The following is a 57,671-nucleotide window of genomic DNA, read 5'->3' as shown; positions in this document are numbered from 1 at the left end:
GCGCGAGTTGCGCACCTGGCTGTACGGGGAGACGACCCGCGCGTCGTCGCTGCGTTCAGCCCTGCGCGAACTGGCCTCCGACGTCGAGGCCCGATTCGAGGTCGAGGTCGAGATGGTGTGCGTCGGCGACGCGCAGGTCGACGACCGGCTCGAGGCGCTGATCCTCGCGGCGGGGGAGGCCATCACCAACGCCGCCAAGCATTCCGGTGCGTCCCGCGTCGACGTCTTCGCCGAGGTCGAGGACGGACGCGTCGAGGTGTTCGTCCGAGACCGCGGAAAGGGCTTCGATCCGTCGCTGGTTCCCCAAGGGCACATGGGCGTGAGAGAATCGATCACAGCTCGGATGGAGCGGTACGGGGGGCGTGCAACGATCCGATCCGAGCTCGGCAGTGGTACCGAGGTGAGGTTGGAGATCGGCTAATGAGCGACGAGCAGGCCCCTGGACTCTCAGAGTTGCGCGTCGTCATCGTCGACGACCACGCGATGTTCCGCGCCGGAGTGCGCCACGAGATCGGTCAACACTGCGAGGTCGTCGGTGAGGGTGAGGACGTCGCCACCGCGGTCGCCGTGATCGTCGAGACCGAACCGGATGTCGTCCTGCTGGACGTGCACCTGCCCGGTGGCGGCGGCGCTGAGGTCATCAAGCAGGTGCTGGCCGTGAAGCCCGACGTGAAGTTCCTGGCGCTCTCGGTCTCCGACGCGGCGCAGGACGTGATCGGCGTGATCCGCGCAGGAGCCCGCGGCTACGTCACCAAGTCGATCAGCTCCGAGGAACTAGTTGAGGGGATGGTGCGCGTCGCAGGCGGCGACGCGGTCTTCTCGCCGAGGCTCGCGGGCTTCGTCCTGGACGCCTTCTCAGGCTCGGTGGACGTGTCGTCGATCGACGAGGACCTGGACAAGCTCAGCGCCCGCGAGCGCGAGGTGCTCAAGCTGATCGCCCGCGGCTACTCCTACAAGGAGGTCGCCAAGGAGCTGTTCATCTCCATCAAGACGGTCGAGACGCACGTCTCCAGCGTGCTGCGCAAGCTGCAGTTGTCGAACCGTCACCAGTTGACCAAGTGGGCGACCGACCGCCACCTGGTCTGAGCTATCAGCGGCGGAGTCGATAGGGGTCTGACAGACCGATCTCACGGCCGACGAGCGACGCACCGATCAACGCGGCATCGTCGCCGAGTCCCGTGTGTCGGACGGGGGAGGGGCAGCCGAGCCTGGTCTCCACCAGTTCGTCAACCAACCGCGAGTAATCCTCTCCGAGGAAGAGCGGGTATCCACCGATCGTGACGGCCTGAAGGCCGTTCAGTTCCACCAGCGCTACAACGAGTCGTGACGTCGCGAGCGCGACCTCCTCGATCCCGTTCCGCGCGTCCACGTCTCCCGCTCGGGCCGCCCGCTCGATGGCCATCGCCAGGCGACTGATCCGGTTGGGTCCCTCCTCCACCGAGACATGTGGAACGCGAGATGAGAGCGCCTCGATGGAGAGGTAGGCGTTGCTGCAGCCATCCCGACCGCACGAGCAGCGCCTGTCGCTCAAGCCAAGTGGAATGTGGCCGACGTCGCCCCAGCGCGGAGGGAGATCGAGATCGATTCGTCCCTCGACGGCCAACGCCATGGTCGCGCCGGCGCCGATCTGCAGGTGCGCCATTCGGGACATGCCAGACAGTTGCGGCTGGCGTGAGTTGGCGAGGCATGAAGCCTCGGCCAGATCCAGCACGCCGCAGGGGCTCTCCCCGGCGATCCGTCGGAACGCATCCCCCATGGGAACCTGTTCCCAGCCCCAGATCTCATGCGTGATGCCGAGATCCGCGCGGCGGGCGGGCATTGCGAACCCGTACCCGAGTAGTTCATGGTCAAGGCTGGAGCGCAGGGTTGCGAACGTGTCGCCGAGGGCCTCGGTGATCTCTCGCGGAGTCGGGCGGGCCGGGACGGAGGATGAAGCCCTGGTCAGTTCGGCACCGTCGAGGCCGACGGCGAGCAGTTGGATCCGGTCGATGCGGACGTCGACGCCCAAGGAGGCGTACCGGTCGGGGTCGGCGACGAGGAGCGTGAGTGGCCGGCCGCCCTGGGACGGCTCTGACCCCCCTCGCGAAGGACTCCGAGTGTGATCAGGTCGCCGACGATCGCCGTCAGGGCTGCCCGGCTGAGCCCGAGTCGTTCCGCAAGCGCGGCCCGTGAGTGAGCCCCCTCTCGCAGGATCACATCAAGGACACGCACCAGGTTCTGGCGCCGCAGATCGGTCGCGCGCTGTGCCGTCATCTAGCCCTCTTCCTCATCTACTGGACGCAACATGTTGACGTTGGACCATTCACTACCCATAATAAACGACATGAATTAAGCCCCGCTGGGGCCGTCGGAAGGACACAGATGTCTCGATTCACCCTCTCTCGTCGCGGTCTCCTCGGACTTGGTGCTGCCGCAACATTAACCACAGGCCTCTCCGCGTGTGGTGGCGGCTCCAAGGAACAGCAGGGCGCTGAAGGAAAGCTCTCGTTCCTGGTCCTGGGGCCCACCCAGGAACTGACCAAGTACCTCACCGACACGGCCATCCCTGCCTTCACCAAGGCCAGCGGCACCGAGGTGGAGGTCCAGACTTCCGATTGGGGATCCGCCTTCCAGAAAGTGACCACCGGTGCGGCATCGAACTCCCTGGCGGATGTCCTGGTCATCGGCGGCATCTGGACCGCCCCGTTGGTGGACAAGAACGTTCTCCTGGATCTCACCGAAAAGATCTCCAGCTGGGACGAGAAGGACCAGATCTACCCCCGGATGCTGGAGGACGGCGCCTACGAGGGCAAGAACTACGCCATGCCGATCGCCGCCGACGTTCGCTCCGGCATCTACCGCAAGGACATCCTCGACGCGGCCGGGATCACTTCCCTCCCCGAGACGTGGGACGACTTCAAGGCCGCCGCACTTGCCGTCAAGGGGGCCGACGGCATCGTGGCACCGGTCGACTTCGGCCTCGACAAATCGATCGGGCTGCAGCAGGCCTTCGCTCAACTGTTCCTTCAAGCAGGAGGGCAGTACTGGACCGACGGGAAGGCGAGCTTCAACTCTGAGGCGGGCACCAAGGCCCTGACCTACTTCGTCTCGCTCTTCCAGGAGGGCCTCGCAGACCCGAACATGATCTTCTCGGGCAACGGCCCGCGCCCCATAGTGGCCGGACAGGCCGCCATGAGCCTTGGCGGTGTCGCCATCGTCGGCAATGCGGAGGCCAACAACAAAGAGATCGCTGAGCACCTCGTGGTCGGACCCGGGCTCAAGGCCGACGCGGGGGGCGAGGCCAGGTCCGTCGCCTGGATCAACAAGCTGGCCGTGTCGCGAGGCACGAAGAACCCCGACGGAGCGTGGGAGTTGGTCAAGTACCTTGCGGCTGCGCCCCAGATGTCCGAGATCTCCAGGCTCTACGACGCTCTGCCGCCCCGGCGCGACCTGGCGTCGGCCGAGTGGATCGATGAGCGGCGAGCCCAGATTCTGGCCACCGCTGAGCAGGCCGTCTCGCAGCCGCCGAACCCGAAGATGCTGGCGCTCGGCCCCGAAGTCAACTCTCTCCTCGAACCCGCGATCCGCGGAACGGTCTCGGTGGAGGACACCCTCAAGGCGATCGATGCCAAGGTCGACACGCTCTGATCAGGTGGGGCTCGAGCGCGGACAGCGTCGTGCGGGCGGTTGGCTGCTGAGCCCCGCACTCGTCGCGCTCGCAGTGACCACCCTGGTGCCGTTGGCCTTCGCGGCCATCTTGTCGTTCACCCGCTATGACCTGCTCAGCGATCCAGAGTTCGCAGGGCTGGACAACTACATCGCACTGTTCACCGACCCGCGCTTCGCCCAGGCGATCGGCAACACCTTGTACTTCGCGGTTGGCCAGGTCGTCATCGGCGTGGTCGTGGCCCTTCTGGTCGCGATGCTGTTCAACCGACGGCTGTACGGCGGAACGGCGATGCGGACGCTCGTCTACCTGCCGCAGGCGATGAGCTACGTGACGGTCGCACTCCTGTGGTCGTTCCTGTACGACCCCTATGTCGGCCCCATCAACCAACTTCTCCGTTCCCTCGGCATCGGACAGGTCAACTTCCTCACCGACCCGAATCTTGCGATGCCATCGATCATGGCCCTGAGCCTCTGGCGCAACCTGGGCTACTTCATGATCATCCTGTTGGCGGGGCTCAAGGCCATCCCGCCAGAGTTGCCCGAGGCCGCACAGGTCGACGGCGCGAACTGGTTCCAACGGCTGGTATACGTGACGGTTCCTCAGCTCGCATCGCCCCTGCTGTTCGTCGCCGTCACCTGGCTGATGGGTGGCCTGCAGATGTTCACGCAGTCGTACGTGATGACTCAAGGCGGGCCGGTCAACTCGACGAGAACCATCGTCTACGACATGTATGAATCGGCCTTCCTGCGACTCGACATCGGAAAGGCCAGCGCCATCGCCGTGTTGATGTTCCTGGCAGTGCTGCTTCTCGCGATTCTTCCGAGAATCGTCGCGGCCATGAGAGAAAGGTCCGCCGCATGAGATGGCGCACGGCACTCAGTTCGGCGACGGCCCATGTCGTCGCGCTGCTCCTCACGGCCCTGTACCTGGTACCGCTCCTGTACATGGTCATGGTCTCCCTTGTGCCGACCGGAGAGTCGACGCTGGAGATTCCCAGTCGGCTCGAGTGGAGCAACTATCCCGCAGCGCTCTCCGCAAGCGACTTCCCGCTCTTCTTCCTCAACTCGGTGATCGTCGCCGTCATCGCCTCCGTCTCGCAGATCGTGCTCAGTTGCATGGCCGGATACGCGCTGGCGAAGCTTCCCGTCAAGGGAGCGAACACCATCATGATCCTGCTCATAGGGCTCCTTGTCCTCCCGCCGGAGATCGTGATGGTTCCGCTCTTCGTGATGGCCAACAAGTTCCCTCTTGCCGGCGGAAACGACTTCTTCGGCGCTGGAGGAATGGGCCTTCTGGACACGTATGCGGGGCTCATCCTTCCGCACCTTGCCTCCGCCCTGGCGATCTTCCTGATGCGTCAGTTCTACAAGGATCTGCCCGACGAATTGGGGCAGGCCGCGCGCGTGGACGGCGCAAGCGAATGGAGGATCTTCCTGCGCATCTACACACCGCTGACGCTGCCGGCGGTTGCCGTCGTCACCGTCCTCACCTTCCAGTCGACCTGGAACGACTTCCTCTGGCCGCTCATTCAGGTCAGGAGTAATGACATGAGGACGCTCCAGTTGGGGCTGAGCGTGTTCTACCAGGAGAACTCGACGCAGTGGAACCTGCTGATGGCGGCGGTGATCCTGATGAGCATTCCCGTCATGGCGATCTTCGTCTTCGGGCAGCGCTTCTTCACCGACGGAATCTCGGCAGGGGCGGTGAAGTGATCAGAACGAACTTCGTGCTTGTCCAGACGGATGACCAGGGCCGGTGGGCCGTTCCGTGGCGCATGCCGGAGCTGCCGATGCCACACCTCGCCGCCTTCGCGGAGTCAGCATTGGAACTCGACCAGTTCTACAGCGCGTCGCCGGTGTGCTCACCCTCACGCGCCTCAGTACTGACGGGAAGGCTGCCCTCGGCCCATGGCGTGCACGACTGGATCGTCGGCTCGCGACACCCGGAGACTTGGCCCGACCATTATCTCGAGGGCCAGGCCACCACGCCGGAGGTGCTCGCGCGTGCCGGATACCAGTGCGCCCTGAGCGGCAAGTGGCATCTGGGCGATGCCCGGACGCCCGCTCCCGGTTTCGAGTACTGGTACGCGCACAGGTACGGGGGCAGCGGATACTTTGACGCGCCGATCTGGCGCGACGGAGAGGCAGTCGAGGAAGAGCGGTACTTCACCCACGCGGTGACGGAGCAGGCCCTCGACTTCCTCACCACACGGGACCACGACCGGCCCTTCTATCTGCAGGTCAACTACACCGCGCCGCATCATCCTTGGGTCGACAACCATCTGCCTGAGCATCTCGCGCAGGTGGAGGGCTGCGACTTCGACTCGGTGCCACGGGAAGCGCCGCATCCCTGGACGGAGGCGCGTCCCGAGTTCAGGGAGGCGTTCGCGAACCCGGTGCCCCAACTCGCAGGGTACGCAGCCTCCCTCATTGCGGTGGACGATGGGTTCGGACGGATCCTTGCCGAGTTGGATCGCCAGGGCATTGCCGACACCACCGTCGTCGCCTGGTTCTCCGACAACGGGTTCTCGTGTGGGCATCACGGGATCTGGGGGAAGGGCAACGGCACCTATCCGCTGAACTTCTATGACAACTCTGTTCGCGTTCCGTGCGTCGTGAGGATACCCGGGGGCGTCACGGGCGTCTCAGACGAGTTGCTCAGCGCCGCTTCCTGGCACGCCACGATCTGCGAACTGGCAGGGGTCGCCCCTCCTCGCGATGCGTACAGCGTCTCGGAGTCGTTCGCCGATGTCCTCACCGGCACGCGTGAGGTACCAAATGATGTGGTGGCGGTGGTCAGCGAATACGGCGACGGGCGCATGGTCACAGACGGCCGGTACGTGCTGGTGCTGCGACGAGGAGGCCCCGACGAGCTCTACGACAATGCAGAGGATCCGGAACAACGCCGAAACCTGGTCGACGATCCCGCCATGGTCGACGTGAAGGCACGTCTCGCGAACTCGCTGGCTGACTGGTTCGCGAAGGGGGAGCGGCCCGGATGCTCCGGCCAAGGCCGATCCGTGACCGGTTACGGGCAGTTGCAGCCAGTCAGCAGAGGGCTTCCGGACGACGAGTCTTACGTGCAGATCCCGTGCGTCGGGCTCGATGGGATGCACTGACGAAGGGGCGGTGCCGACCAGTTGGTCGGCACCGCCCCTTCTTTGAGGTTGTGGAGAGCCGTCAGGCCTTCCGCTTGGTGACCAATCCGTAGATGAACAGCACGAGCAGGGCGCCCACGACGGAGAAGATCAGACCCTTGATCGAGAAGATCTCCGCGTAGCTGACACCCAAGATGGCCCCACCGAGGAAGCCGCCGAGGAGTGCCCCGACGATTCCCAGGATCATGGTGGCGAGCCAGCCTCCGCCCTGTTCACCAGGCAGGATGGCCTTGGCGATTGCGCCTCCGAGGAGGCCGATGACGATGTATCCAATGATCGTTCCCATGTATCCACCATGCCGCGAAAAGGTTCAGATGTAAACAACATCGGCCAGATTCGGACCCTGGTTCCCACCTGATGAGTCGCCCCCACATACCCCTAAGGGGTACGGTCTAGAGCATGGAAATCGTGACAAACATCCTCGTGCTCCTCCACCTCATAGGCTTCGCCGCCATGTTCGGCGGCGCCTTCACCCAGCTGAAGGGACCCAAGCGGGTCATCAACCCGGCCATCCTGCACGGCACGCTCACCCAGGTCGTCACCGGCCTCGCGCTGGTCGGCATCCATGAGGCGACCGACGGCAACCTCAACCACATCAAGATCGGCGTCAAGTCGGTCGTCCTCATCGTGATCCTGGTCCTCGTCCTGATCAACAGGAAGAAGGACAACGTTCCGGCAGGCATGTTCTTCGGCATCCTCGGGCTGACGCTGCTCAACGCGGCGATCGCCGTCCTCTGGTGAGACCCCTCAACAGATAGCAGCGGCGCCCGGCTCGAGCCGGGCGCCGCTCGCTTGTGTGGGGACCTGCCGCCCCGTCGTGAGGAGAGCCGTCAGAAGAACGGCCGCCAGGGGGAGAGGAACATCTCGGTGCCCTTCGCGACCCACGACCGCGACCGCCAGCGGTCCTCGTTCAGCTCGATGCAGTTGGACAGGTCCGTCGCGTAGATCGACTCCATCTGCGCGGCGAAGTCGCTGTCGGTGATCTCGAGGTTGATCTCGTAGTTGCCCCACAGGCTCAGCCGGTCCAGGTTGGCCGTGCCGATCGTCGACCAGTGCCCGTCGATCGTTCCGGTCTTAGCGTGCACCATGGCGTCCTGGTAGAGGAACAACCGGATGCCGGAGCGCAGCAACTGGTCGTAGAAGCCCCGCGACAGCCAGTCCGCCACCACGTGGTTGGAGCGCTGCGGGATGATGATCCGCACGTCCACGCCGCGGTTCGCCGCGTCGCGCAGCGCCGCCACGAAGTCGTCGTCGGGCAGCAGGTAGGCGTGCGTCAGCCAGATCCGCTCCTGGGCCCGGTCGATCGCCTCCAGATACATGTTGCGGATCGGGTACACCTGGATCCGCGGCGTGTTGCGGTGCACCAGCAGGTGGTTGGCCCAGGTGCGCTGCGGGTTGTCCGTGATCGCCCTGCGGCGGCGACCGAGGTTCTGGTTCCAGAAGTCGATGAACGCGTTGTCGAGTTCCGCCGTCTCCGGCCCCGTCACGCGGGCGTGGGTGTCGCGCCAGCCCGTCGCGTACAGGTCACCGATGTTGTAGCCACCGATGAAGCCGACCTCCCCGTCGACGCACAGCAACTTGCGGTGGTCGCGCCCCCAGGTCTTCGGCCGCCACGGCACCGGCAGGACGGGGTAGAGAAGCGTGTTGACCTTCTTCGAGATGCCCCGGTAGAACTTCGGAGGCACCACCAGGTTGGCGAACCCGTCCCAGATCGCGTACACGGCCACGCCCCGCTCCGCCGCGCGGTTCAGGGCGTCGACGAACTGCCGGCCGACGTCGTCGCCCTTCCAGATGTAGGACTCGAAGTAGACGTGGTCGCGGGCCGAGTCGATCGCGTCGAGCATCGCCTCGTACAGGTACTCGCCGTAGGTGTAGACCGTCACCTCGTCGCGCTGCACGGGCACCGGGGCGTTGCGCGAGATGGGGAACCTGCGCAGCTTGCGCTTCTTCTTGCGCAGCGACTCGACAAGCGTCATCGTCACCATGGCAACGAGTTGGAGGATGAGCACCGACGCCGTGACGCGGTTGAGGATCCGGCCTGCCTTGGCGAGGGTGGAGCGCATGCCCGACAGCTTACCGACGCACCAGTGCGCGGCGCGGCCCAGGGGGTCCGGGCAGGTAGGCTTGGCAACCGACATGAGCGACTCCCTTTTTCCCGATCTCTTCGCCGCGTTCCAGCCCGACGAGGCGGCGCCACCCCCGCGACGCGACCCCGAGGCGAGGGAGCCGAAGGGACCGATGAAGAAGGTCCCCGTCGAGGAGTTGCTCGGAGGACTGAACCCGCCTCAGCGCGAGGCCGTCATCCACGAGGGCGGCCCGGTGCTCGTCGTCGCGGGAGCAGGGTCGGGCAAGACGCGGGTGCTGACCCGACGGATCGCCTACCTGGTCTCGGAGCGCGGCGTACACCCCGGCTCGATCCTCGCGATCACCTTCACCAACAAGGCCGCGGCGGAGATGCGCCAGCGCGTCATCGACGTCGTCGGGAACCGTGCCAAGCTGATGTGGGTCTCGACCTTCCACTCGGCGTGCGTGCGGATCCTCCGCAGCGACATCGACCGCTTCGGGATCTCGAAGACCTTCTCCATCTACGACGACGCCGACGCCAAGCGGCTGATGTCGCTGGTGCTGCGCGACATGGAGGTCGACCCGAAGCGCTTCCCGGTGCGGGCCGTGATGAACGCCGTCAGCAACTTCAAGAACGAGCTGATCGACCACGAGACGGCGTCCTCGGAGGCCGCTGGCCCGCAGCAGCAGACCTACGCCGAGGCCTACCGCGAGTACCAGCGCCGCCTGGAGGCGGCCAACGCGCTCGACTTCGACGACCTCATCATGACCACAGTCTTCCTGATGCGGGCCTTCCCCGACGTGCGCGAGAAGTACCGCCGCCGGTTCCGTCAGGTGCTCGTCGACGAGTACCAGGACACCAACCATGCGCAGTACGCGCTGATCCGCGAACTGTGCGGCGAGGAGGGCGACGGTGTGGTCGAGGGCACGCCGATGGTCGAGCCGGCGGAGTTGATGGTGGTCGGCGACTCCGACCAGTCGATCTACGCGTTCCGAGGCGCGACGATCCGCAACATCCTCGACTTCGAGAAAGACTTCCCGGGCGCCGAGACCATCGTGCTCGACCAGAACTACCGCTCGAGTCAGAACGTGCTGACCGCCGCGAACTCCGTCATCTCCCGCAACAGGGGCAGGCGCGAGAAGCGGCTGTGGTCGGACCTCGGCGAGGGTGAGCTGATCGTCGGGTGGGTCGCCGACACCGAACACGACGAGGCCCAGTTCGTCGCGGAGGAGATCGACCGGCTCTCCGACCAGGGCGTGAGCCAGTACGGAGACACCGCGGTGTTCTACCGGACAAACGCGCAGTCGCGCGCCTTCGAGGAGGTGTTCATCCGCGTCGGCATGCCGTACAAGGTCGTCGGGGGGGTGCGCTTCTACGAGCGCCGCGAGATCCGCGACGCGATCGCCTACCTGCGTGCCATCGTCAACCCGGCCGACGACGTGTCGGTGCGACGCATCCTGAACGTGCCAAAGCGCGGCATCGGGGACCGCGCGGAGGCCGCGGTGTCGACGCTGGCGGCGGGGGAGCGCAGCACCTTCTTCGACGCGCTGCAGCGGGCCTCCGAGGCGCCGGGCCTTGCGACCAGGTCGCTCAGGCAGATTCAGGGCTTCGTCGACGTGATGAACATGCACCGCGCGATGGTCGCGCAGGGCAAGCCGGCCGACGAGGTGCTCACGTCGATCCTGAGAGAGTCGGGGTACCTGCCGGAGCTGGAGGCCTCCACCGACCCGCAGGACCTCACCCGCATCGAGAACCTGGTCGAGCTGGTCTCGGTCGCGGCCGAGTTCGTCGCCAATGCCAACACCATCGACCTCGACGAGCAGGCCGTCGGGCTGGCGGCGGGGATGCCGGAGCCGGACGACTCGCTCGCGGCGTTCCTGGAGCGCATCGCGCTGGTGGCCGACTCTGACCAGGTCCCGGAGCACGACGAGGGCAAGGGCGTCGTCACGCTGATGACCCTGCACACCGCAAAGGGGCTCGAGTTCGACACGGTCTTCCTGACGGGCATGGAGGAGGGGATGTTCCCCCACATGCGCGCCCTGACCGATCCGGACGAGCTGGAGGAGGAGCGCCGCCTCGCCTACGTCGGCATCACCCGGGCCCGCAAGAGGCTCTACCTGAGCCGTTCGCAGGTGCGGGTCACCTTCGGGGCGCCCACGTACAACCCGTCGTCGCGGTTCCTCGACGAGATTCCGCATCACGTCCTGGACTGGCGTCGCACCGCGGCCGCCACCACCACGTGGGCGGCGTCGTCTGCGACCAGGAACCGGCAGACGAGCGCGTCGCTGCACTCGTTCGGCAAGGGCTCCGCGCCCCTCAAGACCGTCATGCAGGTCGACATCGGCGACCGCGTGCTGCACGCCAGTTTCGGGATGGGGACGGTGTTGGCGGTCAACGGGGTCGGCGACGCGGCGAAGGCCGACGTCGACTTCGGCTCCGGCGGCACGAAGCGGCTGAGCCTCAAGCACGCCCCCATGGAGAAGCTCTGACGCCGCCCTGAGCGGCCCTCTGCGCCTCGAGCGGCGGTCTCGGGTGGAGGGAGCAGGGAGGGCGGCTGGCGGGGCGTTGAGCAGCATCCGGGACTCGACGCCGATGCGAGCGCTAACAGGCGGCGCCACCGCCGTCGAACACCGACTACTGCTCAACGCCAGACCCGGCCCGCGCCCCAGGGCATGAGAATGGCCCGGTGGAGAACCACCGGGCCATTCTGCTCAGACGAGTGGGCTCAGATCAGCGGACGCCGAGCGAGCGGAGGAACGTCATCGGGTTGGAGGCCTCGTAGACCTTGCCCGGGGTGACGCCCGGCTTGTAGTACTCCATGTGCAGGTGGGGGCCGAAGCTGCGGCCCGAGACGCCGACGTAGCCGATCAACTGGCCGGGCTTGACGGTCTGGCCCGTGCTGACGACCTTGCGGCTCATGTGGGCGTACAGCGTCGAGCCGCCGTTGCCGTGCCGGATCACGACGTTGGTGCCCGCCCAGCCACCTGCGGTGGGGCTCAGCACGACGCCTGAGGCGACGGCGTAGATCGGGGTGCCGATCGGGGCGGGGAAGTCCTGGCCGGTGTGGTAGCGCGACCACGAGCCGGTCTGGCCGAAGCTGGCGCCGATCCGGTAGCCGCTCTTCAGCGGCATCGAGCCGCCGGTGGAGCTGAGGTTCGCGATGTCCTCTTCGCTGATGTCTGAGTTGGCGACCTCGCCGGACTTCGAGTCGCTCTTCGAACCGCTGTTCTTGGCGGCCTCGGCGGCCTTGCGGGCCTCCTCGAGACGACGGGCGGCCTCTTCGGCCTCCTTCTTCAGCTTCGCGCTCTGGGCGTCGACGAGCTTCATATCCTCGTCCATCAGGCGCTGCCGCTCTTCGGCGGTCATCTCCGTGTAGGCCTTGACGGCGTCCTCGGCGGCGACGCCCATGTTGGCGGCGCGGTCCTTGGCGTTCTCGTCTGCGACGGCCTCGCCCAGGTTGGAGCGGACGGAGTTGCGGGAGACCTCTTCGCTGCGATCGGCGAAGCCGTCCTCGACGGCCGCGACCGCGGCGGCGGGCACTGCGACGGCAGCTTCCGGGTTCTCCGCGGAGGTGTCGAGGTTGGTGCCACGGTTCGCGAAGGCGAACGTGAACAGCGTGGCTGCCGCTACGGCACCGGCGACGCTGAAGGCGACCAACTTCTTGCTGAGACCAAATGCAAGGGCTCCACGGCGTGCCCGGCCCGGTGCGCTGACACCGAGCTCGGCAACGTCGTCAAAGTCGACCTCTGCTGCGCGCTTGGCGTTGCGCTGTGCGGTGTCGTTCACCTGACTCCTGACGTCACATGGTATCCCTGCGGGATCTTCCGTTGGGAACCTTAACAGTTCTCAGGATTCTCTCAAAATCGGGTCAGGTTAAGCGTGCGATCTCGCTCAAGAAGCTTGTCCGGATGCATCGGGAGGCGGGTAGTCTTGCGGCCGTAGTCACCAACTCACTCAAAGGAACACTGTGGATCTCTTGGAGTACCAAGCGCGTGACCTGTTCGAGCGGAGCGGAGTCCCCGTACTGCCCGGCAAGACAGCCACGACGCCGGACGAAGCCGTCGCGGCCTATCAGGAACTGGGCGCCGACCTGGCTGTCATCAAGGCCCAGGTGCGCACCGGAGGGCGTGGAAAGGCGGGCGGTGTCAAGCTGGCCCGCGGGCCGGAGGCGGTCGCCAAGACGGCTGAGGACATCCTGAACCTCACCATCAAGGACCATCCGGTCGAGGTCGTGATGCTCAGCCCCGGCGCGGACATCGCCGAGGAATTCTACTTCTCCATCCTGCTCGACCGCGCAGCAGGCGGATACCTGGCCATGTGCAGCATCGAGGGTGGCGTCGAGATCGAGACCCTCGCCGTCGAACGGCCTGAGGCGCTCGTCAAGATTCCGCTCGACCCGGTCGAGGGCATCACGCCCGCCGTCGCGCAGCGCATCGTCGCTGAGGCTGGCTTCCTGCCGGAGGACCACGAGTCGGTCGGCGCGGTGCTGCAGAAGCTATGGGAGGTGTTCAGCGACGCGGACGCCACCCTCGTGGAGGTCAACCCGCTGGTGAAGACGGGCGACGGGCGCATCATCGCGCTTGACGGCAAGATCACCCTCGACGACAACGCCGAGTTCCGCCACCCGGACTGGGAGGCCTACGACGAGAACACCGGCGCGGTCGACCTGGAGAAGCAGGCCCGCGAGCTCGACCTCAACTACGTCAAGCTCGACGGAACCGTCGGCGTGATCGGCAACGGCGCAGGGCTCGTGATGAGCACCCTCGACGTGGTCGCGGCCGCAGGCGCTGACCTGCCCGGCTCCCCGAAGCCCGCCAACTTCCTCGACATCGGAGGCGGCGCCTCCGCGGCCGTGATGGCCAACGGGCTGCGCATCATCATGAGCGACCCGCAGGTGAAGTCGGTCTTCGTCAACGTCTTCGGCGGCATCACCGCGTGCAGCGACGTGGCCAACGGCATCGTCAACGCCCTCGAGATCCTCGGCGACGAGGCGAGGCTCCCGATCGTGGTGCGCCTCGACGGCAACTCGGTCGAGGTCGGAAAGGCGATCCTCGCCGAGGCCAACCATCCGCTGATCACCGTCAAGAACACCATGGACGACGCGGCCCGCACCGCCGCCCGCCTCGCCTCCGAAGGGAACTGAGACCAGATGTCCATCTTCATCAACGCGTCCTCCCGCGTCCTCGTGCAGGGCATGACGGGCAAGGAGGGGCGCAAGCACACCCAACGCATGATCATGTCGGGTACCCGCATCGTCGGCGGAGTCACCCCAGGCAAGTCCGGCGAGTCGGTCCTCTTCGAGGAGGACCCCGTGCCGGTGTTCGGGTCCATGGTCGAGGCCGTCGCCGCCACCAACGCCGACGTGTCGGTCGTGTTCGTGCCCCCGAAGTTCGCGAAGGCCGCGGTGCTGGAGGCCGTCGAGGCCGAGATCGCGCTGTGTGTCGTGATCACCGAGGGCATCCCTGTGCACGACTCCATCGAGTTCCTGGCCGCGGCCAAGGAGTCGGGCACCCGGGTCGTCGGGCCCAACTGTCCCGGCCTCATCTCGCCCGGGAAGTCCAACGTCGGCATCATCCCCGCCCACATCTCCGGTCCGGGGCGGATCGGCCTGGTGTCGAAGTCGGGCACCCTGACGTACCAGATGATGTACGAACTGCGCGACCACGGCTTCTCGACGGCCGTCGGTATCGGCGGCGACCCCGTCGTCGGCACGACCCACATCGACGTGCTGCAGGCCTTCCAGGACGACCCGGAGACCGACATCATCGTGATGATCGGCGAGATCGGCGGCGACGCCGAGGAGCGGGCCGCCGAATACATCGCGGCCAACATCACCAAGCCGGTGGTCGGCTACGTCGCGGGCTTCACGGCCCCGCCAGGCAAGACCATGGGCCACGCGGGCGCCATCATCACCGGCTCCGCAGGCACCGCGGCCGCCAAGAAGGAGGCCCTTGAGGCCGCTGGCGTGCTGGTGGGGGAGACCCCGTCCCTGACCGCGCAGCTCGCCAGGGACGCCATCGCACGGCTGCGCGGCAGCCGCTGACGCCAACGCCCTCAGCAACGAAGAACGCCCCGCGGAGATCCGCGGGGCGTTCTTTCGTGGTGGTCCGGCTCAGCCGGCCTGGGTCAGTCGCACGGCGATCCGGTCGGCCACCTGCGCCAACTGCGCGTCGCTGAACTTGTAGGTCTCGGCGACCGTGACCAGCGAGTAGGAGACCCTCGGGCCGGTGACGGTGATGGTGGCCTGCCAGTTGTTGGCCTTGTCTTCGCTCTGCGAGCGGGTGATCTGGAAGATCCGCGACGACGCGGCCGCGCCGTCCTTGCCCGTCGAGGAGACGGCGGGCAGTTCCTTGATCGTTGAACCGAGCAGCCGCGACTTGCAGCTCGAGATGTTCTCCACGAGCTTCTTGTTGAATGCGCCCGCGGCCTCGGGGCTCTCGAACGTGAACACCGCCTGGTCGAGGCCGAACAGTGCGGGGGCCTGGTCGTCCTGGGCCAACTGGTAGTGCGTGAGCTCCCGCTCGGTCGGGCCGGACTCGGTCACCAGCGACATGTTCTCGCAGCCGGTGCCGAAGGTGCCGCTGAGCGGCTGCTGGCCGCTGGCCGACCACAGGCCCGCGCCGGGTCGCACCCGGGGCAGGTCCGAGGGGACCAACCAGCCCGCCGGCTCCGCGGGCGGCACGATGCCCGCGGCCACGACCGGCTTGACCTCTGCCTCGACGCCCTGACCCTTGTTGACGGCCTGCTGCGGGCGCACCAGGGCGGTCGCGAGGGCCTCGGCGGGCACCGTCTCTCCAAGGCGGCGCACCTCCAACAGTTGCAGCGCCGAACCCTCTTGGGTCAGCAGCAGCGTGCGGTAGTCGGGGGTGGCGTCCTCGGTGACCAGGTTGATCTCGAAGGCCTGCGTCGCGAGCCCCGTAACGGTGCTCGACCCGACGATGCGGGCGGGCACCAGTTCGCTCGCGCAGTTCGACAGCGCGCCGATCCGCGCCTGCATGACGGCGGAGGCCGCTGCCTCGTCTGCGTAGATGTCGATCTCGTGCAGCGCGGCCAACTTGTCGTCGTTCTGCGTGGCGAGGGAGCGCTGCAGGCTGTGGGTGGGGTTCACGCCCGTCTGCAGCGACGTCAGGCAGAAGGCGAAGCTCTTGTGTTCGGCGACCGACTGCGTCGTGGCGACCTCGGACCAGCTCGCGGCCGGTGCGATCGCCGTCAGGTCCTCGGGCGTGAGCAGGTCGGCGACCGTGGTCGGCTCCTGCGAGGCGCTCGCGCTGGGGCTTGCGCTGGTGGCTGTGGGGGTCGGTGACGGCGACGGCTCGGTGCCGCGGATGCCCCGGGCCACGAAGAACGCGATCAGGGCCAGGATCAGGGCAACCGCCAGACCGCCGAGCGCCCAGCCGATCAGTCGCCTGCGGTGCGCGTCGAGCCAGTGGGGCTGATCGGCGGCTTCTGCCTCGACGGGGGAGGTGCTCGACATCGCCGAACGCCGCGGCGCCGGGCTGGGGATCGCGGAGGTGGAGGTGCGTGGCAGCGTCGGGGCGGGGATCGGCGTGCTCTCGGCACGCGCCGCCTCCGGCTCCACGGGGGCCGCCTGCTCGGACGCCTCGCTTCCGGGCCTCGCGAACGGGTTGGCCGGGCCTGCGACGACGGATTCGACCGCGTCGCTGCCTCGCGCGGCCACCGCCGGTTCGTCTCCCAGGCCGGGAACCTCAGCCCCTTGGCCCGACGAGCCGCGTCGCGGGCTGGACCCGTCCGCTACTGGGGTATCGTCAAACGCGTCGGTTTCCGGCTCATCGGATGCCAAGGCCCGACGAGGGCGCTTAGCCTCACCATCTGACATGCCATCACCTCCAAACGACCGTGAACATGCCGGTGTCGTTGGGCAACACTACCGGGAGAGCAAAAGAAGATGCGAGAACCTCAAGGGGAGGTAACGGGTGGCAAGGACTTCCGCTAAGCCGCGCACCATCGCTGTGGACGTCGATGAGGCCCCCGCAAGCAGCCGCGCCAGTGGCCCTGGCCGTGGTACGTGGCCGCCGTCCTCGGGCCGATCGCGGTACTGCTCGCCGGGTGGTTGATCCTCGCCGCCCTCGGCGCCGTCGGCTGGCTCACGTCCCCCGAGGCGGACCTCGGGTCGGCACTCGCGCTCGCCACCCGCTTCCTGGTGCTCGCGCACGGCGCGCCGCTGCAGATCGGTGGGCTGCCCGTCAGCATCATTCCCCTCGGCATCACCGCCACCCTGATCCTGCTCGCGGTGCCGGTCGCCGCGTTCGCAGCGCGACACGCCGCGGGGCAGAGCGCCGACCCGGACGACACCGGGAAGTTGTGGGTCGACGGTGAGGCGCTGACCCTGAAGGTCGGCGGCACGTTCGCCGGCGTCTACACAGTCGCCGTCGCGGCCCTGATGGGAGCGCTCGGCGTGATCTCGCTCCGTGGCCTGCTCGGCGCCCTCGCCGTCGCAGTGGTGTCGGGCCTCTGGGGTGCCGCGCACGGCGTCGGGTTCGACCCGACCGACGCGTGGCCCGAGTGGCTGCGCGCCGTGCCGAGGGCGATGGGCGCCGCGCTGCTGCTCGTGCTCGCTGGGGGCGCAGCGGTGCTCGCCCTCGCGCTGTGGGAGGGCCGCGACCGGGTCGGAGAGATCGTCACGAACCTCGACGGCGGCGCGGGCGGCCTGGTGCTTCTCGTCGCGCTACACCTCGCCTACCTGCCAAACGTGATTCTCGCCTGCGTCTCCTGGATGCTCGGCGCAGGCGTCACGGTGGGCGACGGAAGCCTCATCACTCTGACGTCCTCCGAGGCTGGGCTGCTGCCCGCCGTGCCGATCTTCGGGATCGTGCCGCCTCCCGACGGTGGCTCCGACGCGCACCTGTGGTGGCTCGCGGCGGGCGCCGCCGCGGGCGCCGTCGCGGCGCTCGTCGTGACGCTCGCCAGGCCGAGGGCCCGTTTCGACGAGACGGCGCTCGTCGGGGCCCTCGCGGGAGTGCTGGCGGGTGGCTTCGTCGTGGTGGCCTGCGCCATCGGGTCCGGGTCGCTCGGCTCCGATCGGCTTGCCTTCGTCGGGGCCCGGCTCGTCGAACTCGCCATCTTCGCGCCGACGCTGCTCGGGCTCTCCGGCATGGTCGTCGGGCTCGTGCTAGGGCTGCTGCGCCGGCCTCGAACCGTCCCTGAGGTCGTAGAGCCGGGCGCCCAGGAGGCCGTAGAGTTGGGCGGGTGAGCACCCGCGTCGTCGTCCTCCTCTCCGGATCCGGCACCCTCTGTCAGGCGTTGCTCGACGCCATCGACGAGCGTGCCGTCGACGCCGAGGTCGTGGCGGTCATCTCCGACCAGGCCTCCGCCCACGGCCTCGACAGGGCGCGTCGCCACGGCATCCCCGCCGTGGCACACCCGCTCGCCAAGGGCGCAGACCGGACCGCATGGGACGCCGAACTCGCCGACCTTGTCGAGGCATACTCGCCCGACCTGGTCGCCTCCGCCGGCTTCATGAAACTGCTCGGGGACGACTTCCTGGCCCGGTTCGGCGGTCGCACCATCAACACCCATCCCGCGCTGCTGCCAAGCTTCCCCGGCATGCACGGCCCGCGCGACGCGCTGCGTGCCGGAGTCAAGGTCGCGGGCGCCACCGTCTTCGTGGTCGACGCCGGGATCGACACCGGTAGGATCCTGCTGCAGGGTGCGGTCGACGTGTTGCCAGGCGACGACGTCGGTTCGCTGCACGAACGCATCAAGGTGGTCGAGCGCCGCCTGCTCATCCAGGCCGTCTCCGAATGGAAGAAGGAACACCCGTGACCGATCTGATCCCGCTGCGCCGAGCACTGGTGTCCGTCTACGACAAGACCGGACTGCTCGACCTGGGGCGTGACCTCGCCGCCGCGGGCGTCGAGATCGTCTCGACCGGCTCCACCGCGGCGAAGCTCGCAGCGGCGGGCGTTCCCGTCACCCCCGTCGAGGACGTCACCGGCTTCCCCGAGTGCCTCGACGGCCGCGTCAAGACGCTGCACCCCAAGGTCCACGCGGGGATCCTTGCCGACCGCCGCCTCGAGAGCCACCGGGCGCAACTCGACGAGTTGTCGATCGCCCCCTTCGACCTGGTGATCACCAACCTGTACCCCTTCGAGGCGACCGTCGCGTCGGGCGCCTCGCAGGACGAGTGCGTCGAGCAGATCGACATCGGCGGCCCCACCATGGTGCGGGCAGCGGCCAAGAACCACCCGTCGGTCGCCGTGATCACCTCCGCAGAGCAGTACCCGGCGCTGCGCGCGGCGCTCGCCGCGGGTGGCTTCACGCTGCAGCAGCGCAAGGAACTGGCCGCCGCGGCCTTCATCCACACCGCCAACTACGACGTCGCCGTCGCAAGTTGGATGGGCAACGTGCTGACCGACTCCTCCGACGGAAGCGGGTTCCCCGCCTGGGTGGGCGGCACCTGGCGCAAGGTTGCCGACCTGCGCTACGGCGAGAACTCGCACCAGGGCGCGGCCGTGTACCGCAACGGTGACGGCCGCTCCGGCCTCGCCGACGCGACCCAACTGCACGGCAAGGAGATGAGCTACAACAACTACGTCGACGCAGACGCCGCCCGACGCGCCGCGTACGACTTCGACGAGCCCGCCGTCGCCATCATCAAGCACGCCAACCCGTGCGGCATCGCGATCGGCGTCGACGTCGCGGAGGCGCACCGCAAGGCCCACGCCTGCGACCCGGTCTCCGCATACGGCGGAGTGATCGCCACCAACCGTGCCGTCTCGCTCGCGATGGCCGAGCAGGTCGCCGAGATCTTCACCGAGGTCATCGTCGCGCCCGGCTATGACGAGGGCGCTGTCGAGGTCCTCGCCAGGAAGAAGAACCTGCGGATCCTGATCGCAGACGGCGCAGACAACGGCGGCGTCGCGCTGCGCCAGATCGACGGCGGCATGCTGCTGCAGCACGCCGACGCCATCGACGCAGACGGCGACGACCCGGCCAACTGGACGCTCGCAGCGGGCGAACCGGTCGACGAGGCGGCGCTGGCCGACCTCGCCTTCGCCTGGCGCGCCGTCCGTGCCGTGAAGTCCAACGCGATCCTGCTCGCGCACGACGGCGCCTCCGTCGGCGTCGGCATGGGTCAGGTCAACCGCGTCGACTCGTGCCACCTCGCCGTCGACCGCGCAGGAGAACGCGCGAAGGGTTCCGTCGCGGCCTCCGACGCCTTCTTCCCGTTCGCGGACGGCCCGCAGGTGCTGCTCGACGCCGGCGTCCGCGCCATCGTCCAGCCCGGTGGATCGGTGCGCGACCAGGATGTCGTCGACGCCGTCGCGGCCGCCGGCATCGCCATGTACTTCACCGGCACCCGACACTTCTTCCACTGAGGAGCACACCGTGACCGCGCAACCACTCGACGGCAAGGCGACCGCAGCCGCGATCAAGACCGAGCTCACGACAAGGGTCGCGGCACTGCGTGAGCACGGCGTGATCCCGGGGCTGGCGACCGTGCTCGTCGGAAGCGACCCCGCAAGCCAGAACTACGTCCGGATGAAGCACCGCGACTGCGAACAGGTCGGCATCCAGTCGATCCGCGTCGAGCTGCCCGCCGACGCCACCGCCGAACAGCTCCGCGACGCGATCGAGGGCCTCAACGCCGACCCGGCGTGCACCGGCTACATCGTGCAACTGCCCATCCCGCGGCACCTGGACGAGAACTGGGCGCTCAGCCTGATCGACCCGGACAAGGACGCTGACGGGCTGCACCCCATCAACCTCGGGCGCCTCGTCCTCAACGAGCCCGCGACCCTTCCTTGCACCCCGCGCGGCATCGTCGAACTGCTGCGCCGCCACGACGTGCCCATCAAGGGTGCTGAGGTGGTCGTGGTGGGCCGCGGCATCACCGTCGGTCGCCCGCTCGGGCTGATCCTGACCCGCCGCAGCGAGAACGCCACCGTCACGCTGTGCCACACCGGCACCCGCGACCTCGCCTCCCACACCCGCACCGCAGACATCGTGGTGGCCGCGGCAGGCGTGCCGCACATGATCACCGCGGACATGATCCGCGAGGGCGCCGCGCTCGTCGACGTCGGGGTGAGCCGCGTCGACGGCGTCACCACGGGTGACCTTGCCCCCGACGTGTGGGAGAAGGCCGGCTGGGTCACCCCGAACCCGGGTGGCGTCGGACCCATGACGCGCGCCATGCTGCTGAGCAACGTGGTCGACCGCGCGGAAGCGCTGCATGGCCGATAAGCCGGACAAGCCGGCGGAGTCGTACCCGAGCAACCCGTGGCCCCTGCTGCTGGTGGCGGCCGTGCTGTCGGCGGGCACCGTCTACGCCGCGCTCGGTCACTGGAAGCGGGGGGCGCTGCTGATCGCCGGGTCGCTGTGCATCGGCGCGGCACTGCGGCTGGTGCTTCCCCGCACCACGGCAGGCCTGCTCGTGATCCGTCGACGCTGGATCGACGTCACGGTGATGGCGGGCATCGGGCTCGCGCTGGCCGCCGTCGCGCTGATCGTCCCCCCGAGCTGAGAAGAGCAGGAAGGGCCCCCGACGCTGGATGCGTCGGGGGCCCTCCCCTTCTGCGCGCCTACTTCACGGGGAAGTACCACGCGTTGACGCCGTCGCTTACGCTCTGCCACGAGATCACAAGCGAGCCGCCGTTGGCCAGCGCGGAGCTGACCTGCTTCGACATCTTGAAGTGGATCTTGTCCTTGCCCGGCTTCACCGAGTAGGTGAGGCTGTCGAGCAGACGCCCACCCATATCGGTGCCCCAGGGCGCGGCCGTGATGTCGTCGGGCGAGCAGGTGGAGAACCCGAGGGTGTCGCCCTTGCAGCTCGACTTCCACACCGGGACCATGCCGTAGTCGCCCTTCCAGGCGTAGACCCGCAGGGTGCCCGCCTCGCTGGACGTCAGGTCGATCATGGCCTGCGCCGGGTTGGTCTTGACGCCCGTGATCTTCAGCGCCCTGCTCGGCTGGAGGCCCGAGATCGACACGCCGCGCGTTGCGGACTGGTAGATCGTCTGCGGCGACTCCACACCCATCAGCGCGGTGTTCGGGATGATCGGCTTCGCCGGGGTCGTGGACCGGTCGGCTGGAGCCTGGTAGCCGTCGAGGTAGGCGTGTCCCCAACGGTAGGGCTCAGACTGCTGGCTACCGAACGGCGACCACGCGGTGCGCGTCTTGCCGATGTAGGTGGTCACGTCCGAGTCGTACGGCGTCACGTTGAGCCCCAGGTACTTGGGGTCGACGTCGTTGCTCGCCTGGGCGCCCGTCGGGGCCTTGCCCGTCACGACCGCGGCAGGCAGGTTCTTCAGCGGGATCTTCGTCTCGACGGTGTAGCTACCGCCGGCGTAGGTGCCGTCGGCGTTGCGCGTCACCTTGACCGCGACCTGCTGGCCGGGGGAGTTCGGCGCGCCCTCGATTGTCGAGGCGAGCGGCCCCGAGGAGAACCCCTGATGGTTGTCCGCGTCGCGGCTCCAGCACGGGCCGTCCGCCCCGTTGCCCGCCGACCCGCTCGGGTCGTCGGTGTAGGGCAGGATCCCCGACTTGAACGTCGTGGACGTGTCGCGCGACCCGCCGACCGGGTCGAGCAGGACCTCCACCGAGTCGACCAGCCAGTGACCGAAGCAGCGCTCCGGCGGGGCGGCCGCGCTCACCTTGTCGTCGACGACGGTGGCGACCACGTACAGGTCGTCGCCGTTCCAGCTCAGCCGCATGGTCGAGCCGTTGCCGCAGTCGACGCCGTTGGGTGAACAGTCGGCACCCTCCCACTTGCGGCCGATGTCGAGCGCAGGCCCGTACCCGTCGTCGGCGACGCCGTCGATGGTCGGGGCCGTCGCGGCCTGTGGGATGACGGTGGTCGGCACGACGTAGAGCTTCAGCGTCTCCGTGCTCGTCGAGGCCGCCTGGGTCGCCGTCGTGGTGATGGTGATGTTGGCGTTGGTGCCAGCGGGCGAGGCGGGGTTGGTGTGCGTGACGACGAAGTTGACCGTCGTGTCTGCACCCGCGGCCAGGCCGGAGTACGGCTTGGACGCCGCGTCGGCCGTCATGCCGTCTGGCAGGGTCAGCGCGACCGTTCCCGACTGGGCCGTGGTCGTTCGGTTGCTGACGACGACAGGCACCGTGATGGACTCTCCAGCCCCGATCTGCCGCTCCGCATTGGAACGGCCGCCAACGTGGCTGAACTCGTCAGCCCACTGGTCGTACTCGGAGTAGTTCCCCCAACGCTGGAAGCGTCCCTCGACGCCCGCCACCAATTCGATGCGGGTGTCGTTGTACGCGGTGACCGAGCCGTTGCCGAAGGTGGCCGAGATCGGATAGCGCTTGAGTTGCGCGTCGGCGGCCGGGGTGACGGTGAGCGTGACGCTCGCCGTCGCGCCGTCGGTGATGGGACCGAGGGCGGTGGAACCGCTGACCTGCCAGCCGGCGGGGACCTTCAGCGCCACGTTGCCAGCGGCGAGCGTTCCCTTGCCGGACTTGGCGGAGACCTTCACGGTGAAGGGCACGCCAGGGGCCTGGAAGTAGTCGCTGGTCTCGATGGTGTAGGTCGAGCCGAGCGGCATGCCGCCGGGATCGGGAAGCACCGAGCCGTACAGGATCGCCTCGTCCTTCGCGTTGCCAGCGGAGCCGTTCGGCTGGAACGGGACGACGGACTGCGCGATGCCGTAGCGGAGACACTGCGGGGCGTAGACGCCCGTGAACTTGGGCCGCGCCTGGGTGGCGTGGACCATGAAGCCCTCGCGTCCCGTCTGCGCCCACGTCATCTTGGTGCCTGCTGGCTGGCCCTGCACGTTGCCCTGGAGCCACGTGTACGGAGAGTCGTAGCCGCTCCAGGTGCCGACCACCGTGAACGGGTTGTCGGCCGCGGGCACGAAGCCGGCGTTGCAGTTGGCCGCCGTTGTGGTGCCGCCGGTGCCGGTGGTCTGGCCGCCCGAGGTGATCGTCTTGACCTGCCACGGCTTCACGGCGTCCGGCCCGACGAGTTGCTCGGGGAACTTGGTCGGGTCGGCGGCCATCGCGGCGGCCTCCCACACCACGCGCCCGGCGTACTGGTGGTTGCCGTGGCCGACGGCCATCGACGGCGAGAAGCCGACCAGCACGTCGGGCCTTGTCTGCCGGATCACCCGGACGACCTGGCGCTGGATGCGCTCAGAGCCCCACACCTCCTCGGTGAGCGGGGCGGAGGTGTTGTAGAAGAAGTCGACAGCGTCGATGTTGTAGATGTCGAGGGTGCCGGAGCGGTAGTGCGACGCGCGGTCCTCGTTCTCGCGCCTCAGGCCGAGGTCGGGTCCCGCCTCGCTGCCGACGGAGTTCGAGCCGCCCTCGCCGCGGGTCAGGATGATGATGCCGCACTGCACGTCGTAGCGCTCGTGCCAGACGCCGCACGGGGTGATGAACGACGCGTCATCGTCGGGATGGGCCCACAGCCCCATCACGTTGATCTTGCTCGCCGTGGCCTCGGTGCTTACCGAGGACGACGGGGCGGGTTTGTTCTCCTTCGCCGTGGCTGGCACGGCCATCGAGAAGCCGATGGTCAGAGCTCCAGCCAGGGCCAGGAGTCTCCCGACGGTTGATCTTTTCTGCATGTGCATATCCACCTTCCGAATGCGGACGACGTCGTCCGACCCAGTTGTGTCCCCTTGGACGCGTTCACTTTAGGCTGAATTTGCAGGAGATAGCAATGGTTTGCTCGATAATGATTGAATTAGTGTAATACCTTGTCACACGCGTTTCGACGCTCGTGTGAGGGTCGGTTTCGGGCGCGCTCGAACCACCCTCGACCGGCCCGGAGCGGGCAGGCCGAGGTCGGCCGAGGCGTCAGCTTGCGGGCGGGGGAGTGAGGCCCTCGACTCGGCCGGGACGGTAGCCAAGGTGCGACGCGAGCGCGAAGGTCCCCTCGGCGCGGCGGACGCCATGCACCTCGTGGGTGGGGATCAGGTCGCCCAGGAAGCCGTAGTCGCGCGCCACGTACGCGGCCCGCAGGTCGCCGTCGGACGCCTGCTTCGAGACCGTGCGCCACCAGTCCGCGATGTCGCCCCAGCCGGGGGCGGCGAGCGAGCCTCCGAAGCGACGCACCGCCATCGACGCGCACAGCGACGCAAACCGGAGCCGGACCTCCAGCGGCCACCCCGCGAGGGTGCCGAGCACGATGGACGCCGCGAAGACGTCTCCCGCGCCGGTCGGGTCGATCGCGTCGACCGGGACGGAGGGACAGAACGCCTCCTCGCCCGTGGACCCGTCGATCGCGAAGCTGCCCCCGACGCCGTCGGTCACCACGGCAAGCGGCACCAGGTCGGCGAGCTTACGGACCGCCTCCGTCGGGCGCTCCGTCCGCGTGTACGCCATGGCCTCGACCGCGTTGGGCGTGAAGGCGTGGCAGAACTCGAGCGGCGCGAGGGTCGCCTGGTCCCACTTGCCCGTCTCGTCGAAGCCGATGTCGGCGAACAGCAGCGTGCCGCGCTCCTGCAGTTTCTGCCAGTACGGGCCGACCGAGTTCAGGTCGATGGCCGCGGCGCGGGCCGCGGGCGCCTCGAGCAGCGCCGCGTCCATCGGCTCGGGCAGGTCGTGGGCGTGGCTGACCATGCCCCGGTCCCCGCTGAACGCCATCGAGACGGTGATCGCCGAGTGGAAGTTGGGGAAGCGCCGCGAGGCGGACAGGTCGATGTGCTCGTCGTTGGAGAGCACGTCCCACATCCAGTCGGCGTAGGCGTCGTCGCCGAACCCCGTCACGAGGCCGGTGCGCAGCCCGAGCCGAGCGGTCGCCGTCGCAAGGTTCGCGATCCCGCCGGGGCAGGAGCCCATGCCGGACGAGTACAACTCCTCGCCCGGGTCTGGGAGTCGTGGCAGCCCCGAGAAGATCAGGTCGAAGAACAGCGGCCCCGTGGTGAGGACGTCGAGCGGCGGCTCGCCATCCTTCCTGGACGAGGCGAGTGGGTCCCAGGACCAGCAACTCTCGCACTGCTGCTCGTCGTGGTCGTGCTCGTCATGCGCGTGATCGGTCATTCCTTTGCAGCCCCCTCGAGCATGCCGTTGATGAAATAGCGTTGCAGGAACAGGAACGCGACGACGATGGGGGCCGCGATGATGACGCCGGCCGCCGAGAGTAGCGCGTGGTCGGCCGTGTACTGGCCCTTGAAGATCGACAGGCCGAGCGGCGCGGTGCGCCAGACGCCGGACGGGCTCATCACCAGCGGGATCAGGAACTCGTTCCAGGTCCACATGAACATCAGGACGGCGACCGTTGCGATGGACGGGAGCGCGGGCGGGATCATGATCCGCACCAGCGCCCTCAAGCCGCCGGCCCCGTCGATGGACGCGGCCTCGATCAGGTTGGGCGGCATCGCCCGGAACTGGCTGCGCATCCAGAAGGTGCCGAACGCGACCGACTGCGCGATCTGCGGCAGTGCGACCGCCCAGATGGTGTCGGTCAGGCCGAGCGTGCGCAGGTCGAAGAACAGCGGGATGACGATGGCCTCCGCCGGGACCATCAGGCCGAGCAGGAACAGGTAGAACAGGAACGTGGAGCCGCGGAACCGCATCGTCCCGAACGCATAGCCGGCCAGGACGGAGAAGGTCAGGGCGACGCTCACCACGAGGAGGGCCACGAGCACGGAGTTCGTCAGCGCCGAGCCGAACTTGCCCAACTCCCACGCCTCGGCGAAGTTCTCGATGTGCAGCCCGGGGTCCGTCACGCCGATCTTCGGGCGAAGGGCGGTCACGGCGATCGTGACGATGGGGAAGATCGCATAGAGCGCGAACAGGGACAAGATGACGTAGTTGGCCGTCTTCTCGAGAGCGGAGACCCTCATCGTTTCTCCTCCCCGATGCGCGACACGACGACATTGATGAGGAACACCAGGATCGTCAGGACGACGGCGACCGCGGACGCGGAGCCGACCTCCTTGAGGTTGAATGCCCGGTTGTAGACCTCGTAGCTCGGGACGGTCGTCGCGGTGCCGGGGCCGCCGCCGGTGGTGACGTAGACCAGGTCGAATGTCTTCAGGGCGGCGATGATCGTCAACACGAGTGCCGTGGTGATCTCGGCCTTGACGGCGGGAAGCGTGATGGCGAAGAACTCGCGAATGGGGCCTGCGCCGTCGAGCCGGGCGGCCTCGTACTGGTCGTTGGGGATGCGTCCCATGCCCGCGAGCAGCAGCAGCATCACCAGGCCGGTCTGCAGCCAGAAGCCGACCATGCCCACGGCGGGGAGCGCGAACGTCGGGTCACCGAGCCAGCCGCGGGTGAGGCCCTCGAGGCCGACGGCCGAGAGCAGCGCGTTCAGATAACCGTTGGGGGCGTAGATCTGGTACCAGGCCACGGCGACCACGACCAGCGCGATCACCTGGGGCATAAAGATCAGGACTCGGAAGACGCCGAGCCCCTTGACCTTGCCGCGGCGCAGGATCGCGGCAAGCACCAGCCCGACGACCAGCGGAAGGATCGAGTAGAAGATGATCAGGGTGAGGGCGTGGGTGACGGCGGCGAGGAAGCGGCGGTCGCTCAGCAGGTCGACGTAGTTGCCGAGCCCCACGAACGTGGACGGGCCGAAGCCGGGCCAGTCGTAGAGCGAGAACTGAGCGGCCCTGAGCAGCGGGTACAGCAGGAAGCCCGCGTAGACCAGGAACGCCGGTAGGAGATACAGGTAGGGCGTGAGCCTCCCTCGGACGACCGCCGAGGGAGCCTCCCGCCGCTTCCGCGCCACGGCACTCACTATCCCGTGAACTCCTTGTAGTCGGCCTCGAAGTCGGCGAGCACCTCATCCGGGGTGCGCTGGGCGCCGAGGACCTCCTGCAGGCCCTGGCCAGCAGTGTCGGAGAACGACGGCGTCGCGTAGTCGAGGTAGGGCAGCAGCGTGCCCTCCTGCGAGACCTTGTCGAAGGCCTCGAAGATCTCCTTCTGGACGCCCTTCTCCGGCGCGAGCGAGGCGGTGTCGAGCACCGGGAAGCCGCCGTTCTCGGCGATCAGCTTCATGGCGTCGGAGGTCGTGATGAAGTCGATGTAGGCGGCGGCCGCCTCGACCTGCTTTGCCTTGGCCGGGATCGCGAACGGGATGCCGGTGCCTCCGGTGGTGGCAAGCTTGCCGTCGACGGCGGGCGGGGGAGCGATGAAGTGCAGGTCCTCGCCCATCACGGCCTCCATGTCGGTGCCGAGCCACGAGCCGCCGGGCAGGAACACGCCCGTGCCCTTCGTGAAGTCGTTCCACGCCGCGTCGTAGTCGGTGCCGTTGGGGGAGCCGCCGAAGTACTTCTTCGAGCCCCAGTCGGCGAACTGCTTCATCGCAGCCTTGTTCGGCTCGTCGGTCCACGACGCGCCCGCGTTGCCCATGCCGAGCTTGACGATCTCGTCGGGGGCGACGTACTTGGCCTGCAGCGGGCCGAAGACGTGCAGCGCCGGCCACTTGTCGACGTTGCCGAGCACCATGGGCTGCTCGCCCTTCGCCAGCGCGGCATCGAGCGCCGCGAAGTACTCGTCCCAGGTGGTGGGGGCCTTGACGCCCAGCGCGTCAAGCTTCTTCTGCGAGTAGAAGATGCCGACGATCTCGCCGGTCTGCGGCAGGCCGTACAGGTTGCCCTCGCCGAAGGTCTTGGCGTCGGCGCTGTAGCGCACCTTCGACAGCACGGAGGTCGGGAAGCGGTCCTCCCAGCCGTAGGTGGCCGCGAACGGCGACAGGTCGGTCAACTGGCCTGCCTTGACGAACTGGCCCATGTCGGCGCGTGCGTTGTTGACCTGCATGACGTCGGGGACGTCGTTGCCGCTGAGCGCAAGCGAGGCCTGCGCCTTCAGATCGTCGAACGACTGCGACTTCCGGTCGATCTTGATGTTGGGGTACTTCTCCTGGAAGGCCTTGTTGAGGGCGACCAGTGCATCGTTCTGGCTGCCCCGCACCTCCTGGTCCCAGACGACGAGCGTGATGTCACCGAGCTGGCTCGGATCCTTCGACGCTGCTGCGCTGGGGCTGGTGCCGCCAGGCTTCTGGGTCTGGGTTGGCGCGTTTTCGCCGGGCGCGCACGCCGACAGCACGCCGGCACCGGCCACACCGGCCGCACCCAGCACGAAGCTGCGGCGGGTAAACGGGCGAAACGACATGGTTGGTCCTCCTTGACTAGCTCGTGGCTCGATAATGCCATGAATTGCGCGGGTTTGCTCGAATCTTTACCATCCTGCTCTAAATTCGCTGCTAGGGTCGAGCCATGCTGACCGATGTTCGTCAGCGACGGACGGTCGAGCTTGTCTACCAGCAGGGCTCGGCATCGGTTCCGGAGCTGGCAAAGACGCTTGGGGTGTCCGAGGCGACCGTTCGACGCGACCTCGACCACCTGGCCGACAACGGACTCCTCGACCGGGTCCGCGGCGGAGCGTGCCGTCCGCGGAGCGTCCGGCCCGAGGCGGATGCCTCGGCCTTCGACGTGGTGGCGACCCAGGAGCCCGCCGAGAAACAGGCGATCGCCCGCGCCGCCGCCCGCCTTGTCGAGGACGGCGACGTCGTCGCGCTCGACATCGGCACCACCGTCTTCTCCATGTGCCCCTATCTGCGCAACAAGGACATCACCGTCGTGACCGCGTCGCTCGCCGTGGTCCGATCGCTCGCGGACGCGCCCAACATCGACCTGGTCGTGATGGGCGGCGTGCTTCGCCCCAACTACGAGTCGATGGTCGGAGTGCTGACCGAGTCCTGCCTGCGCCAGGTCCGCGTCGACGTCGCCTTCCTCGGCGCGGCGGGCGTGCGACCCGACGGCGCCGTCGTCGACTCCACGCCGAGTGAGGTGCCGGTCAAGCGCGCCATGATGGACATCGCGACCAGGAGTTGGCTGCTCGTCGATCACGCTAAGTTCCCCGGGGTGGGATTCCTCGAGATCAACCCCGTGACGCGCTTCACCGGACTCATCACCGACCGCCAACCGACGGCCGATCAGCTCACCGTCCCGCCCGATTCCAGCCTGGAGGTCCTCGTCCCATGAAACTTGTCATCCTCGGCGGTGGTGGTTTCCGTGTCCCGCTCGTCTACGACGCAGTCGCCAGTTCGGCGCTCGGCCCGGACTCCGTCACGATCGACGAGATCGTCCTGCACGACTCCTCGCACGACCGGCTCGACGCGATCCGGCGCGTCATCGACAAGCACTCGGCCGACTTCGACGATCCGCCGCGCGTCGGCTACACCACCGACCTTCGTGAGGCGCTCGTCGACGCGGACTTCGTGTTCTCCGCGATCCGGGTCGGCGGCACCGAGGGGCGCATCAAGGACGAACGGGTCGCGCTCGACCTCGGGCTGCTCGGCCAGGAGACCATCGGCCCGGGCGGGCTCTCCTACGCGCTTCGCACCATCCCCGTGATGCGCGAGGTCGCCAGGACCATCGCGGAGGTCGCTCCCAACGCGTGGACGATCAACTTCACCAACCCGGCGGGCATCGTCACGCAGGCGATGCGCGAGTTCCTGGGCGACCGGGTCGTCGGCATCTGCGACACCCCCATCGGGCTGGTGCGTCGCGTCTCCCGCGTGCTCGGCGCCTCGCTCGAGGACGACCAGGACCGGATCGCCTACGACTACATCGGCCTGAACCACCTCGGCTGGCTGCGCTCCGTCACCATCGACGGCGTCGACAGGCTGCCCGAGGTGATCGAATCCGACGAACTGCTCGACCAGATCGAGGAGGCGCGCGTCGTCGGCAAGGACTTCGTCCGCGCCATCGGCTCCCTTCCCAACGAGTACCTCTACTACTACTGGAAGACGGAGGAGGCGGTCCATAACATCGTCGCCGCCGACGAGACCCGCGGGCAGTACCTTGCCCGCCAGCAGGCCGACTTCTACAAGCGGGTCGAGGCCGCGGACTCGCCGCTCGACGCGTGGAAGGACGCGCTACACGAGCGCGAGTCGACCTACATGGCCGAGAGCCGCGACGCGGACGAGGAGCGCCGCGAGGAGGACGTCGCGGGCGGCGGCTACCAGGAGGTTGCGTTGCGGCTGATGAACGCGCTCGCCACCGGCAGGCCGGAGCGGATGATCCTCGACGTCGGCAACGGGGGATCGCACCCGCGCGTCGTGCCCGAGTTGCCCGACGAGGTCGTCGTCGAGGTCGGCTGTGTCGTGGACGCCGACGGGGTGCACCCCCAGCCGGTCGCGCCGCTCGGGCTGAGCGAGCTTGGCATCATGGCCCGGCTGCGCGCCTCGGAGCAGGCGATCGCGGAGGCGGCCGCCACCGGCGACACCGAACGCGCCTGGGTCGGCTTCTCGCTGCACCCGCTGGTCAACTCGCCCCGGCTGGGGCGGCAACTGCTCGACGGCTACATCGCGGCCCACCCGCAGCTTCAGGAGTTGTTCGCTCAGCCCCGGTAGGCGAAGGATCCCCAGTTGTCGCCCGGGCGCGACTGCATGGGCTGCCAGCTACCCTCACCGAGCGCCCGCTGCACCTGCGGGCGCTGCTCGAGGAGCAGGTCGACCAGTTCGCGGTGCGCGGCGAGCCAGCCGGCGGGCGGCTCGCCGGTGGTGAGCTTGTCGAGCCGACCGCGCAGCAGCGCCAGTTCCGTGGCGTTCTGGACGAAGTCCCTCAGCAGGGCCTTGTCCTGACCCTGCGCGCTGCCGATCGTGGCCTTGCGCCTGCCGAGGTCGGCCAGCCAGCCCGCCTGGCTCGCGGTGATCCAGCCGAAGTGCACCAGCACCGGGAGTTGGGCGAGCACCGTCGCCTTCTCGCGGTTGCGCGACATCACGCCCAGCACGATCAGCAGCGTGAAGACGATGATCTCCAGGCCCGCCGTGATGAACAGCCCGTTGGGGCCGAACAGCCTGGACGAGGTGTTGTGCACGAAGTGCAGCAGCACGGCCGCGCACCAGCCGAGGAACGGGAACAGCAGCCTCATGGCGCCGCGGGCGTTGAAGCCGAGCCAGATGCCGATCGAGACGATGATCGTCAGCATCGGGTGCAGGAACGCCACCAGGATCAGCCGCACCAGCATCGTCTGGATGCCCTCGCCGATGGTCTCAGGCTGCAACGCGTAGCCGATGTTCTCGATCCAGGAGAAGCCGAGCCCGACCATGCCGCCGTAGATGATCGCGTCGGTCAACGAGTTGAACTCCGCGCGGGCGCGCTTCGACGTGAGCAGCACCACCACAAGGAAGGCGGCCTTGGTCGACTCCTCGATCAGCGGCGCCGAGTAGCTTGCGGTCAGCGCCCAGTCCTCGGTGGTGAGCAGCACGACGGTGTTGACGATGCCGCTGATGAAGGCCGAGATCCCTGCACCCCACAGGAACGCGCCGATCACGAACAGCGGCGGCTCCGGCTCCCACTTGTCCAACGACTTCAGAAACAGCACGCCGAGCCCGGCGACGACCGAGAAGACGCCGACGGCGAGCAGGGACATCACCGGTGGCCGGTTGAGCATCACCAGCATGCCGATCAGCGTGCCGATCGCCCCGAAGATCACGATCAGCAGGGGAAGCACGAAAGCCTGGGTCTTGCGCTGCTGCCGCGGGGGCTGGGAGATCAGGAACTGCTGTCCGGGAGGCCCGGGGAACGGGCCCTGGATCGGGTAACCGGCCTGCGGCTGGCCGGGAGCCGGGAACTGCCCGGGAAAGGCGGGCGGTGGGTACCCCGGAGCGCCCGTCATCGGGCCGTTCATCGGGGCGCCGGGCTGGCCGGGGCGCCGCCGGAGCGACGGGGGAACTCGTTCTGGGGTGGAAGGCTCACCGCCCCAGCGTAAGGCGAGCATGGTCCGGTGGCTGGGGAAGTCTGGTTGCGGAGGCTGATTAGGATGTGGAGCATGCCTACCGAAGCGCCGGGTGCAGCCACCCAGGCCGACGCACGCCCCGTCGACCCGCGAGAGATGCCGCCCGACCGCAGCCGCTACTTCCTGTTCGGCGAGATGCTGCTGTTTGCGACCTTGAGCCTTGTCGCGTCGTTCGTGCTCAGCTACGACGCGATCCTGCTCGCCAAGGACCCGGACACGGCGCTGGCGTGCTCGATCAACGACATCTTCGACTGCGCAAAGGTGGGGCTGACGCCGCAGGCCAACGTGTTCGGCTTCCCGAACGCCTTCCTCGGCCTGATCTCGGAGCCGGTGGTGATGACCATCGCCGTCGCGTCGCTGTTCCGCACCAGGTTCCCCAAGTGGTTCATGTTCACGGCGAACGTCGTCTACCTGCTCGGCGTGATCTTCGCCTACTGGCTGCTGTTCCAGTCGACCTTCGTGATCGGGGCGCTGTGCCCCTGGTGCGTGCTCGTGACCATCTCGACGACGTTCGTGTTCTGGTCGATGACGCACTGGAACATCCTTGAGGGCAACCTCTACGTCTCACCGGGGCTGCTCGAGAAGCTCAGGAAGTTCGCCCGCGACGGCTGGATGAGCATCACGCTGATGGCGTGGCTCGCCGTCGTCGTCGTCATCGAACTCCTGAAGTGGGGCTTCCGGGTCTTCTGACAGGGCGCTGGTGTTGCACCCCCTGCGGGGCGGTAAAGTCGTGGCCACAGGACCTATGAGAGGAAACGAGAAGTGAGCACTGAGGCTCCCGTCAAGATCGCCGTAACCGGCGCCGCAGGCCAGATCTGCTACAGCCTTCTGTTCCGCATCGCCAGCGGTGCGCTGCTCGGCGATCGCCCCATCGAACTGCGTCTCCTTGAGATCACGCCAGCCCTGAAGGCGCTCGAGGGCGTCGTGATGGAACTGGACGACTGCGCGTTCGGCAATGTCGTCAACATCGAGATCGGCGACGACCCCAAGAAGGTCTTCGACGGCGTCAACCTGGCCATGCTGGTCGGCGCCATGCCCCGCAAGGCGGGCATGGAGCGCGGCGACCTGCTCTCCGCCAACGGCGCGATCTTCACCGCGCAGGGCAAGGCCCTCAACGAGGTCGCCGCCGACGACATCAAGGTGCTCGTCACCGGCAACCCGGCCAACACCAACGCGCTGATCGCCTCGAAGAACGCCCCCGACATCCCGGCCGAGCGATTCAACGCGCTGACCCGCCTCGACCACAACCGCGCGCTCACGCAGCTCGCGCAGAAGCTGGGCGTCTCCGTCAACGACATCAGCCACATGACCATCTGGGGCAACCACTCGGCGACGCAGTACCCCGACCTATTCAACGCGCTGGTCGGCGGCAAGAACGCCGCTGAGCTGGTCGACGACCAGGCCTGGATCGAGGACACCTTCATCCCGACCGTCGCCAAGCGCGGCGCAGCGATCATCGAGGCCCGCGGGCTCTCGTCGGCCGCCTCCGCCGCCAACGCCACCGTCGAGCACATGCGCGACTGGGTGCTCGGCACCCCGGAGGGTGACTGGATCTCGATGGCCGTGCCGTCCGACGGCTCCTACGGCGTGCCCGAGGGTCTCATCTCGTCGTTCCCCGTCACGGTCAAGGACGGCGAGTACTCCATCGTCCAGGGCCTCGAGCTGAACGACTTCTCCCGCGCGAAGATCGACGCATCGGTCGCCGAACTGGTCGACGAGCGCAACGCCGTCACCGAACTCGGCCTGATCTGAGCCTCGCCCGAAACGCCGAGCGGCCCGCCCCTGAATGGGGCGGGCCGCTTCGCTTCTGCGGGGCTCAGTGGTCCAGCGCGCCAGCCGCGCCTGCGCCGGTCATGGACCTGACCTCCATCTCGGCCGACTGGTCTGCGTAAGCGGAGCCGTCGGGCTTGATGATCGAGACGAACCAGCCGAGGAAGAACCCGACGGGCACCGACACGATGGCCGGGGAGTCGATCGGGAACCAGGCGAAGTCCAGGTTCGGGAACATCGAACCCTTGGTGCCGGACACCGCGGGGGAGAAGATGATCAGCACCACGGCGGTGATCAGGCCGCCGAAGATCGACCACACGGCGCCCGCCGTGGAGAACCGCTTCCAGTACAGCGAGTAGAGGATCGACGGCAGGTTCGCCGACGCGGCGACCGCGAAGGCCAGCGCGACCAGGAAGGCCACGTTCTGGCCGTTGGCCGCGATGCCGCCGATGATGGCGATCACGCCGATCGTCACCGACGTCCACCTGGCGACCTTGACCTCCTTGGCGGGGTCGGCCTTGCCGTCCTTCAACACCGAGTTGTAGATGTCGTGCGCGAAGGACGCCGACGCGGTGATCGTCAAGCCTGCGACCACAGCGAGGATGGTCGCGAACGCGACACCCGCGATGACGGCCATCAGGACGGTGCCGCCCAGTTCGTAGGCGAGCGCGGGGGCGGCCGCGTTGGCCCCGCCGGGCATCTCCGCGATCATCTTCGGGCCGACCAGCCAGGCGGCGCCGTAGCCGAGCACCATCGTGAACAGGTAGAAGGCCCCGATCAGGCCGATGGCCCAGGTCACCGAGCGGCGCGCCTCCTTGGCGGTGGGCACGGTGTAGAAGCGCATCAGCACGTGCGGCAGGCCGGAGGCGCCAAGCACCAGAGCGATGCCCATCGAGACCAGCGCGACCGGATCGGTGTACTTCTCCATGGGTGCGAGCAGGTCGATCTTCGAGCCGTCGCCGGCCGACTTCGCGATCGCCTCGCCGAGCAGCGATGACATGTTGAAGCCGACCTTCGCCAGCACCCACACCGTCATGGCGAGGGCGCCCGCGATCAGGAGCACCGCCTTGATCATCTGCACCCACGTGGTGCCCTTCATGCCGCCGATCAACACGTAGCCGACCATCAGCAGGCCGACGATCGCGATGACGATGTTCTGGCCGATGACCGACGAGATGCCGAGCAGCAGCGACACGAGCGCGCCCGCGCCCGCCATCTGGGCGAGCAGGTAGAAGAAGGTCACCGCGAGTGTCGACGTGGCGGCGGCGAGGCGGACCGGCTTCTGGCGCATCCGGAAGCTCAGCACGTCGGCCATCGTGTACTTGCCGGTGTTACGCAGCGGTTCGGCGACAAGCAGCAGCGCCACGAGCCAGGCGACCAGGAAGCCGACGGAGTACAGCAGGCCGTCGTAGCCGTACAGGGCGACGGCCCCGACGATGCCGAGGAAGGACGCCGCGGAGAGGTAGTCGCCCGCGATCGCGAAGCCGTTCTGGCGCCCGTCGAACTGCGCGCCGCCGGTGTAGAAGTCGCCCGCCTTCTTCTTGCCTCCGCGGGTGACGCGGATCACGATGAAGAGGGTCACGACCACGAACGTGGCGAAGATCCCGATGTTGATGACCGGATTTCCGAGCCGGGTCTCGAGCAGCCACATCATCGTGCGCTGGCCTCCAGTTCGTCACGCAGTTTCTCTGCGATGGGGTCGACCTTCTTGGTCGAGTACCAGATGTAGAGTCCCGTGATGAGGAACGTGCTCGCGAACTGCGCGATGCCGAACAGCAGGCCGACGGTCATGTTTCCCGCCACCTTCGTCATCATCAGGTCCTTGGCGAAGATCGAGGCGAGGACGTAGGCGAGGTACCAGGCCAGAAAGACCGCGGTCATCGGGAAGGCGAAGGACCGGAACGTCCTGCGCAGCCGTGAGAACTCTGGCGATTGTTGGACTCGATGGAACTCCTCGGCCGAGATGATTCCCGGGGTCGAAGGCTGGTGGGGGTCGGTCATGGCGTTGAGCTCTCCTCCGAAGGGGTGCGCCTCATTGCGCGAACGCGACACTAGCAACCTGTGCAGTCGAAGTGCGCAATATCGACGAAATGATTGCCTTTGGTTGACTCAGTGCGTTTGTCACCTTCGTTTGGTGCGACGCGTCCCGTGCAGTGGACACCGCGCCGTCACGCGTGGGGGCCGCCGCGCCGGGGGCGCTAGCATTGCGCCCATGGATCAGCTCGTCGTCACGCTCGACTGCCCCGACCGTCCCGGCATCGTCCACGCGATCACTGGCGCGATCGTCGCCGTCGGCGGCAACATCACCGAGCTGCAGCAGTTCTCCTCGCCCGACACCGGCCACTTCTTCACGCGCGTCGCCGTCGACGCCCAGGATCGCGTGGCGCTCGAGCGGGCCGTCGTCGACGCAACGGCAGGCTTCGACGCGCACCTGCGGGTCGACGACGCCAACCGCCCCGTCCGCACGCTGCTGCTCGCCTCCAAGGCGGGCCACGCCATGAACGACCTGCTGTTCAGGAGGCAGGGCGGCGAACTGCCCATCGACGTGGTGCGGATCATGGCCAACCACGAGGTGCTCTCCCCGATGGCGGCCTTCTACGGCGTCGACTTCGAGAGCCACGCCGTCACCCCCGAGACCAAGCCCGACTTCGAGGCGCGGGTCCGGCAGGTCGTCGAGGACGAGGGCATCGAACTGGTGGTGCTGGCCCGCTACATGCAGATCCTCAGCCCCGAGCTGTGTGACTTCCTCGCATGGCGCGCCATCAACATCCATCACTCGTTCCTGCCCGGCTTCAAGGGCGCAAACCCGTACCGCCAGGCGCACACCCGTGGCGTGAAGCTGATCGGCGCGACGGCCCACTTCGTCACGAGCGACCTGGACGAGGGCCCGATCATCGAGCAGAACGTGGTGCGCGTCGACCACACCATGAACGTGGCGAAGCTGATGCGAAAGGGGCAGGCGCAGGAGTCGCAGACCCTGGCGGAGGCGGTCCGCCTGTTCGCCGAGCATCGCGTCCTGGCCGACGGTGACCGCACCGTCATCTTCCGGTAACGGGGGAGAGAGCCTCCCGTGTTGGCCGACATCTCCCTGATCTTCGTCTTCATCCTGGTGGGCGGCACCTTCGCCGCCGCCGAGATGGCGATGGTGACGCTACGCGAGAGCCAGGTGAAGCAGCTCGCCACCAAGGGCAAGCGCGGCCGGGCGATCGAGCGACTCACCAGCAACCCGAACCTGTTCCTCTCCGCCGTCCAGATCGGCGTCACGGTCTCCGGGATGCTGTCGGCGGCCTTCGGCGGCGCCACGATCGCGGAGGCGATGGCGCCGGTGCTCGTCTCGTGGGGCGTCCCACAGTCGGTGGCAGCGCCTGCGGCGCTGGTGCTTGTCACGGTGGTCATCTCGTACTTCTCCATCGTGATCGGTGAGCTGACGGCCAAGCGGCTCGCGATGCAGCGCGCCGAGTCCTTCGCGCTGGGCCTTGCCCCGCTCGTGTCCGGGATCGCGACGCTCGCGCGCCCCCTGATCTGGTTCCTGGATGTCTCCACGAACTTCCTGGTGCGGCTGCTCGGTGGGGACCCCGACCGGGCGAAGGACCAGGTCAGCGACGAAGAGCTGCGCGCGATGGTCTCCAGTTCCGCGACGCTCGGCGACGTCGAGCGCTCCATCGTGGACGAGGTGTTCGACGCCGGGGAGAGGTCGCTGCGCGAGGTGATGGTGCCCCGCACCGAGGTCGACTTCCTGCCAGCGGACATGCCCATCGGGATGGCCTACCGCGAGGTCCGCGGCGCCCCCCGTTCCCGCTATCCCGTCACGGACGGCTCGAACGACCGGATCCTCGGCTTCATCCACGTGCGCGACCTGATGGATGTGGAGGGCTCGGCCCGCGACGGCGACGTCCGCACGCTGGTGCGCGACGTCCTCTCCCTGCCGGAGACCGTCAAGATCCTGCGCGCGCTCAGCGTGATGCGCGCCGCCCGCTCCCACATGGCCATCGTGCGCGACGAGTACGGCGGCACCGCGGGCATCGTCACGATCGAGGACCTCGTCGAGGAACTGATCGGCGACATCACCGACGAATACGACGTGCCAGACGACGCGGAGCGGCGTGAGGTGGACGAACTTGACGGGCTCACCACCATCGAGGAGTTCGAGGAGCTGACCGGCTACACCATGCCGGAGGGCCCCTACGACACCGTCGCTGGCTTCTTCATGGCCGAGTCCGGGCAGGTCCCGCAACTCGGGGCCACCGTAGAGTTCAGCCTCCCTCCGGAACATGACGCGGAGGCTCCGCACGCCAGGTTCACGCTGGAGGTAACGGCGGTCGACGGGCGCCGCGCCTCGTGGTTCGCGGTGCGCCGCGCCGCCGTGCTCGAGGTGGACGATGCCTGACGACGGCGCACGACTCCTGACCGGCCCCCGGGTCGAGCCGCTGCTGCGCGCCGCGGTGGAGCATCAAGGGGGCCAACTGCTCACCTGGTCGCTCGACCACGTCGACGCGGCCCCCGAGCAGTCCACGACCGCGACCTATGTCGCGCAGGTCGCATGGCCGCACGGCGAGCGGACCGAACTGCTCGGCGTCAGCGCCCGCACCGGCGACCTCTCGCCGAGCGACGCACGGGCCGACATCTTCGAGGACGGCCACCGCAAGGTCGCCGTCTGGCTCTACCCCAACGACCCGGACCTCCTGGGCCTGCCCAGGGCGGCGTTCCCCGACCGGATGGCCGAGACCCTCAACGCGGGGACGGTGCTGACCCGCCCGGTCACCGCCGAGCAGTTGTCGCTGTCGATGATCGCCTACCGGCCGCGGAGGCGGGCCGTCGTCAAGGTCGTCGTCAACGACCCCCGCGAGGTGTTCTACGTCAAGGTGCTGCGCGAGAAGGTGTTCGCCGACATCCACCACAAGCACCAACTGCTCCGGCAGGCGGGGCTCCCCGCGCCCGAGGTGGCGCTGACGACGGCCGACCATCTGCTCGTCACGCGCGAACTGCCGGGCATGGCGATGGCGCGGGCACTGTTCGAGCCGGGCGATCCGTGCAGCCCGGAGGAACTGATCAATCTGCTCGACGCGATGCCCGCCTCGGTGGCGGCGCTGGAGCGGCGCCCTCCGTGGTCCGACGCGGTGGGGCACTACGCGAGGATGGTCTCGGCGACCCTGCCGGAACTCGGCGACGAGTTGGGCTGGCTCTCCAACCAGATCTCGACGGGGCTCGCCCGCTTCCCGCTCGGAAACGAGCCGACCCACGGAGACTTCCACGAGGGCCAGTTGCGGGTCGCGGGGGGACGCGTGGTCGGCATGCTCGACGTCGACACCATCGGCCCCGGCCGCCGGGCGGACGACCTGGCCTGCCTGATCGGGCACCTGTCGACCATCCAACGGATGAACCAGCAGCAGGAGGCGAAGGTGCGGGACCTGCTCGCCCGCTGGGTCCCCGTCTTCGACCGCCGCGTCGACCCCGTCGAACTGCGGCTCAGGGCAGCCGCCGTGGTGATCTCCCTTGCCACCGGCCCGTATCGCGGCCAGGAGATCGACTGGCGGGAGCAGACCATCGGCATGGTCCGATCGGCCGGGGCGCTGGTCCGGCAGGTTACCCCCAACGGGTGAGTCCACACTGCGGTCACTCATCCCGCGGGGTGAGGCCCGGCCTATTGTTGCGGGTCTATAACTTTCCATCCTCCAAGGACGACTTCCGCGGTGCGCGGCGGTATGGTCGACTCTGCCCAAAGTCATCTCCTAGGAGGATCCCTTCGTGAAGAAGTCCCTGCTGAGCGCCCTGGCCATCGCCGGCGCCTCTGCCCTCGCCCTCGCCGGCTGCGCCGCGCCGCCGTCCGAAGGCTCTCCCGCTCCCACCGACAAGGCGAGCACCCCCGCCGACACCTCGTCGCCCGCAGCCACCGACGGTGGTGGCGACGCCGCCAACTTCCTCGCCTGCATGGTCTCCGACGCCGGTGGCTTCGACGACAAGTCCTTCAACGAGACGGCCTACAAGGGCCTGATGGACGCCAAGGACAAGCTCGGCATCCAGACCAAGGAAATCGAATCCAACGCCGAGTCCGAGTACGCGGGCAACGTGCAGTCGATGATCGACGCCAAGTGCAACATCATCGTCACCGTCGGCTTCGCCCTTGCCAGCGCCACCGAGGCCGCCGCCAAGCAGCACCCCGATGTGAACTTCGCGATCGTCGACAACTCCTCCTTCGAGGGCGTCACCAACGCCAAGGGCCTGATCTTCAACACCGCCCAGCCCGCGTTCCTGGCCGGCTACACCGCCGCCGCCATGAGCAAGACCGGCACCGTCGGCACCTTCGGTGGCGCCAACTACCCGACCGTCTCCATCTTCATGGACGGCTTCGCCGAGGGCGTCGCCTACCACAACGAGGCCAAGGGCACCAGCGTCAAGGTCCTCGGCTGGGACGAGGCCAAGCAGGACGGCCAGTTCATCGGCGGCCAGAACCCCTTCGGTGACATCCCCGGTGGCAAGAACACCGCCAACACCCTGATCGCCCAGGGCGCCGACATCATCATGCCTGTCGCCGGCCCCGCCGGCATCGGCGCGCTGCAGGCGGCCCAGGAGTCCGGTGGCAAGGTCAACGCCATCTGGGTCGACACCGACGGCTTCGTCTCGGCTCCCGAGTACGGCCCGCAGATCGTCACCTCGGTCGAGAAGGCCATGGACGTTGCCGTGTTCGAGGCGATCACGGCGGCCAAGGACGGCAAGTTCAGCTCCGACGCGTACGTCGGAACCCTGGAGAACGACGGCGTCTCGCTCGCGGACTTCCACGACTTCGCCGACAAGCTGCCCGAGGGCCTGCAGGCTGAGCTGGACCAGGTCAAGGCCGACATCATCAGCGGCAAGATCACGATCAAGTCCCCGAGCCAGCCCAAGTGAGCTGACCACGGCTGATCGCTAGGGGGAGGGGCGCTGCAAAGCGCCCCTCCTCCCTTCTGCCCCTACACACGCGGGCAGGTTCCAAACCGCTACGCTAACCCCACGCCACCGTCGGCGAAGGAGGATGTTTCGACGTGACCGAGACACAAGAAGTGATCGCGACCGAGGGCAGGGCCCCCGTGCTTTCCCTCAACGGCATCACGAAAAGATTCGGGTCTCTGACCGCCAACGACTCCATCACCATCGATGTGGTGCCCGGCAGAATCCACTGCCTGCTGGGTGAGAACGGTGCGGGCAAGTCGACCCTCATGAACATCGTGTTCGGGCTTCTCGAGCCTGACGAGGGCGAGATCCGGCTCGGCGACGAGCCGCTCCATCTGACCAACCCGAAGCAGGCCATGGCGGCAGGCATCGGCATGGTCCACCAGCACTTCATGCTGATTCCCGTGTTCACCGTCGCCGAGAACATGGTGCTCGGCAACGAGCCCGGCTCCGGCGGCATGCTTGACCTGAACTCGGCGCGCAAACTGGTGCGCGAGCTCAGCGACCGCTACCGGCTCGACGTCGACCCCGACGCACTGGTCGAGGACCTTCCCGTCGGCATCCAGCAGCGGGTCGAGATCCTCAAGGCGCTCGCCAAGGGCGCCACCTACCTCATCTTCGACGAGCCGACCGCCGTCCTGACGCCGCAGGAGATCGACGAACTGATGGTCGTCATGCAGTCCCTGCGCGACGAGGGCAAGGCGATCGTGTTCATCACCCACAAGCTCCGCGAGGTCCGCGCCGTCGCGGACGACATCACGGTGATCCGCCGCGGCAAGGTGGTCGGCGAGGCCGATCCCTCAGCGCCCGAGGCGGAGTTGGCCTCCATGATGGTCGGCCGCAACGTGTCGCTCCAGGTGACAAAGGACGTCTCGGAGCCCGGAGCCGAGCGACTCGTCATCGAGAACCTGACCGTCGCCGATCCGTCCGGCGCCGTCGCCGTCGACGACCTGAGCCTCACCGTCCGCGCCGGCGAGATCGTCTGTATCGCGGGCGTTCAGGGCAACGGGCAGACCGAACTGGCCGAGACCATCCTCGGCACCATGGTTCCGCTCAAGGGCACCATCGACCTCGACGGCGTCGACATCACCCGCGCCAAGCCCGCCAGGACGCTCAAGGCGGGCCTGGGGTTCGTCCCAGAGGACAGGCATCGCGACGGGTTCGTCGGCGAGTTCTCCATCGCGGAGAACCTGGTCCTCGACAACCTCGACCAGTACTCGCGGCTCGGCGCCCTGAACCTCAAGGCCATCGCCGCTAACGCGGAGGAGCGGGTCACCGAGTTCGACATCCGCTGCACCTCCTACACGCAGCCCGTCCGCGCGCTGTCGGGCGGCAACCAGCAGAAGGTGGTGCTCGCCCGCGAGCTGTCACGCCCGCTGTCGCTGCTGCTTGCCAGCCAGCCGACCCGGGGCGTCGACGTCGGCGCCATCGAGTTCCTGCACAGCCGGATCGTGCGGGAGCGCGACCAGGGCACCGCCGTCCTGATCATCTCCACGGAACTGGAGGAGGTCGAGTCCCTCGCCGACCGGATCGCCGTGATGTACCGCGGCAAGATCGTCGGACTCGTCGCCCCCGACACGCCACGCGATGTGCTTGGCCTGATGATGGCAGGCATCGACCATGAAGATGCAGTCGCTACGGTCCAGGAGGTCCACAGCAATGAGTGAGAAGGTCTCCGCACCGCGGCCGGCATGGATCCAGTCGGCCATCATCACGGTCGCTGCGCTTGTCCTCGCCTTCGCGCTCGGCGCCATCGTGATGGTCTTCGCCGACGCCGAGGTCGCCTCCAAGTGGGCCTACTTCTTCTCCCGCCCTGGTGACGCGCTCGGCGCCTCCTGGGAGAAGATCTCGTCGACGTTCTACGCGATGTGGGTCGGCTCGATGGGCTCCTGGGTCGCGATCACCGACACCACGGCCGCCGCTGCCCCGCTGATCTGCGCCGGCCTCGCCGTCGCGATCGCGTTCCGCGCCGGCCTGTTCAACATCGGCGCGCAGGGCCAGTCGATGGTCGGCGCCATGACCGCCGCCTACGCCGGCTTCACCTTCACGGGGTTGCCGATCTTCATCCACCTCCCGCTCGTCATCATCATCGGCATGCTGGCAGGCGCCGTGTGGGGTGGCATCGTCGGCGTGCTGAAGGCACGCACCGGCGCCCACGAGGTCATCCTCACCATCATGATGAACTACATCGCGGTGAACCTGCTCGCCTACCTGATGAAGCAGACGTGGATGAAGGACCCGGGTCGCTCGGACCCGATCTCTCCCGTCCTCGAGTGGACCGCGACGATGCCAAGGCTCGACGGCACCCGACTGCACCTCGGCTTCTTCATCGCGATCGCCGCGGCGGTCGTCGTGTGGTGGGTTCTCGAGCGCACCAAGTTCGGCGTGCACCTCAAGGCCATCGGCCTGAACCCGAATGCCGCAGCCACCGCAGGCGCAAGCGTGCCGAACGTGACGATGATGACCATGGCCATCGCCGGATCCCTCGGCGGACTGGCGGGCGTCATGATGGTGACCGCTCCCGAGCGGCTCACCGGCTTCCCGCCCCAGATGACAGACAACGTGATCGGAACGCTCGGCTTCGACGCGATCACCGTCGCGCTGCTCGGTCGTTCCAAGCCCATCGGGGTGATCTTCGCCGGTCTGCTGTTCGGCGCACTCAAAGCGTCGCGACGCACCATGATCACGATGGCCGACACCCCAGACAAACTGACCGACCTGATCCAGGCGCTCATCGTGCTGTTCGTCGCCGCGCCGGCCTTCGTGGCCTGGCTGCTGCCGTTCCTCAAGGAACGCAAGGTCCGCAACGAGAACGTCCCGTCCGCGAAGGTGGCCGAAGCATGAGCACCGAAACGACCTCCGTCGACCTGCCAGAGGTGCGCAGGGTCGAGTCCCCGCAGGCCCGCAACCAGCGCATCTCGACGGGCGCGCTCGTCACCGTGCTGGGCATCGCGCTGCTGATCATGGCATTCACCGTCCACAAGGACGCCGCCATCGCGCTGTCCAACCTGCTCGACGACGTGCAGTTGCCGACGCTGCAACTGCCTGGCACCGCGACGGTGCTCGGCTGCGCGGTGCTGGTGATCGCCGCGGGCGTCGGCTACCTCAGCGGGCGGCTCAGCAAGAACCTGCGGACCGTCGCCGCCGTCGTCGCGGGCGTCGGCATCCTCGTCGGCTTCATCGTGTGGGCCGGTGCCAGCTCGGAGAGCCCGTTCACGCTGTCGATGCAGTTGCAGCTCACCCTCGAGTACGCAACGCCCCTGGTGTTCGGCGTGCTGGCGGGCGTCCTTGCCGAGCGTGCTGGCGTGGTCAACATCGCCATCGAGGGCATGTTCCTCACCGCAGCCTTCGCGGCGGCGCTGACCTTCTCGCTGACCAAGAGCACCTTCGCCGCCCTGATCGGCGCCTCGCTCGCTGGCCTCATGATGGCGGGCGTGCTCGCGCTGTTCACGCTGCGCTACCTGGTCGAGCACGTCATCATCGGCGTCGTGATCAACGTGCTTGCGGCCGGCCTCACCGGCTACATCTACCAGCAGTTGGTCGCGAAGGACCAGGCCACCTACAACAGCGTCAAGGCCATGCAGCCCATCAAGATCCCGGTGCTGAGCGACATCCCGTTCTTCGGGCCGCTGCTGTTCCAGCAGCGCCTCCTGACCTACCTGGCGTTCATCTCGATCTTCATCGTGTGGTTCCTGCTGTTCCGCACCAAGTGGGGCCTCAGGGTCCGCGCGGTCGGCGAGCACCCGCATGCCGCGGACACCGTCGGCATCAACGTGATCTGGACGAAGGCCTCCGCGGTGCTGCTCGGCGGCGTCTTCGCCGGACTCGGCGGCGCCTACTTCACGCTCGGATCGGTCGGCGCGTATCAGGACAACAACCCGACGGCGGGCAACGGCTTCATCGCGCTCGCGGCGGTCATCATGGGCCGCTGGCATCCCCTGCTCGGGGCCGCGACCGCGCTGTTCTTCGGCTTCGCCCGGGCGCTTGCCCAGACGACGAAGGGCATGGCACTTCCGATCCCAAGCGACTTCATCGAGATGCTGCCGTACCTGGCCACCATCGTGGCCGTCGCGGGGCTCGTCGGACGGGTGCGGGCACCCGCAGCCGACGGCGCGCACTTCGTGAAGAGCCACTGATGGTGATCGACTGGGAGGCGCTCAAGGCCGAGGCGGACGCCGTCGCAGCGCGCGCCTACGCCCCGTACTCCAACTACCAGGTCGGCGCGGCAGCGCTCGTCGACGACGGCCGGGTCGTGGTGGGCTGCAACGTGGAGAACGCGGGCTACGGCGTGACGCTCTGCGCCGAATGCGGCCTCGTCTCGACGCTGATCGCCACCGGCGGTGGGAGGCTCGTGGCGTTCACCTGCGTCAACGGCAGGGGCGAGATCATCACGCCATGCGGGCGGTGCCGCCAACTGCTCTTCGAGCACGGCGGCCACGAGTTGGTGCTGCAGACCCCCGACGGGCTGCGCACCATGGACGAGATGCTGCCTCAGGCCTTCGGGCCGGGCGACCTGGCCTGACACCCCGCGACCTGACAGCCCGGGGCACGCCCACTAGATTGTCCCCATGCTGACTGCCGACGTGATCCGTACGCTCCCGAAGGTCGCGCTGCACGACCACCTCGACGGCGGGCTGCGCCCCTCCACCGTGATCGAGCACTGCGCGGAGGTGGGGCACGCGCTGCCCTCCACCGACCCGGACCGGCTCGGCGCCTGGTTCTATGAGGCGGCCGACTCGGGGTCGTTGGTGCGCTACCTGGAGACGTTCGAGCACACGGTCGCCGCGATGCAGACCGCCGAGCACCTGCGCAGGGTCGCCCGCGAGTTCGTCGTCGACCAGGCGGCGGACGGCGTCGTCTACGCGGAGGCACGCTGGGCGCCCGAACAGCACCTGCGCTTGAGCCTGACCCCGGAGGCGGCCGTCGAGGCGGTCCGCGACGGGCTCGCGGAGGGCATGCGTGAGGCCGCGGGGCAGGGCAACAAGATCGTGGCGCGCCAGATCGTCACGTCGATGCGGCACGCGGAGCCGACGCTGCGGATCGCCGAACTTGCGCTTGCCTACCGGGACGACTCGGTGTGCGGCTTCGACATCGCGGGCGCGGAAGACGGCTTCCCGCCGTCGCGCTTCGAGCCGGCCTTCGACTTCCTCAAGCGCAACAACATGTTCTTCACCATCCACGCGGGCGAGGCCTTCGGCCTGCCGTCGATCTGGGAGGCGGTGCAGGTGTGCGGGGCGAACCGGCTCGGCCACGGCGTGCGGATCGTCGAGGACATCGAGATCCAGGACGGCTCCGCGCGGCTCGGGCGGCTCGCGGGCTACGTGCGCGACGCCCGGATCGCGCTGGAGGTCGCGCCGTCGTCGAACCTGCAGACCGGGATCGCCGCCGAGATGAAGGACCATCCTGTCGAACTGCTGAAGGACCTCGGCTTCAACGTCACCATCAACTGCGACAACCGGTTGATGAGCGCCACCACCATGGCGCGCGAGTACGAGCGGCTCGTGGAGACCTTCAACTGGGACCTGGACGACATCGAGTTGACCACCGTCAACGCGATGCGCGCGGCCTTCCTGCCGCACGACCAGCGCGAGTCGATCGTGCGCGAGGTGATCCGCCCCGCCTACGCCGCGGCCCGCGATCTCTGAGATGCGCCAGATCGTCCCCGCCCCGACGCCTCGTCGCGGCGGATCAGCCTGCGCCGCAGGCAGCCAGGCGGCGGGCTGAGCGACGTCGTCGGGCACCTGGTGGCCGCCAACCAGGAATGGTTGGTGGTGCTTCCGGAGGAGCGCGGCGCCGTGTGGGTGCCGCGCCCGGAGGTCGAGACGATCCGTGAGGTGCCTGAACGGGTCGTGCTGCCGGCCTCGAGCGCGGAGTCCCTCGAGCGGGCGCTCGACCCCACCTGGCCGGGGCTGCGTCGCGCGCGGCTCGGCGGGTGGGTGCTTCGGCAAGGCAGCGGCGTGACGGGGCGCGCCAACTCGGTGCTCGCCGTCGGGGACCCCGAGGTGCCGTTCGAGGAGGCCCTCTCGCTCGCCGGGGGCTGGTACGAGGGCCCCGTGACGCTGCAGGCCGTCGTTGACGGCAGGCGGGCCGCCGAGGCGCTGGCCGCCGGTTTCGTGGCAGCCAAGCCCACGATCGTCCAGACCCGGTCCGTGGCGGGGCCACCCGCTGCCGACCCGGAGGTCGTGGGGGAGGATGCTCCAGACGGGGTGTGGCGGTCGATCTGCGGGGTCTCGGGGGGCCTGCTCTCGGAGGTGACGGCTGCGCCCGCCAGGTACCTTCGGCTGGACGAGCGGGCGGCGGGCCGGGTCGCGGTGGCGGGTCAGTGGGCCGTGCTCACGTGCGTGGCGGTCATCGAGCGGGAGCGCGGCCGTGGCCTCGGCCGTCGGATCACGCGGGCTCTGCTTGCAGAGGCGGCGCGGCTCGGTGCCAGATTCGCGGCGCTGCAGGTCGAGGAGTCAAACGCCGCTGCGATCTCCCTGTACGCGTCCGAGGGCTTCGAGGAGCACCACCGCTACTGCTACCTGTCGCGCCCCCGCTGAGCGGTCAGACGCGGTCGGCGAAGACGATCAGGTTCGGCTGGTCGGCAAGCGGGACGCGAGGGTCGATCAGGCACGTCAGGACCACCAGGTCGGAGGAGCCCTCCGACCAGATCCGGGCGTCGTCTGAGGTGGCGGCCTTGGCCTGAATCTCGACCTGCGTGACGACGTAGCGCGCCGCGCCCAGCAGCAACGGGTCGCCGGGGGAGATCCGCACCGACGGGGCCTCCGCGGAGCCTTCCCGGTCCGCGAGCGCGTTGCCTGGCCCGTGTCCGCCCCGCACCGAGTGCATCGCGGCGACCACCGTGCCGGAGGCAGGGTCGCCAGGGTCGCCGAAGTCCCGGTACAGGTAGGCCTCGGTGAGACTCGGGGGATTGATCACCCCGCCCGCCGTGAGGGCGGATCGAAGCGGCACGCGCAGCCCTTGCACGGGAGCCTCGAAGAAGCCGCCCGTGTCGAGGGCCGACACGTCCTCGTCGCTCGGCAGATCGACGGGCACCTGGCGCCCCGCGAGGTCAACGGGCGCGTCCGGCGCCACCGACGGCGTCCAGGTCAGCCACCGCCACCCCAGCAGGACCGCGACCGTGGCGGCCGCGACCGAGACCAGCGTCCATCCGACGCCGATCCCGGAGCGGCCGCCCCGGCGGATGGTCACGCGCCGCGGCGGCGGCGCGCCATCATGAGACCGGCGACCGCGACGGAGGCCGCGACCGCGGCCCCGATCAGCGGTCCAAAGGGACGGTCTCCGCCCACCCCAACGCCCGTTTGCGTGTCTGGCCCCTGGGGGGTGGGGCCAGGCGTGGGCGGTGTGGGTGAGGTCTGGAAGGTGTTGATCACCGTGAACCCTGCGTCGTCGCCGACCACGATCCGCTCCGGGGTGATCCGGCTAGCGTCGGCCCCACCCGTCTCGGTCTCGGTCGCGGTGCAGGTGGCGCCCTGGGGCAGGTCGGAGACCACGGCATCGAGCCCACCGGCGCGCGACAGCGTGACCCGCCCGCCGTCCGGAAGGTCGATGGCCGTCCGCTCGCCGTCGACGTCGGCGCTGCACTCGAGGCTCACCACGAACGTCGCGTCGCCGGGGACGGACGGGGCGCCCGGCCCCTCGAGAAGCTTGTGGATCGCCACCTCACCCAGGTCGAAGTGGTTGACGACCTCGACGCGGGCAGCCGCCTCCGGGCTCAGTTCGACCGTGTCGGCGGGCGAGAACTCGACGCTGGTGGCGCCGCCGCTGACCGGTTCGGACAGCGAGCAGGTCGCATCGGCCCACAGATCGGTGATCTTCGCCTCGTAGCCGTGCTCGCCGCCGAAGGGCAGCGAGTCGTGCCACACCTCACGGCCTGAGTCGTCGACGCAGGTCACGTCGACCAGGAAGGCGTCGGTGCTGTACAGCGCGGCGCCGGGACCCTCCACGACCTTGCTGATGGCCAACTTGGAGGTGCGGAACGCGTTGCGGAACGCGACCGCATTGGTCGCGGCGCCCTCCACGTCGGCGATCAGCACTCCCTGGGCGGTGGTGCCGTCGGCCTCCACCTCCGCGTCCTGCGCGCGCCAGGTGCTCTCGACGGAGGCGAGGTTGGCGGCCGCGTCCTCCGTGATCTCGCACGCGGTGCCCGCGACGAGCCCGGTGAGGGTGCGCGACTGGCCGTCAGACAGCGAGATGCGCATCGGCTCGCCCGCGGTGAAGCCCTCCGCCACGACCGGACGGTCGAGGTAGTGACAGGCCACGGTGAAGCCGAACGGCCCGTGATCGACGGGCTCGCCCGCGGCGTCCAGCGCGGACGTCGTGACGACCTTGCTGACCTCGAGGGAGGCGGCCTCGAACGTGTTGGTCACGGTGATCCGGGCGGCCTCGCCACCGACGGTGCTCCGGGCGGCCTCGCCACCGACGGTGATCCGCTCGGGGGTGATCGCTGTCGCCACCGCCCCTCCGTTGTCCGACTCCGTCAGGGTGCACTCGGCGCCCACAGGCAGCTCGTCGAACCTCGCCGACAGGCCGGTGGCGGGGGAGATGGTCCGCAGCCCGTCGTCGTCGAGGGCGACGGGGAGCCGTTCGCCGTCAACGTCGGCCTCGCACGCCAACTGCAGTTGGAACTGCGTGTCGGGGTGCAGGAACTCGGCGCCCGAGCCGTCGATCACCTTGGTGACCTCGACCGACCCGACCTCGAACGTGTTGGTCACCGTGACGGTGCCGGGCGTCCCGGGGTCGAGCGTGACGGGGCCCTCGGGGCGAAGTCCACGCGGGTGGCGCCTCCGGTGATCGGCTCCGAGACGGTGCAGGTCGCGTCGGCCAACAGCCGCTCGATCGTCGCGCTCATGCCGTGCTCGCCGCCGAATGGCAGTTCGCCGTCCCACACGATGCGGTCATCGGCGTCGACGCAGGCGACGGCGACGGTGAACGCATCGGGGGAGTAGCGCTCTGCGCCGGGGCCGGTGACGACCTTGTCGATCGTGAGCTCGGAGGTGCGCATCTCGTTGCGGTAGGCGACCGAGTTGGCGCTGGTTCCATCGATGTCCGCGGCCAGCGTCCCTTCGGCGGCATTTCCATCCACCACGCTGGCGACGGACCCGGTGGTCCACGTCGCGCTGACGGAGGCGACGTGTGGCGCCTCCTGTTCGGTCACCCGGCACGAGGTGCCGGTCGGGAGACCCGTGAGGGTCGTGCTCTGCGCGTGTCCGAGGCTCACGCTCATCTCCTCGCCTGCGGGGAACCCGGCCGCGACGACGTCGCGCCCCTGGAACGTGCATGCGACGGAGAAGTCGAAGGTGCCGTGGTCGATGGGCTCGCCGTCGGCGTCGAGCGCCGGGGAGGCGACCGACTTGGTAAGCGTCAGCGACGCAGCGGTGAAGGTGTTGACCACCGAGATGTCGACGGGCTCTTCGCCCACCGTGACGGTGGCGGGCTCGATGCTCGTCGCGACGGCGCCGCCCGCGTCGGGCTCGGTGAGCGTGCACCGCGCACCGATGGGGAGGTTGTCGAAGCTGTGCTCGAGCGTGGTGGCCTTCGACAGCGTGACGCGGCCGTCGTCCGGCAGCGGCACGTCGACCTCGGTGCCGTCCACGTCCGCGACGCAGGCGAGCTGCACCTCGAACTCGTTGACGTCGTCGATCAGGTCGGCGCCGTCACCGTCGAGGGTCTTGGCGACCCGCACGGAACCGACGTCGAACGAGTTGCTGACGGTGACCGTCGAGGTCTCTCCCGGCACCAGGGTGAGCGTGCCGTCGCCGGGGGCGAAGGTGGTCTCGGTCGCGCCGCCGGTGCGAGGTTCGGTGACGGTGCACGTCGCGTCGGCCCAGAGGCCGTCGATGGTGTGGGTCAGGCCGTGCTCGCCCCCGAGGGTGATGTCGTCGTTCCAGACCTCGCGGCCCGACAGGTCGACGCACGCGACGTTGAGGCTGAACTCGCCGCCGCCGTACAGGTCGGCGCCGTCCCCGACGACCAACTTGGTCAGGGCGAGCTTCGAGGTGCGGAACGCGTTGGCGAACGCGATGGTGTTCGCACCGCTTGCGAGCTGACCGCTCGCCGCTCCGGCGCCGGAGGCGATGTCAACCTCGCCTGCGGTCCACTCGTAGCTGACCGTCTCCAGGTTGTCGGGAGTGGTCTCCGTGACGGTGCACGCCGCGCCCGCGGGCAGCCCCGTGAGGGTGCGGCTGTCGCCGTCGCCGAGCGTGAACGTCATCGGCTTGCCCGCCTCGAAGCCCTCCGCGGTGACGGGGGAGCCGAGGAAGGTGCAGGCCGCGGTGAAGTCGAACTCGCCGTGGTCAAGCGCCGTGCCTTCCTGGTCGACGGCGCTCTGCGAGACGCGCTTTGCCACCTTCAGCGAGGCCAGGTCGTAGCGGTTGGTCGCCGTGATGGCGGCGGCGGTGGCGGCGTCGCGCTGGTTGACGATCACCGTCGTCGCCTGGAAGCCGGAGGCCCCGGACGCCGCGGCGTCCTCGCTGACCGTGCAGCTTGAGCCCCACGGGATGTCGCCGACGGTGACGGGCTCGCCGGCCCCCAGTGACACATTGGCGCGCTCGCCGAGCGTGACCGCCTCGCCGACCGAGGTGCACGCCAGGTTCAGCTCGAAGCGGTCGGGGGCGAAGGCGCTGCCCTCACCCGTGACCAGCTTCTCGATCGTGACGGGCGCGACCGCGAGGGCGACGCCCACCTTGTTCGCCTCGTTGCGGCGCACGTGCTCCGACTTGTCGCCGTTGCGCGCGGTGGCGGACTGGGCGATGTTGTTCCAGGCGATCGTGTCGCCGTCGACCGTCGGGGACTGCGCCGGGGTGGTGGTGGTGATGTCGGCGACGATGGTGCCGAGCGGCTTAAGGGGCTGGTCGGCGAGCTTGAACGTGAACCTCAGGCCCTGCGCCCCCTCTGGGAGCGGGACGGTCCAGCCGTTGGCCGGGCTGGCCTCCTCGCCGACCGACTTCCAGTTGTTGGTGGTGCAGGTGGAGGTGGCGTTGAGGTCCTCGTTGCACAGGTCGGGGTTGCTGCTCCAGTCGACGGAGATGGAGCTCACGGTGCCCTCGACGCTGCCGACGAAGGTGACCTTCTTGGGGATCGGGCGCCACTTCGAGCCGCGGGGGCTGCCGGTGATGACGCCCGCGTCCCCGATCGCGGGGAGCTGATCGAGCGCGGTGACCTTCTCAAGCGGGAGGTTGCCGATGTTGGTCCAGCGCAGGCGCCAGATCTCGTCGCCGCCGGGCTTGGTGACCGGGACGCAGCCGCCGCGGTAGAAGCCGTCGGCGTCGGGAGTGCAGCCCGTGGCGCGGGTGTCGAGCACACCCAGCTCGGTGTCGACGGCGCGGACGAGCTTGGAGCCCTGCAGGGCGCCGGAGCGCTGCACCGTGACCTTCGCGGTGGTGGTGCATTCCTTGCCGACCAGGGTGCCGGAGCACGAGTCCCACGGCCGCTCGCCCGAGATGCCCGTGGTGTTGACGACCTCGGTCGCGGCGTCAAGGCCGGGACGGAACGACAGGTTGACGCGGATCGTGTACGTCTGTCCGACCTCGAGAACCGAGCCCTCGGCGAAGCGGAAGGTCAGGCCCAGCGGGGTTGCGCCGACCTGGACGTCCTCAAGCGCGGTGGGCAGCGGGGTGCCGTTGGCGGGAAGGGGTGCGGCGCCGGCCAGCGTGAACGTGTAGACCGAGGCCGGATCGGCCTCGGGATCGACGATCAACTGCGGGCCCTTGGCGTCGGTGGGGAACACGTCGGTGATCACGGGATCGACGATCGGCACGCTGCCGCTGTTGGTGAACGTCAAGGTGTAAGGGATGGGGCGTCGGCCGAGGCGGTGGTGCTCGGCGTCGACTTCTTGACCGTCACCTTGTTGAGGGCGTGCTGGTAGGTCACGTCATCGGTGGCCTCCTTGTCGGCGTGCAGGCGGTCGCCCCCGCCGATCGACGGGCCCCACGTGTCGGCAGTGACCGTGTTGGCGAACACGCCAGGCGCGGCCTCGCCAGGTGCGGCGACCTGTCCCTGCATGGTGCTGGGGACCGCCCCGCCGGTGCGCAGCGTGGTGCGCCGCGTGACGGTGAACGTGGCCCTCTGCACGGGGTTGGCAGGGTTCTCCATGATGGAGCCGTCCTGCTTCGTGAACACGTAGCGCACGCCGCGCACCTGATCGGCGCTCACCCCGGCGGGCAGCGTGGGGGTCGCATTGTCGGCGGTGATGGGAGTGCCATGCACCCAGACGGCGTCGGTGACCTCGACGGTGCCGCCGACGACGGAGAAGGTGCCGCCGGTCAGCACGTCGACCCGCACCTTGTCGATGGGCGAGGTGAAGGCGACGGGCTGGAAGCCCGTGAAGTCGAACGCGTTGAAGAAGGTCGCGTCGGTGTCGGTGATGTGCAACTCGTCGCTGCGTGAGGGGCCGGTCGGCTGACCGGTGAGCGCGACGGTGACGGGGCCGCGGTCGGGCTCGCGCTGCGCGTCGGGGGTGATGGTCTTGGTGACGTCGACCGTGATCTGCTCGCCGACCGTGTTCAGGATCGCGTCGTCACGGTGGGAGGCGGTGACCTTCGGGTAAATCTCCTGGTCGTAGTCGATCAGGTCGCTGACGGTGGCCATGCCGACGTTGCGGAAGATGCTGCCGGTCAGGACACGGTCGGTGGTGCCGCGCACCGTCTCGCGCAGCCGGGTGTCGAGTCGGATGGTGGCGACCGCGTTCTGGTCGATGCGTCCGCTCCAGCGGGCCGTCAGGCCGACGACGTTGCGCAGATCAAACTCGGATAGGGCCTCCGCCTGGGCCGGGGTGAAGGTGTCGGTCGTGCCTCCGGCGTAGCGCAGCGTGATGGTGCCCTGCACGCGCTCACCCGCGGGCTCCGAGATGACGATCCTGGCGATGTTGACGCTGGCGAACGGGCTGTTGGCGTCGTCGACCGGGTCGGTGACGATCAACTCGTCGACCCGCGCAGGGGTGGTGTTGGTCGCCTTGAGCACCAGGCGGGCCGTCGGCCACTTGTCCGGGAACGGGGTGCCCTCCTGTGGGACGGCCAGCGGGCCGCCGCTCCAGGTCTTGTCGAGCTTGACGGTCGGGGCACGTCGGTGACGGTGATGCTCGCCTCGTCGCGGTCGGAGGCCACCGGCGAACCGGTGGGGTCGGTCCAGCCGGTCACGCCAGCATCGTTTGGCACCTCGCCGGGCTGCCGGGTGCCGAGCAAGGAGCTGTAGAGCACGGGCTCGGGGGCTCCGGAGGGGGACTTGCGCAGCTCGTCGCGGAGCCGCATCGTCAGCTTCAGGGGCCGGGACTGGCCGGGGAGCGACCGTGCGACGCCGCTTCCGACGGCGGGCGCCTCCGGGTCGTTCTGGATCCGGTCGATGCGGGTCGGGCTCTCCTCGAACACCAGCCGCACACCGATGGTGTCGGCGCGTTCGGCGTCGCTGAGGGTGACGCCTGGGAACTGGCCGTCGCAGCCCTGCGGGCACGGGTCACCCGTCTTGGCGACCCACGCGTCGCGCGAGAGGCTGTACAGCTCGACGCGGGCGACCCGGTCGAAGGCGATCAGCGGGTCATCGCTCGGCCAAATGGCCGGGATGGACAACAGATCGAAGGAGTTGAAGGCGCTGCCAGGCAGCGTCGCGGCCGATGGGGCGGCGCCGTCGGAGACGACGACCTTTCCGAGGTTCGACCGGTGGGTGGCCCAGGAGAGCGTGACGGTGGTTCCAGCGAGCAGCCGCTGCGGGATCGTCGAGGACGCCCACGACTTGTCGATGGTCACCGGCGCGCCGCCGCCGGGGCCGGTGCCCTCGGGCGAGACGGTGATGGTGGGGCAGGGCGAGGCCGCGTCGGCAGGCTCAACCAGGTCGGCCGCGGCGGAGGCCGCGGCGCAGTTGGCGGCCGTGAAGGGCTCGGTCGCGGTGGCGCGCAGTTCGAAGCCGAGGTTGGGCGCAAGACGCGTGTCCGGGGCGAGGCCGTCGGTGCTCTCGTAGACGAACCGGATACCCAGGGCGCTGTCGCGAACCGTTGCCGGGAAGTCGACGGTGGGCACGCCGCCGGTCAGGCCGACCATGCCCTCGACGTCGTGCCACGCGGTGCCGTCGAAGTACTGCACGGTCAGGGTGGCGTTGGTCGGCACGGGCGTCGACGCGATCCGGGTGGGCGCGAACGAGTCGTACCAGGCGTCGGCGGCGACGTCGGCCGGGTCGCTGATGATGACGGTGGTGGCCTCGGTGGTGGACTGCGGGAACGGCAGCAGGTGGCCGGTGAGCCGGACGACGACGTCCTCGCCCGCGGTGCCGACGATCGACGAGGGCGAGATCTTCTTGCCGACCTCGAGGTCGAGGCGACGCTTGTAGGTGGTCAACTCGTCCGCAGCGGTGGTCGAGCCCGCGTAGCCGCCGGGCGCGACGGAGGTCACGACGATGTCGTTGGGGTGCTTGGCGAGGTCGACGGCCTGGGCCGCGTCGGTGGAGACGGTGAAGGGCAGCTTGGCCTCCGCGCCGGGCACGATGGCGCCCGAGTAGGTGGCGGTGAAGCCGATGACCCGGCCGTCTGCGGGGGCGGCGGGCAGCGTGTTGGGGGTGTCGGCGGCCTCGGTGACCGTGACGATCTCGCCGTCGCGCTCGACCTGGTAGGTGACGGTGAGGCCGGTGGCACCGTTGGGCCACTGCACGCCGGAGGTCGCCCAACCGGCGAAGGTCAGGGTGTCGGCGAGGGGGTTGGCGCCAGAGCCAGGCTCGGTGATGGTCAGCGTCTCAAGCGTGTGGCTGCTCGTGTTGGTGGCCGTCAGCGCCACGGTGGACTGCTTGCCTGCCGTGATGACGTCGGGGGTGAAGGTCTTGGTGGCGGCGACGGGGATATCCGCGGCGGCGGGAGTATAGGTGGCGGTGGTGGTGCCGGGCGTGGAGGTCGTCTCGCCGACCGTGACGGTCGCCGCGATGGTGTTGACGATCGGCCCGGAGGTCGCGATGGACGGGCGGGAGACCAGCCCCAGGTCGAAGCTGCCCGTGGCGCCGGGCGCGATGTCGGGGCCGTCGGTGCTGAGGAAGGTGAGGCGGATGCCCTCGACGTCGGACGGGGTCACCGAGTCCGGCAGTTCGGCGGGCAGCGGGCCCGCGGTGCCCTCGACCCAGGCGCCGCCGACCATGACGTCGACGCGGACGTGTTCCGCCCCGTCGGGAAGCTTCACGTCGAGAGCGCCGGTCAGGGCGAGATGCTGGAAGGGCTTGGCGGTGGGGTCGGCCGGGTCGGTGATGGTGATGGCGTCGACGGAGACGTTGGAGCCGTTGGCCGCCTGCGCCTTCAGCGTGGTCTTGACGCCGGTGGAGGCCAGGCCGCCCTCCGGGTCGAAGGACTTGGCGGGGACCGCTGCTGTGACGATCGGGACCTCCGGCTTCACCGGGAACGAGGCCTCTTCATTGGGGGCGTTGGTCGCGTCGGCGGTCGCCGTGTTGATGATCGGGGTGCCGCTGGCGCTCTGCGCGAGGTCTGGATCGACCCGAACCGGCACCACAACGGTGATCGTCGTGCCGTGCGCCATGCCGACCTTGCCGTCGCCGAGGTCGTTGATGACGTCGACGCGCACCGTCTGGGGGGCCTCGATCCGCACGCGCGTCGCGACGCCCGAGCCGGTCACCTTGATGGCCGCGCTGTCGCCGTCCAACAGGAGGCCTGCCGGGATCGGGTCCAGGAGAAAGGCATCGTCGCAGCCGCCGAAGTTCGAGTTGTTGCATGACAACTCCAGCGTGTACCCGAACGACTGGCCCGGGCGGACAGTGGTGTTCTCGGCCCATCCCGTGACGACCTTGCTCAGTTCGAGCGTCGCGTTGTCGGGGGCGGCGTTCGCGGGGAGCGTCTGACCCGTCGCGAGTAAGAGAAGGGCCGCCAGAAGGGCCACGATCCGACGGGGTCCAGCGGTTGCGGAGGTCACCTAAGCCACGCCTTTCGCGCACATGCGCTTTCACTAGCGGGACATGGTTATCCCACCTAGCGCGACACGCTATCGAGAACCTCCGGACATTTCCTCTCCAAAATGCTGGCGGGCACGGTACCCCCTTGTCGGGTCATGTTTCCAGGAAATCTGCGCAAGACTGGCCAAAAGGGTGAGAAAAGTTGCAGTTTTTGGGTATCGATGGTGCCTAATTGTGGGATTAATCGGTTAAATGCATGCACAAATCGCGATGACAATACCCGTTACGGGTAAGGCGAAAAAGGGTGTTGCGGTAAACCTTCGGGCGACTCCGTGAAAAGCCGATCACGTCGGATAAAGAGGCCGCTTTACTGCCGGAGATAAGAGGCAAGGTGCTGCCCGGTCAGGGTGGCGGCGGAGGCGAGACCGACGGGGGTTCCCTCGAAGACCACCAGCCCGCCGTCGTGCCCGGCGCCGGGGCCGAGGTCGATGATCCAGTCGGCGTGCGCCATGACGGCCAGCGAGTGCTCGATCACGATCACGGAGTTGCCCTGCTCG

At 68.4% G+C, this 57,671-nt stretch carries 49 protein-coding genes (2 of these 49 only partly in view); 29 read left to right on the top strand and 20 right to left on the bottom strand.

Annotated elements, in window-relative coordinates:
- Together BW730_RS09855 and BW730_RS09850 are read left to right on the top strand one after the other, a co-directional pair.
- Positions 1-421: the final stretch of an ATP-binding protein gene (locus BW730_RS09855; protein ID WP_077686091.1), read on the top strand. It extends 833 nt beyond the left edge of the window; the window shows 421 of its 1,254 coding nt (coding positions 834-1,254); its start codon lies beyond the left edge, outside the window; the stop codon is at positions 419-421.
- Positions 421-1,086: a response regulator gene (locus tag BW730_RS09850; RefSeq protein ID WP_077686090.1), complete on the top strand. Its 666-nt coding sequence runs from the start codon at positions 421-423 to the stop codon at positions 1,084-1,086. The genes BW730_RS09855 and BW730_RS09850 overlap by 1 nt, the downstream gene beginning before the upstream one ends.
- Positions 1,087-1,090: 4 nt before the next feature.
- On the opposite strand, the gene BW730_RS09845 is transcribed toward BW730_RS09850, so the two are convergent.
- Together BW730_RS09845 and BW730_RS20355 are read right to left on the bottom strand one after the other, a co-directional pair.
- Positions 1,091-2,008 (bottom strand): ROK family protein, encoded by a 918-nt coding sequence (locus tag BW730_RS09845; RefSeq protein WP_077686089.1) that lies wholly within the window; start codon positions 2,006-2,008, stop codon positions 1,091-1,093.
- Positions 1,942-2,253 carry a MarR family transcriptional regulator gene (locus BW730_RS20355; protein ID WP_077686088.1) on the bottom strand — a complete coding sequence of 104 codons (312 nt, stop codon included), beginning with the start codon at positions 2,251-2,253 and terminating at the stop codon, positions 1,942-1,944. The genes BW730_RS09845 and BW730_RS20355 overlap by 67 nt, the downstream gene beginning before the upstream one ends.
- Before the next feature lie 108 nt (positions 2,254-2,361).
- On the opposite strand from BW730_RS20355, the gene BW730_RS09835 reads away from it, so the two are divergent.
- The 4 genes from BW730_RS09835 to BW730_RS09820 are packed head-to-tail and all read left to right on the top strand — an operon-like array spanning position 2,362 to position 6,767.
- Complete coding sequence (locus BW730_RS09835; protein ID WP_077686087.1) at positions 2,362-3,627, top strand: ABC transporter substrate-binding protein; 1,266 nt, start codon at positions 2,362-2,364, stop codon at positions 3,625-3,627.
- A 4-nt stretch (positions 3,628-3,631) separates the two neighbouring features.
- On the top strand, positions 3,632-4,510 hold the full coding sequence (locus BW730_RS09830; RefSeq protein WP_226996686.1) for a carbohydrate ABC transporter permease: 879 nt from the start codon (positions 3,632-3,634) through the stop codon (positions 4,508-4,510).
- Positions 4,507-5,361: a carbohydrate ABC transporter permease gene (locus BW730_RS09825; RefSeq protein WP_077686085.1), complete on the top strand. Its 855-nt coding sequence runs from the start codon at positions 4,507-4,509 to the stop codon at positions 5,359-5,361. Before BW730_RS09830 ends, BW730_RS09825 begins: the two co-directional genes overlap by 4 nt.
- Positions 5,358-6,767, top strand: coding sequence for a sulfatase-like hydrolase/transferase (locus tag BW730_RS09820; RefSeq protein ID WP_158522586.1), 1,410 nt, complete (start codon positions 5,358-5,360; stop codon positions 6,765-6,767). The genes BW730_RS09825 and BW730_RS09820 overlap by 4 nt, the downstream gene beginning before the upstream one ends.
- 61 nt (positions 6,768-6,828) lie before the next feature.
- Here BW730_RS09820 and BW730_RS09815 read toward each other — a convergent pair whose 3' ends face one another.
- The gene (locus tag BW730_RS09815; protein ID WP_077686084.1) at positions 6,829-7,092 is read right to left on the bottom strand and encodes a GlsB/YeaQ/YmgE family stress response membrane protein; all 264 of its coding nucleotides are present in this window, start codon (positions 7,090-7,092) and stop codon (positions 6,829-6,831) included.
- A gap of 113 nt (positions 7,093-7,205) precedes the next feature.
- Here BW730_RS09815 and BW730_RS09810 point away from each other — a divergent pair, with 113 nt between their 5' ends.
- Complete coding sequence (locus tag BW730_RS09810) at positions 7,206-7,547, top strand: hypothetical protein (protein ID WP_077686083.1); 342 nt, start codon at positions 7,206-7,208, stop codon at positions 7,545-7,547.
- Between the two features lie 89 nt (positions 7,548-7,636).
- On the opposite strand, the gene BW730_RS09805 is transcribed toward BW730_RS09810, so the two are convergent.
- The gene (locus BW730_RS09805) at positions 7,637-8,869 is read right to left on the bottom strand and encodes a phospholipase D-like domain-containing protein (protein WP_077687603.1); all 1,233 of its coding nucleotides are present in this window, start codon (positions 8,867-8,869) and stop codon (positions 7,637-7,639) included.
- Positions 8,870-9,044: 175 nt separating this feature from the next.
- Between BW730_RS09805 and pcrA the strand changes: the two genes are divergently transcribed.
- Entirely contained in the window at positions 9,045-11,360 is a 2,316-nt protein-coding gene (gene pcrA / locus BW730_RS09800; protein ID WP_226997214.1) for a DNA helicase PcrA, read from the top strand.
- Between the two features lie 241 nt (positions 11,361-11,601).
- Here pcrA and BW730_RS09795 read toward each other — a convergent pair whose 3' ends face one another.
- Positions 11,602-12,657: a M23 family metallopeptidase gene (locus BW730_RS09795; protein ID WP_077686081.1), complete on the bottom strand. Its 1,056-nt coding sequence runs from the start codon at positions 12,655-12,657 to the stop codon at positions 11,602-11,604.
- A gap of 181 nt (positions 12,658-12,838) precedes the next feature.
- On the opposite strand from BW730_RS09795, the gene sucC reads away from it, so the two are divergent.
- Positions 12,839-14,014 (top strand): ADP-forming succinate--CoA ligase subunit beta, encoded by a 1,176-nt coding sequence (sucC, locus tag BW730_RS09790; RefSeq protein ID WP_077686080.1) that lies wholly within the window; start codon positions 12,839-12,841, stop codon positions 14,012-14,014.
- Positions 14,015-14,020: 6 nt separating this feature from the next.
- Positions 14,021-14,914, top strand: coding sequence for a succinate--CoA ligase subunit alpha (gene sucD / locus BW730_RS09785; protein ID WP_077686079.1), 894 nt, complete (start codon positions 14,021-14,023; stop codon positions 14,912-14,914).
- Between the two features lie 69 nt (positions 14,915-14,983).
- On the opposite strand, the gene BW730_RS09780 is transcribed toward sucD, so the two are convergent.
- Complete coding sequence (locus BW730_RS09780; RefSeq protein WP_077686078.1) at positions 14,984-16,549, bottom strand: hypothetical protein; 1,566 nt, start codon at positions 16,547-16,549, stop codon at positions 14,984-14,986.
- A gap of 348 nt (positions 16,550-16,897) precedes the next feature.
- Here BW730_RS09780 and BW730_RS09775 point away from each other — a divergent pair, with 348 nt between their 5' ends.
- From BW730_RS09775 to BW730_RS09755, 5 genes are read left to right on the top strand one after another with little or no spacing between them, the layout of a single operon-like run.
- Complete coding sequence (locus BW730_RS09775) at positions 16,898-18,082, top strand: cell division protein PerM (RefSeq protein ID WP_077686077.1); 1,185 nt, start codon at positions 16,898-16,900, stop codon at positions 18,080-18,082.
- Positions 18,079-18,654, top strand: coding sequence for a phosphoribosylglycinamide formyltransferase (purN, locus tag BW730_RS09770; RefSeq protein WP_077686076.1), 576 nt, complete (start codon positions 18,079-18,081; stop codon positions 18,652-18,654). The genes BW730_RS09775 and purN overlap by 4 nt, the downstream gene beginning before the upstream one ends.
- The gene (gene purH / locus BW730_RS09765) at positions 18,651-20,210 is read left to right on the top strand and encodes a bifunctional phosphoribosylaminoimidazolecarboxamide formyltransferase/IMP cyclohydrolase (protein ID WP_077686075.1); all 1,560 of its coding nucleotides are present in this window, start codon (positions 18,651-18,653) and stop codon (positions 20,208-20,210) included. The genes purN and purH overlap by 4 nt, the downstream gene beginning before the upstream one ends.
- 10 nt (positions 20,211-20,220) lie before the next feature.
- Positions 20,221-21,075, top strand: a complete 855-nt coding sequence (locus BW730_RS09760; protein WP_077686074.1) for a bifunctional methylenetetrahydrofolate dehydrogenase/methenyltetrahydrofolate cyclohydrolase — start codon at positions 20,221-20,223, stop codon at positions 21,073-21,075.
- Positions 21,065-21,355 (top strand): DUF3017 domain-containing protein, encoded by a 291-nt coding sequence (locus BW730_RS09755; RefSeq protein ID WP_077686073.1) that lies wholly within the window; start codon positions 21,065-21,067, stop codon positions 21,353-21,355. Before BW730_RS09760 ends, BW730_RS09755 begins: the two co-directional genes overlap by 11 nt.
- 58 nt (positions 21,356-21,413) lie before the next feature.
- Here BW730_RS09755 and BW730_RS09750 read toward each other — a convergent pair whose 3' ends face one another.
- The 5 genes from BW730_RS09750 to BW730_RS09730 all read right to left on the bottom strand — a co-directional run bounded on the left by BW730_RS09750 (position 21,414) and on the right by BW730_RS09730 (position 28,914).
- Positions 21,414-24,413, bottom strand: coding sequence for a PIG-L family deacetylase (locus BW730_RS09750; RefSeq protein WP_158522584.1), 3,000 nt, complete (start codon positions 24,411-24,413; stop codon positions 21,414-21,416).
- A 232-nt stretch (positions 24,414-24,645) separates the two neighbouring features.
- Complete coding sequence (locus BW730_RS09745; RefSeq protein ID WP_077686071.1) at positions 24,646-25,830, bottom strand: carbohydrate kinase family protein; 1,185 nt, start codon at positions 25,828-25,830, stop codon at positions 24,646-24,648.
- The gene (locus BW730_RS09740) at positions 25,827-26,636 is read right to left on the bottom strand and encodes a carbohydrate ABC transporter permease (RefSeq protein ID WP_077686070.1); all 810 of its coding nucleotides are present in this window, start codon (positions 26,634-26,636) and stop codon (positions 25,827-25,829) included. The genes BW730_RS09745 and BW730_RS09740 overlap by 4 nt, the downstream gene beginning before the upstream one ends.
- Complete coding sequence (locus BW730_RS09735) at positions 26,633-27,529, bottom strand: carbohydrate ABC transporter permease (protein ID WP_226996684.1); 897 nt, start codon at positions 27,527-27,529, stop codon at positions 26,633-26,635. Before BW730_RS09735 ends, BW730_RS09740 begins: the two co-directional genes overlap by 4 nt.
- An 8-nt stretch (positions 27,530-27,537) precedes the next feature.
- A complete protein-coding gene (locus tag BW730_RS09730; protein WP_077686068.1) occupies positions 27,538-28,914 on the bottom strand; it encodes an ABC transporter substrate-binding protein in 1,377 nt (458 codons plus the stop codon).
- Positions 28,915-29,018: 104 nt separating this feature from the next.
- Between BW730_RS09730 and BW730_RS09725 the strand changes: the two genes are divergently transcribed.
- The gene (locus tag BW730_RS09725; protein WP_077686067.1) at positions 29,019-29,786 is read left to right on the top strand and encodes a DeoR/GlpR family DNA-binding transcription regulator; all 768 of its coding nucleotides are present in this window, start codon (positions 29,019-29,021) and stop codon (positions 29,784-29,786) included.
- A complete protein-coding gene (locus BW730_RS09720; protein ID WP_077686066.1) occupies positions 29,783-31,159 on the top strand; it encodes a family 4 glycosyl hydrolase in 1,377 nt (458 codons plus the stop codon). Before BW730_RS09725 ends, BW730_RS09720 begins: the two co-directional genes overlap by 4 nt.
- Here the strand turns inward: BW730_RS09720 and BW730_RS09715 are convergent.
- A complete protein-coding gene (locus BW730_RS09715; RefSeq protein WP_158522582.1) occupies positions 31,147-32,427 on the bottom strand; it encodes a PrsW family intramembrane metalloprotease in 1,281 nt (426 codons plus the stop codon). The genes BW730_RS09720 and BW730_RS09715 overlap by 13 nt on opposite strands.
- A 153-nt stretch (positions 32,428-32,580) precedes the next feature.
- Between BW730_RS09715 and BW730_RS09710 the strand changes: the two genes are divergently transcribed.
- Both BW730_RS09710 and BW730_RS09705 read left to right on the top strand, forming a co-directional pair.
- Positions 32,581-33,237 carry a vitamin K epoxide reductase family protein gene (locus BW730_RS09710; RefSeq protein ID WP_077686064.1) on the top strand — a complete coding sequence of 219 codons (657 nt, stop codon included), beginning with the start codon at positions 32,581-32,583 and terminating at the stop codon, positions 33,235-33,237.
- A 72-nt stretch (positions 33,238-33,309) separates the two neighbouring features.
- Positions 33,310-34,299: a malate dehydrogenase gene (locus BW730_RS09705; protein ID WP_077686063.1), complete on the top strand. Its 990-nt coding sequence runs from the start codon at positions 33,310-33,312 to the stop codon at positions 34,297-34,299.
- A gap of 64 nt (positions 34,300-34,363) precedes the next feature.
- On the opposite strand, the gene BW730_RS09700 is transcribed toward BW730_RS09705, so the two are convergent.
- Entirely contained in the window at positions 34,364-35,971 is a 1,608-nt protein-coding gene (locus BW730_RS09700; protein ID WP_158522580.1) for a solute symporter family protein, read from the bottom strand.
- Positions 35,968-36,318: a DUF485 domain-containing protein gene (locus BW730_RS09695; RefSeq protein WP_077687601.1), complete on the bottom strand. Its 351-nt coding sequence runs from the start codon at positions 36,316-36,318 to the stop codon at positions 35,968-35,970. Before BW730_RS09695 ends, BW730_RS09700 begins: the two co-directional genes overlap by 4 nt.
- A gap of 202 nt (positions 36,319-36,520) precedes the next feature.
- Here BW730_RS09695 and BW730_RS09690 point away from each other — a divergent pair, with 202 nt between their 5' ends.
- The 10 genes from BW730_RS09690 to BW730_RS09645 all read left to right on the top strand — a co-directional run bounded on the left by BW730_RS09690 (position 36,521) and on the right by BW730_RS09645 (position 47,783).
- On the top strand, positions 36,521-37,369 hold the full coding sequence (locus tag BW730_RS09690) for a formyltetrahydrofolate deformylase (RefSeq protein ID WP_226997213.1): 849 nt from the start codon (positions 36,521-36,523) through the stop codon (positions 37,367-37,369).
- Between the two features lie 21 nt (positions 37,370-37,390).
- Positions 37,391-38,704, top strand: coding sequence for a hemolysin family protein (locus BW730_RS09685; protein WP_418082011.1), 1,314 nt, complete (start codon positions 37,391-37,393; stop codon positions 38,702-38,704).
- Positions 38,697-39,917, top strand: a complete 1,221-nt coding sequence (locus BW730_RS09680; RefSeq protein ID WP_077686061.1) for a phosphotransferase — start codon at positions 38,697-38,699, stop codon at positions 39,915-39,917. Before BW730_RS09685 ends, BW730_RS09680 begins: the two co-directional genes overlap by 8 nt.
- Before the next feature lie 145 nt (positions 39,918-40,062).
- Positions 40,063-41,202, top strand: a complete 1,140-nt coding sequence (locus BW730_RS09675; protein WP_077686060.1) for a BMP family lipoprotein — start codon at positions 40,063-40,065, stop codon at positions 41,200-41,202.
- A gap of 134 nt (positions 41,203-41,336) precedes the next feature.
- Positions 41,337-42,911, top strand: a complete 1,575-nt coding sequence (locus BW730_RS09670; RefSeq protein WP_269466647.1) for an ABC transporter ATP-binding protein — start codon at positions 41,337-41,339, stop codon at positions 42,909-42,911.
- Positions 42,904-44,088, top strand: coding sequence for an ABC transporter permease (locus tag BW730_RS09665; protein WP_077686058.1), 1,185 nt, complete (start codon positions 42,904-42,906; stop codon positions 44,086-44,088). Before BW730_RS09670 ends, BW730_RS09665 begins: the two co-directional genes overlap by 8 nt.
- Positions 44,085-45,380, top strand: coding sequence for an ABC transporter permease (locus BW730_RS09660; RefSeq protein WP_077686057.1), 1,296 nt, complete (start codon positions 44,085-44,087; stop codon positions 45,378-45,380). Before BW730_RS09665 ends, BW730_RS09660 begins: the two co-directional genes overlap by 4 nt.
- Positions 45,380-45,766 carry a cytidine deaminase gene (locus BW730_RS09655; protein WP_077686056.1) on the top strand — a complete coding sequence of 129 codons (387 nt, stop codon included), beginning with the start codon at positions 45,380-45,382 and terminating at the stop codon, positions 45,764-45,766. Before BW730_RS09660 ends, BW730_RS09655 begins: the two co-directional genes overlap by 1 nt.
- Before the next feature lie 46 nt (positions 45,767-45,812).
- Entirely contained in the window at positions 45,813-46,889 is a 1,077-nt protein-coding gene (locus tag BW730_RS09650) for an adenosine deaminase (protein ID WP_077686055.1), read from the top strand.
- A 99-nt stretch (positions 46,890-46,988) separates the two neighbouring features.
- The gene (locus BW730_RS09645) at positions 46,989-47,783 is read left to right on the top strand and encodes a GNAT family N-acetyltransferase (protein ID WP_077686054.1); all 795 of its coding nucleotides are present in this window, start codon (positions 46,989-46,991) and stop codon (positions 47,781-47,783) included.
- 4 nt (positions 47,784-47,787) lie between these two features.
- Here the strand turns inward: BW730_RS09645 and BW730_RS09640 are convergent, their stop codons facing one another.
- The 6 genes from BW730_RS09640 to BW730_RS09615 form a co-directional block, all read right to left on the bottom strand.
- The gene (locus tag BW730_RS09640; RefSeq protein WP_077686053.1) at positions 47,788-48,435 is read right to left on the bottom strand and encodes a sortase family protein; all 648 of its coding nucleotides are present in this window, start codon (positions 48,433-48,435) and stop codon (positions 47,788-47,790) included.
- Positions 48,432-49,958, bottom strand: a complete 1,527-nt coding sequence (locus tag BW730_RS09635; RefSeq protein ID WP_077686052.1) for a DUF5979 domain-containing protein — start codon at positions 49,956-49,958, stop codon at positions 48,432-48,434. The genes BW730_RS09640 and BW730_RS09635 overlap by 4 nt, the downstream gene beginning before the upstream one ends.
- Positions 49,955-53,026, bottom strand: a complete 3,072-nt coding sequence (locus tag BW730_RS09630; RefSeq protein ID WP_077686051.1) for a DUF5979 domain-containing protein — start codon at positions 53,024-53,026, stop codon at positions 49,955-49,957. Before BW730_RS09630 ends, BW730_RS09635 begins: the two co-directional genes overlap by 4 nt.
- Positions 53,023-54,204, bottom strand: a complete 1,182-nt coding sequence (locus BW730_RS09625) for a hypothetical protein (RefSeq protein ID WP_077686050.1) — start codon at positions 54,202-54,204, stop codon at positions 53,023-53,025. Before BW730_RS09625 ends, BW730_RS09630 begins: the two co-directional genes overlap by 4 nt.
- Positions 54,159-57,134, bottom strand: coding sequence for a hypothetical protein (locus tag BW730_RS09620; RefSeq protein ID WP_145952797.1), 2,976 nt, complete (start codon positions 57,132-57,134; stop codon positions 54,159-54,161). The genes BW730_RS09625 and BW730_RS09620 overlap by 46 nt, the downstream gene beginning before the upstream one ends.
- Before the next feature lie 347 nt (positions 57,135-57,481).
- Positions 57,482-57,671: the final stretch of an ATP-binding cassette domain-containing protein gene (locus BW730_RS09615; RefSeq protein ID WP_077686048.1), read on the bottom strand. The gene runs 2,084 nt beyond the window's last position; 190 of the gene's 2,274 nt are visible here — the last part of the coding sequence; its start codon lies off the right edge, out of view; its stop codon occupies positions 57,482-57,484.

Source organism: Tessaracoccus aquimaris, from assembly GCF_001997345.1.
In the GTDB taxonomy this organism is placed as follows: Bacteria; Actinomycetota; Actinomycetes; order Propionibacteriales; family Propionibacteriaceae; genus Arachnia; species Arachnia aquimaris.
The sequence above is the reverse complement of the archived record's forward strand: the minus strand, read 5'-3'. Positions and strand labels throughout refer to the sequence as shown.

Coding starts and splice junctions, on each gene's coding strand:
- BW730_RS09850 (WP_077686090.1), top strand. CDS start 421: ATGAGCGACGAGCAGGCCCCTGGACTCTCAGAGTTGCGCGTCGTCATC.
- BW730_RS20355 (WP_077686088.1), bottom strand. CDS start 2,253: ATGACGGCACAGCGCGCGACCGATCTGCGGCGCCAGAACCTGGTGCGT.
- BW730_RS09835 (WP_077686087.1), top strand. CDS start 2,362: ATGTCTCGATTCACCCTCTCTCGTCGCGGTCTCCTCGGACTTGGTGCT.
- BW730_RS09825 (WP_077686085.1), top strand. CDS start 4,507: ATGAGATGGCGCACGGCACTCAGTTCGGCGACGGCCCATGTCGTCGCG.
- BW730_RS09815 (WP_077686084.1), bottom strand. CDS start 7,092: ATGGGAACGATCATTGGATACATCGTCATCGGCCTCCTCGGAGGCGCA.
- BW730_RS09810 (WP_077686083.1), top strand. CDS start 7,206: ATGGAAATCGTGACAAACATCCTCGTGCTCCTCCACCTCATAGGCTTC.
- BW730_RS09805 (WP_077687603.1), bottom strand. CDS start 8,869: ATGCGCTCCACCCTCGCCAAGGCAGGCCGGATCCTCAACCGCGTCACG.
- pcrA (WP_226997214.1), top strand. CDS start 9,045: ATGAAGAAGGTCCCCGTCGAGGAGTTGCTCGGAGGACTGAACCCGCCT.
- sucD (WP_077686079.1), top strand. CDS start 14,021: ATGTCCATCTTCATCAACGCGTCCTCCCGCGTCCTCGTGCAGGGCATG.
- BW730_RS09755 (WP_077686073.1), top strand. CDS start 21,065: ATGGCCGATAAGCCGGACAAGCCGGCGGAGTCGTACCCGAGCAACCCG.
- BW730_RS09750 (WP_158522584.1), bottom strand. CDS start 24,413: ATGCAGAAAAGATCAACCGTCGGGAGACTCCTGGCCCTGGCTGGAGCT.
- BW730_RS09745 (WP_077686071.1), bottom strand. CDS start 25,830: ATGACCGATCACGCGCATGACGAGCACGACCACGACGAGCAGCAGTGC.
- BW730_RS09740 (WP_077686070.1), bottom strand. CDS start 26,636: ATGAGGGTCTCCGCTCTCGAGAAGACGGCCAACTACGTCATCTTGTCC.
- BW730_RS09730 (WP_077686068.1), bottom strand. CDS start 28,914: ATGTCGTTTCGCCCGTTTACCCGCCGCAGCTTCGTGCTGGGTGCGGCC.
- BW730_RS09725 (WP_077686067.1), top strand. CDS start 29,019: ATGCTGACCGATGTTCGTCAGCGACGGACGGTCGAGCTTGTCTACCAG.
- BW730_RS09720 (WP_077686066.1), top strand. CDS start 29,783: ATGAAACTTGTCATCCTCGGCGGTGGTGGTTTCCGTGTCCCGCTCGTC.
- BW730_RS09715 (WP_158522582.1), bottom strand. CDS start 32,427: ATGACGGGCGCTCCGGGGTACCCACCGCCCGCCTTTCCCGGGCAGTTC.
- BW730_RS09710 (WP_077686064.1), top strand. CDS start 32,581: ATGCCTACCGAAGCGCCGGGTGCAGCCACCCAGGCCGACGCACGCCCC.
- BW730_RS09700 (WP_158522580.1), bottom strand. CDS start 35,971: ATGATGTGGCTGCTCGAGACCCGGCTCGGAAATCCGGTCATCAACATC.
- BW730_RS09695 (WP_077687601.1), bottom strand. CDS start 36,318: ATGACCGACCCCCACCAGCCTTCGACCCCGGGAATCATCTCGGCCGAG.
- BW730_RS09680 (WP_077686061.1), top strand. CDS start 38,697: ATGCCTGACGACGGCGCACGACTCCTGACCGGCCCCCGGGTCGAGCCG.
- BW730_RS09665 (WP_077686058.1), top strand. CDS start 42,904: ATGAGTGAGAAGGTCTCCGCACCGCGGCCGGCATGGATCCAGTCGGCC.
- BW730_RS09660 (WP_077686057.1), top strand. CDS start 44,085: ATGAGCACCGAAACGACCTCCGTCGACCTGCCAGAGGTGCGCAGGGTC.
- BW730_RS09655 (WP_077686056.1), top strand. CDS start 45,380: ATGGTGATCGACTGGGAGGCGCTCAAGGCCGAGGCGGACGCCGTCGCA.
- BW730_RS09650 (WP_077686055.1), top strand. CDS start 45,813: ATGCTGACTGCCGACGTGATCCGTACGCTCCCGAAGGTCGCGCTGCAC.